This is a genomic window from Shewanella sp. NKUCC01_JLK (assembly GCF_019345615.1).
Classification (GTDB): Bacteria; Pseudomonadota; Gammaproteobacteria; order Enterobacterales; family Shewanellaceae; genus Shewanella; species Shewanella oncorhynchi.
Genome location: NZ_JAHKRD010000010.1, coordinates 1 through 57671, shown reverse-complemented (window position 1 = coordinate 57671; position 57671 = coordinate 1). Strand labels below are relative to the sequence as shown.

Sequence of the window (57671 nt, the reverse complement as noted above, 5' to 3'; positions counted from 1 at the left end):
AATGAGCTTACTGCGACCAATGCACGCGCATCGACAACGCCTCGTCGAAATAGCTGCCACAGAAAAATAATAGCCAAAGCAGTAATGACTCCTGCCGCCATCAGTGGGCCATCAAAAAGCCATGGCGTAAAGAAGATACCCAACGCACTGGGAATCGTTGCCTGAATCATCATGGCACCAGAAATATTGGCCAATGCCAAGCGTTCCTTTCCTTGCCGTATCCATATAAGTGTGTTCATCATCTCGGGCAGCTCCGTCGCCACCGGACTCAGCAGCAATGCTACCAAGTGTGGTGACCATTGTAGCGCTGTACCAATGGCCTCAAGTTGACCTACGAATATATGGGATGCAATGCCTATGACTATCAGGGACAACACGGCTTGCAGCGCCGCCCATTTTAACGATGGCTCCGTCACGGAAGGCTGAATTTTGAGAGGTTCAATCTCTTCTTCAGGCGCTGTGTCGCTCTCCTGAATTTCGCGCCAGACATAGATTGCGTAGGCTACGAGAAACAAGACACCCAGCCACGGCTTGATGGCAAAGGCGATTAGGCCAAGTGCCACTTTCACTACAAACACTGCGAGAAAGGCGAGCTGGTCGTGACTCATACGGGCGTGATCGGCACGTACATGATACGTTTCCCGTTGAAGGCGGCGATGGTGGTAAATCAGTGCCAAGCCGACCACTGCATAGGCTAAGGTAGCGAGAACGAGCGGACCGCCCATGGCTGCGCCGACGCCAATGTCCTTTTGCTCTGGTGTTTTGCCGAAGACAACGGCAATGAAGGTCACCGCCGTTTCATGTAGTGCTGTACCGAAGGCTGCAAGTACTGAACCCACTGCAGTCGCGCCAAGATTCAAACGGCGGCCGAACCATTCGATGCCGTTGACGAAGTATTCGCAGGCCAAATAAATGGTACCTGCCGAGAGGAAAAACAGAGTAAGAGTAAGGATCATGTGAGCAATCCGGCCGGGCGAGCAATAATCCAATGGCACGACAACACTGCTCGCCCGGCTGGGAAAGCGTATTGCGGCCAAAGGTCTCGCCTGGCTCTCCGCATTCGCAGAGGCTGACCACGCCATGAGGTGTTAGACCTCAATTTTGTTGACGTGGACTCCTTAGTGGGAGGCTAAGGATGACTACTCCCCAATGACAATGGGGCATTTTACCGTTCTTGCAGGTAAATGTCGCCATTAGGTTTTAGTGTGCTCATAATTTCAAGCTCTGTGTATTATATTGATTTTGCGTTGTTATTTTGTTTTTCTGCTCAGAAGTTGAAAATAGTAGGTATGCGGGAAACAACAACTTTGACAGATCTATTTTGTGATCCTTTGATCTTTGCTTTATGAGCCCTTTCTCTTAGCTTTGTTAGACTTATGGTAGTTGAGCTGCGAAATTATAGGCAGCATATGAAGAAATTTTCGATAATCGTATTCATACAAATTTTGGAATATTTCGTTTATCAGGAATGTTACAGGCATCAGTGGAAGAACCTAGGTGTGGCGGCTCGCAATCGAAATCCCTCGGGCTAGCTATCCATTGCTTCTGGCTCACAATAACTGCAAATGAAAAACGCCATACCTGTAACCCTGCCGCCCGTATTTAATCTCGTTGACTGGGTCTCCACTATCATTAGGTTGAAGCTGTGATTTGTTTAACAGTACTATCGCAACAACCTTTGTTAACTCAACAAACTGGACTGCAGAACATTATGAAAAATAACCAACCGGCTCAACCCTCACGCCGGACAATCCTGAAACAAACACTTGCTGTTTCGGCCCTTTCGGTAACTGGGCTGGCGGCTTTATCGGTGCCCTCTATTTCTTTTGCGGCATCCCTCAGTAAAGATGAACGTGATGGCATGACACCTGATGCTGTGATTGAACATTTTAAGCAGGGTAATCTGCGCTTCCGGGAGAATCGCACGGCGAAACATGATTATTTAGCGCAGAAACGCAACAGTATCACGGGTCAGTATCCTGCTGCAGTGATCCTTAGCTGCATTGACTCACGTGCGCCAGCGGAAATTGTGCTGGATGCGGGGATCGGCGAAACGTTCAATTCCCGTGTTGCGGGTAATATCAGTAATCGCGATATATTGGGCAGTATGGAATTCGCCTGTGCTCTTGCTGGTGCGAAATTGGTGCTGGTTATGGGGCATACCCGCTGTGGTGCGATACGTGGCGCTATTGATAATGCAGAACTAGGCAACCTGACGGGCCTGCTGAATGAAATTAAACCTGCTATTGAAAAAACAGAGTACACCGGAGAGCGTAAAGGGAGTAATTACGATTTTGTCGATGCTGTGGCAAGGAAAAATGTTGAACTGACTATCGAGAATATCCGCAAAAACAGCCCGGTACTGAAACAGCTGGAAGACCAGAATAAAATTAAAATCGTTGGTAGTATGTATCATCTTACTGGCGGTAAGATTGAGTTTTTCGAGGTATAACTGCAACAGAAGTCCGTAGCCCAAAAAGTCATCCTCGCACTCTACTAAGAGATTATTAAATTTTATCTCTGATGCTAATGTATGTTTTGAGTATACCTAAAGCATACATCCAAATGAGACGGTTTTTCTGTCTCATTTGGATGTTATGTTTTCCTCATCTAAAGCCTAACGAGACATTTTTAATAACAATGGCCTTTTACGGTTATGCTCGGGTTTGAAGCAAAGATCAGGAGCTCGCCTTGCTGACGCAAACTCTGCGCGACAGAACACTATTGTAAACTGAACACTGCATTGAAATTAAGCACTACCAATAAAGCTGACCGTCATCTGTCTATCACTTAATGTGAGCTCAGTAAGATTTTATTGTCACTTAATCTGAGCCGAAGATTGCGCTAATTGCGAGCACAAGGAATTTCGATTGTGAGCCGTTACACCTAGGATTTGTTATCTACTGGCAGAGTTTATGAGCACTGATGGTTGGTCTGAGCTTAATTTAGAATTAGAACACTCTGCTAAAGTAATCAGAAGTATTGAGCCGGAAGTTCTTAAGCACTTGTCATACACACCACTTTTTAATAGATAAACATAATTAGACAACATTTTTTTGCAATTAAAAAATAGTATCGAATTTAGAAGTGATTTTGTTGTTTAGCAGCTGTGATATTGGAAGGTTCTTAAACGAAGTTTGTACATATATTTATTATAAATCAATGGTTAATATTACATGTTTCCGTAGTCGTGCTAAAATATTGACCCTGCTTTATCGTCTTTCATCTTTATTTATTTTCGTTCTATAAAGCATGTAACTTCATGTTATCAATAGTTAAATTGCTTTAATTGGATTCGTTGTCATTCACATCAATTTAGTATGCAGCTCTTCGATGTGAGTACATAATCTGTATATATTGGGTTCTGCGTCAGATTAGCTAAAATCACATGTACACAGGGTAATTAAAATGTCTTTATCTGACAATTGGTTACGTGCAATAAACGGCAAACCATATTTAGAGAAACCAGAGCTTGCTGACCGCAACGGCTTAAGCGTTCGTATTACCCCTGCAGGGACTATAACATGGCAGTATCGATTTAGGATTGATAATCCATCAGGGTGTTTAACCTTTGGTCTCTACCCGGATTTAGGACTTGCTGACGCACGTAAGCTGGTCCCTGTGTGACTAAATTCATGGGTAAATATTATAGAACCCTATGCGTTTTGGAAACCGCTTAACACATTCGAAGGCCGATCAGTTCCGCTTTACTCGAGATATTATAAGAACAGTGGAACTTATATCACTCGCCATGGCGCTTTCCCACGGCAAGCGACCGGGTAATGTTGCTTTCATTAATGAGCTGGTCCGCGATATTAAACCAAGACTGGCATATCCACGATTTTAGACGGACATTATCGACCAGAATGTCGGAGGCTGGGGGATTTATAGCGTTACTGTGAGTATGGGATAAGTTCAGCAACCATGATAAATAGCGTTCCAAATTAGTTAATGTACATAACTTAACTTAACTTAACTATTATGTTGCTGCTGACATTCATGACACCATCCCGCTAATTCAAGCTGTGGGCTCGATAAGGTAAATTCTGCTTGGCTAACATTCAACTGTAACTGTTCAACAAGAGCAGTGGGCAATGCTATCTCCGTGACTTTTTGACAAGTATTACAAATTAAAAATTGATTGTGAATGTGATGATCGCATACATGATGGCAGGCAATATACTTATTCACCGTTAATAACTTATGCACTAATTGTTCCTGTACTAAGAAATCCAACATGCGATAGATAGACATTATGGGTAAACTCTCGCCCAAACTTTGTTTTAACACATCGGCAATTTCATAGGCAGACAAAGGAACATCATGTTCCTGTAATACGATAAGTACTTTTTTGCGCTTACTGGTAAGATTGATGCCTTTTTCTTCACACTTTTTCACTACTTCACGCAGTAAATCAAGATTTTTTCCCGTCATAGAACTGCCAATTTTTTTGAAATGATCATACTTGCACAGTTTACCTGATCCACCCCTTCTAATGACAATCTTTGTTAGCAATCATCAGTCACCATACCGAGTGCTGTTCTGATTGCCATTTACAATCAGTAACTTAATTTGCTTTCATTCATATTGAACTCGACTGATACATAATGATACGTTATAACGTATCATTTTTTTAGCGGTAATCATATGGAGACGACCCACAAAATGAATTCCCACAAATACCTTCTGTTATTAGGTGTTGGCACTTTAGCTGTTTCAGCAGAACCTATTGAACGTATCAATGTCACTGGGCATGCTTTAGAAAAACCATTAAGCCAAAGAATACAAGCCAGTAAAATCGAACTCAGCGGCGATGAACTAAATAATCGTAAAGCCGATACCTTAGGAGAAACTTTAAGCAAATTACCGGGAGTAGACAGTGGTTTTTTTGGTAGCTCATCGGGTAGGCCACAAATCCGTGGATTTGGTGGAAACAGGGTTAAAATGTTGCTCAATGGAACTCAAGTTGAGGATATGTCGTCGGTGAGTGAGGATCAATACATCCCCATCGAGCCCTTTCTTGCTGACAGTATCTTGGTCATTAAAGGTCCTACAGCTGTTATTGCCTATGGTGGGCAAGCGATGGCAGGTATTGTTGATCTCCAAGATGGTCGTATTCCATTGAGCCCAATCAATGGGTTTAACAGTCGCGCTGAAGTGAAAGCTGGCTTCAATAGTACAAGTACCGCACTGGCAAAACTTACCGCAGGGAATGAATCTTTTAACTTTGCGCTGAATATGATCAACAAAGACCGTGGTGACTATGATATCCCTGGATATTCTAAAGACAGCGATTGTAAAACGTGGTCAAAAGTCGTAGGTGCCGCACAGTTTGCCGATCTATGCCAAATCAAATATGCGCAACCTGTGTGGCAGATGAACAATCAATTAAAACGCTATGAAGATGCTACACCTTTAGAACAACAAATTATCACCGACTACTCAATAGACAGTAATGGCACTGTACTTAACAGCAGCCACCACACATCATCATTCTCGGCAGGCGGAAGCTACACTGGCCAACAACGTCTTTTGGGTTTGGCTTATGGTTATACGGACACTCATCGCGGTATTCCGGGATTTATGCGTCGTGGCAGCAGCGCACCAGTGGATTTTGATCAACGGGGTAATATTCGAATTTTCTCCCGTGGTGATCGCGTAGATATGAAGTATGTCGAAAACTGGGATGACAATTGGATAAACTCATTTAGCCTCGATGGCGCCTATTCGAATCAAGTCGATGATGAGCATATGGCAGAGGTATCCGTCAACCAATTCGAACTTACCTCTTGGGTCATTAGCCCTAAGCTCTATCATAGTTGGACATCAAACTTCGATGGTGTCTTAGGATTACAGTACGACACTAAAGCCTATAAAGGGGAGGGCTATGACAATTACATGCCTGATGTCGATAGTCAAAACTATGCAGCCTATACGCTACAAACCCTGCACTTTGGTCCGGTTACTTTTGAGTTTGGAGGTCGTTATGATGTGATTAAGCACCAAGTAAACGCAGAGGGTTACAAGGTAGGTCGAGGCTCAGGAGCGAATGTTAAAGATAGAAATTTTTATCTCCAAAGCTACTCAGGATCACTGCAATGGGACATATTGCAAAATTGGTCAACACGAGTCAATTACGTTCATGCCGAGCGTGCTCCTGAAATGAATGAGCTTTACGCCAGTAACCCACACTATGCTCTGTTAATTGAAGAACAGGGCAGCTCAAATCTTAAAAAGGAAATTAATCACTCCTTTGAAATAAATACCACCGCTAAAATCGCCGATTTACAGCTAATGGCAAGTTGGTATCAAAATCAATTCAATGATTTTATTTATCTTGGTAGTACAGGCCTTGAGCGTAATGGTACTTATGTTCGTGAATGGCGCCAAGCAGATACAAACAATCAAGGGTTAGAGGTACAAGCTATCTATACCTTCCCGTGGCAAAGGTGGGGAGTTTTTGAGCTCAGCGCATTTACTGACAGAGTGAGAAATACTCCTCGATATCAATACGATGGTAGTTACGATATCTTTAGTATTCGCCCACCTCTCGCTGGTGAGCGGGACGAATACTTTCGCCGCAGGTTAGAAGGCACTTCAATGCCTCGAACACCACAATCCAAAACAGGCACTGCACTAAATTGGCAGTATGATGCGCTTACAGTGTCCATCGATTATGTTCGCTATCATTCACAAGGTGACGTTAGCAGATTTGAGAGGCCCTCTGAATCTTATGCTTTGCTCGGAGCCAATATCACTTTAGATCAAGTCATTTCGAAAGTGCCGACTCAATTCTACCTAAGCTTAGATAATCTTACCGATGTAGATGCGCGCCCACATAACAGTTTCCTAAGGCATTTATCCCCTATGCCAGGTCGCTCAGCGGCTATTGGTGTCAGAGTGCAATTCTAAAAAGTTTCCTTCAAGGCTAATGGCCTTGAAGGTTTTCATTTGATTTCTTGATACCCAAGGCCAAAAATCTAACCTCCTTCAATTCAAGCCGCGACTTGCTGTTTTTTATCCCATTTTCCGAGAGATGTTTTTAAGTCATGACGGACCCAAAGCGTTTATCTGATGAAGCCTATTCAATGATATTTCTTACATAATATGGAAAAGTCATCCATTGGATTGAGTAAGAAATCTTTACCGACAATGGAAGTCATTTCTGATTCAGATATAAAAGGATTGTCAATTTTAAAAACTAATCGTTGATTCAATTTACTTTTTATCAAAAAATCGCAATGGCGTTGATAAAATAACTGGTCAAATTGACCATTATCGATAATTCTCTGGAGGCCAATTTGTATTCGCTGAGCTAAGCGAGGTTTGTTAGGCGAAACATAATAATATGTCGCTAGTGGAATATGTAGCATGATGCTTTCATCAACAACGAGATCTGGATATTGTTGATTAAACTGCTCAACCTCTTGAAATACTTCATTCACTCCGCGGCCAAATGTTATAAACCGTCCTTTTGATAGCATATTAAATAAACTGTCATATTGATTGCTTTCTATAATCTTAAATCCTGCTTGTTGCATGGCAACTTTAGTCGACCATTGGCTACCTGAACCAGTATCAAGAGCAGTTAACTGCGCTAGCGAGGTAATTTGGGCTAACCTAGGTATATTTTCCTTTTTAATAATAAAAATTCTAAATCCCTGAATGCCTTTTCTAATAGGAATTTTTATTGGAATAAGCTGTTTATTCCACTGTAGGTTAGAGGCTTCTGCAATAACATTGATGGTTTCACCCTCTTGTAATGCTCTGAAGATACGATTTCGACTCATTATTAGATCTGAGACTTGCAGTGATGCTTCACCAAAATCGGCTTTGGTTGCATCAATAACTAATTGTAAAAGGTCATAAGTATACTGATATCTGTGATCAAGCTTGGATTCAGACTGATTGATAATGAATTGATCATTAGCATAAGTGACGGGTATGTTTGCCAAGACCCACAGGGAAAGAATACAAAAAATAATGCCCAGTCGCTGTAAATTATCCATCAATAAACTCATTGCTAGAGGTTGAAATTGATTCGGTGTGCTTATTTTAGCAGTAGCCTAGGTGGCTTGCGGGATAAAGAAACAGATGATAAGTGTAAATGATACATTTTTTTAGTTTGGGTTTATGTGAGTTGTAAATCAATTTAGACACCCCAACGGTGTTGGCACTGGGTGCGAGTGGCTCGCAGAATATTTTAAAGTCCTTATGTTCTTTAGCCATAGTGTTTTTAATATGGCTTTACGTTATATATGCATAAACGTGTTTGTAGTCTGGCAACGATTTTGGGGGAAGTTTGAAGGTCGTGTTTATTGCGTTAATCATTTATGAGAACGTACTTTGAGCGTTTAACCAGCGCTGGCGTATGCTCCACGTTTTTACAGTGCTATCACTTTGGCTCTACTGCTGATGTTGAACATATAAATTGACCACTCAAGACCCAGAGGGGACATCAATGAACTCGGATAAAATTTTAGAATCTGCACAAGCAACCTTGTCTGGATTAATACCATTTCCTCAAATTGTCGGCAATCTTATTGCTGAAGGTGTCGAGTATTACTATGTAGACTATGCCTCGAAGTCATTTACTTTCTATAGCGCAGCAGGTACTACAGTGCAATCACCTTTCTCATTTGAGGGACTTCCATTAATTGCTGAAAATTTTAATGTGATTGAACTCAGAGCTGCCATCTTGGATAGTCAGCAGCATGGGCAAACATTTCGGCTTTTCTGCCAGCGCGCTATGAATGCCGGAGTTCAAGGTTATTTCGTGTTTTTGCGAGGTAAACGTGTAACCTATTTTGGCCGTCAAGGTGACCAGCATACCGAATGGTTTTCTGGCGCTAAGCCGAGCGATGCCTAATAACGCTGACTAGGTTCGTCACTTTCTAGGCTGGGTGCATCGTGAGTTTTACATTGGGTGAATGGTTACGTGAAGTTCATTGTATACGTCACTTACATCTTCCTGTGCTTAACGTTATAGATCACTGGAGGCATAAATATGCTACCACGCAATGTCACTACTATTTATCGAATGCCGATTTACGGCATCATGAAGATTAAGTCATACCTTGCGATGGTAATGGTTTACGGAGTGATTTTAATTGGTATTGGACGGTACAATTGCGGTTAAATAGGAGAATAATGTCTTATGTACCATCAATTTCTAAATGAACCTATGGTGCTTGATATTGAAAAGGCATCAATACTCACATTACGGCTACCCGACGATGTGAGTGATTTTATTGTGTCACAGGCGATCAATGCCCCTTTACTAGAGATTATCGTCATAGCTGAAGCCGGAATTCAGCAAAATATAGTCATCCGCTTCCAGCCGTTTATGGGTCTTAAGGTCGAATCGTTACCGCAAAGCCCTCAGGCTTTCAATACACCAATAACCCGCAGCCTTGGGCAAGGTTTTAGGCTTTATACACGGATGGGAACAGCTGCGAAATTTTGTGCGGCAGAATTGAGGCGAGGTGTATCTTTTACCTTAGATACGACTCGTCATTTAGGTGCAGATAATGACTTAACTTTTGCCTTACAAGCCAATTCAAAGTTTGAGTTAGTTCCCTTAGAAGCGGATTTACGGGTTTTGCATGAGCCCAAAGCGTTAATGGTTGCTAAAGCACTGTTAGCAAGGCACTACGACTATGCCGCATCATCTGAATCTCTTGCAATTTACATGACCGAAATCGAGCAGGTTAGATTAGAATTGCAGTCGTTTATGCGCGGGGAGCTTGGTCAATGTCACGCCAGCCTTGCTGATGAAGTATTAAGGATCGATCCCTTGCTACTGCAGAAACAACAATGGTTATTTAGAACCTATACCCATATGTTTGAGCGACCAAACTACAGCCGCGCTGCTAATGATGTCGATAACACTGATAAGCTATTAAGAAAATTAGAGTGTTATGAATTACTCGCTTCACCGGAATTGACCCTGATGGTAGATCGATTGATGGAAGACGAAACATAAACTTTTTACCCAAATTTAGCTAAATGATAAGAGTCCATTATGTATTATTTATGTCCCCTGTGTGCCGCCCCACTGACGTTAACGGAGCGAACTTGGGGTTGTTCACAGCAACATAAGTTTGATATGGCCAAAGAAGGCTATGTCAACTTATTGCCTGTACAGAAGAAAAACTCAAAAGATCCTGGTGATAATAAACAGATGATGTTTGCTCGGCGTGAATTTTTAAACGCGGGTTACTATCAAGGTTTGAGTGATAGAGTGAATGAGCTCGCACTTGAGTTTGGTGCCGAAGCAAAACAAATCCTCGATATAGGCTGTGGGGAAGGGTACTACAGTCAACGTTTATTCCATGAGTTGAGCCAGCACCATGATTGCAATTTACAAGGTATAGATATTTCTAAGTCTGCGATTAAATATGCAGCTAAACGTTACCCTAATTTGCAATTTTGTGTCGCAAGTGCCTATGAAATGCCAATCGCATCCCAAAGTGTCGATCTTGCCATTCGTATTTATGCCCCTTCAAAAGTAGAAGAGTTACAACGGATTATGGCTGATGGAGGCTTACTGATAACGGTTTCTCCGGGACCTTTACACCACTTTGCGTTGAAACAACAAATTTATGCTGAGCCAAGATTACACCCCGTTTCCACAGCGCATATTGCTGGATTTGAGTGTCTGCATCAGGAGCGCTTAATCTCCCAGTTAGAGCTGGCAAACAGTGAACATATCGCTCATTTTTTAGAAATGACGCCCTATGCTTGGAAGTTTACTCATGCCCAAAAGCAAGCATTTGCGTTGCAAGGACTGAACTGTGAATTGGATTTCCAAATTGAGGTGCATCGGATTTCAAAGTAAGTGATAAGATTAAGCTATTGAAATAAGTTATTTAAAATGCTTAACTGTACTTGCTAAACAGCATGAACCTAGTGTTCTGCTAGCCGGTTGCAAAACCGTAAAGTAGATTTAGGCAAAATAAATAATCCAAAGTGTCGCAGTGTGTTGACTTATCTTTAGAATGGTTTATAGTCTTATCAGCTTGAAGGTTGGGCTTATATTTATGTGTTCAATACGACCAGTTCGTCCTGTAAACATAAGTAATACCGGCATTTTCCAGCTCCACCCGCCGTTAAGGCTTTAATTTTTTATTTACAGGATTTATATTATGTCTCAAGTTACTGGTGTTGTTAAGTGGTTCAACTCTGACAAAGGTTTCGGATTCATTGAGCAAGAATCTGGTCCAGATGTATTCGTACACTTCCGTGCGATCAACTCTGACGGTTTCAAAACTCTTGATGAAGGCCAAAAAGTGTCTTTCACTGTGACTCAAGGTCAAAAAGGTCCACAAGCTGAAAACGTAACTATCATTGGTTAATTTTCAGTGCTGTTAGCCTGGAGCTGATAGCAATGGATTAAAGGGCTGTGGTTAATTCCGTGGCTCTTTTTATTTGTGCGAAAATAAAATTTCATTTAGTTTAGATTGTTGAATCCAGTATAAGCGACGAGATCCACTTAACATGTCGCATTAATTTAATGCTTAAATCTGAAGTTAATCCTCTAATATTTCTCTGTTAGAATCCAATTCTGATATCTCCAAGATTTTCAATAAAACCATTTGATACACTCTCCTTATTTTTACTCCTGTAACATTCAATTCCATTATATGTTAACTCTTAACTCTTAACTCTTAACTCTTAACTCTTAACTCTTAACGCTTACTCTTATCGAGTTTATTTTTTGCGTAATCTTATATTCAATGTCGAACGCGAATGTGTCTAATCATTCATTTGTTGTAAATCAGTGACTTCAGATATTGCCGAATATGATTGGTGCACTTGCATTTCTTGCACTTAGTTATCCTACATATACTAAGCTGCACCTAAGGCTGAAAGCCTTGTAGTAAAGAGTTAAGGCTGGCAAAGCATTTAGTGCTTGATATTAAAGAACACTAGCTTATTTATGATGTAGTTTGGAGCCGACCAAAAAACGAATATGGCTATTGAGATGCCTTGCATTTCGTACATTTAAGTATTTCCGACAGAAGCTTTAGGCTGCTAATCCAACTTAATTATCGGCTACTTTATAGCGGAATAATGCTTTCCCTCGACTAGTTTTCCTAACTTATAAAGGAGGGGTCTACAGTTAGCACTAAATGGATTAAGAGCCCTTTCTACTGGCGGGTATTGGCCTGATATTTTGTTAGCATGTTTATTGCTTCTAATGTGACGTTAGTGACAACGCAAGAATACTTAAAGTTGAGAACTATATACCGAGGATCTTTTGATGGGTTATGTTATTCAAGGGACTACGATTAAGCCGAAAAATGGATAGAGCTAAATTTAAATATTGTGGAGTATTACAGTATAAATAAAAAAGCCATGCAATTGCATGGCTTTTCTGGTTTAGCTTAAGTGATTATGGACGCGCCATATCCGACTCTGCACCATTAGCGAGTTTGATTTTGGCTGTAGACTCTTCGTTCGCAGTATTCTCATACTCTCGTCCTTTAGGGACTGCCACTTGTTCTCTCACTTCAACGACAGGCTTGGTCATATCCGAAGACACCATAGAGCCAAAGCGGCTGGCGGCTTTCGGCTTGCTGACAACAACTGCATTGATTTGCGGTGTTGTTGGAACTGTTTGTACTGTGGCTTGAGGCTTAGCGATAGTAGCCGGTCTGGCCATTGGCGCAGAGGCTGTTGCTTTCACGGCTTCTTTTACTTCAGCGCTCGGTGCAACACTTGGCTCGACAAGTGTTTCGGTTTTAGCTGCTTCAGCTTTGGGTACTGCTACTGATTTAGTCACTGAGCTTTCAACTGATGGGACTGCAACGACTACGGCTTCAGCAGTAACGCTGGTCACCTGAGTTTCAACGATTGACGCAAGGTCAACTTTTACGTCAGCAGCCTTTGGCTCTTCCGCTTTCGTTTCAGTGGTTTTAGTCACAACAGGTTTAGTTTCAACTTGCTGAGTTTCAACTGCTGCAACGTCATTTGTTTGAGGCTGAGGCTCAACTTTTGCTTCGACTTTAACAACAGCAGGAGCTTCAACAGCTGGAGTTGAACTTGTTTCAGCTATTTCGACGTCAGCAGTTTTAACGGCTGGTTCAGTTACCGCTGTTGTTTGAGTTGCAACAACAGGAGTTTCCACTCGAACACTGACGATTTCGCTTGGGTACTCTTGGTCAGCACCTAATTCGTCATTAGGAACGAATTGCGCTGGCGTTGATGTACCTTGGTCATCTTCGTCGCGACGACGACGTTGACCCGCTGCACGAAGGTGGCGAGGGCTACGACGGCTACGACGTTGACCATCTCTTTGCTCGCGTTTTGATTGATCATCAGCATTAGCATTTTCGTTGTCTGCATCAACTTCGCTATCTTGCGATACTGCATCCGCTGCTACAGTATGAGCTGCTGTGTCAACCAAGGTGTTTTCAGCTGTGTTAACAGCATCAACCGCAGGTGTTTCTACTACAGTAGAAATTACAGTTGTCTCTTCTAGCACAATATTTTCTTGCGCTTCTTGAGCGGGTGCGGCTTCTTTACGAGGCTGGCGACGTGTTCTTGGTGCTTTAGTTTCTACTGGCGTTTGTGCAATGACTTCAGCTTTGACATTAACACTGATTGTACTTGCCGCTGCGGCGTTAAGGGCTGCAATTTCCGCTAACACTTCTGCTGCATCTTCAGGTGCAATTGGGATCGCATTATCTGGCGTATTATGGCCATTATCGATACGCACCTTACGACGCATGTTACGGCGCTGACGACGCTCGCGGGCGACTTCTTGCTTAGGGGCATCATCTGCTTCAATGTCGGCAACAACATCTTTTGGCGCTTGTACGCGTGGCTTCGGTTCAGCTTTAGCTGGACGTTTAGCCGCTTCTTCTTTTTCGCGTACTGGACGTTCTTGTGTGCTGACTACTGCATCAGTTGGCTTTTTTGGATTGCGGCTACGCGGCTCACGAGTGCCTTCTTTTGCTTTGTCGGCATCTTGGGCATTGCGTGGGCGGCGAGTGTCATTACGACGGTTACGGCGATTTGTGTTAGCCGCACTGGTATCAGTTGCTTTAGTTTCAACAACTTTTACGGGTTCAGCTTTTTCACTTGGCGCAAACATGGCACTGATTGCACTCACAAGCTTGCTGAAGAAGCCTGGTTGTGGCGCTTCAACTTTCACCGTTGGTGATGGGGCTTGTTCTACTTTTTGTGGCGCTGCAAAACCTTTTAATGCCGGGATAGGCGCCGCAGTACGTTCCAGTTTGCGTGGCTCATACAATTTGGCTTCAGGATGCTCTATACGCTTATAGCTTGATTCACTGATTTCATCATCACTACGGTGACGGATCACGCGGTAATCAGGCGTCATCATGTGTGCGTCAGGTATCACATACACTTCGACATCGTGACGCTGTTCTGTGATGCGAATGGCTTTGCGTTTCTCGTTTAACAAGAAAGCTGCAACATCCACAGGCACAATCGCTTCGATTTGTGAGGTGTTTTCTTTGATGGCTTCTTCTTCCATCAAACGTAAAATTGACAGTGCTAAAGACTCGGTACTGCGAATCGTGCCTTGGCCATGACAGCGAGGGCAGATATGCGCTGCAGATTCTTCTAAAGAGGGGCGCAGACGTTGACGCGACATTTCCATCAAACCGAAACGAGAAATGCGACCTAACTGCACGCGAGCACGATCATGGTGCACAGCATCACGTAAACGGTTTTCAACTTCACGCTGATGACGCACTGGCGTCATATCGATAAAGTCGATAACCACTAAGCCACCTAAGTCGCGGAGACGCAATTGACGGGCAATTTCATCGGCGGCTTCGAGGTTAGTGTTAAGTGCTGTTTCTTCAATATCGCCGCCTTTAGTGGCACGGGCAGAGTTGATATCGATTGAGGTTAACGCTTCAGTTGGGTCGATAACAATCGAACCGCCAGATGGCAGACGTACTTCGCGTTGGAAGGCGGATTCAATTTGTGATTCGATTTGGAAGTGAGTGAATAATGGCACTTCAGCTTCGTACAGTTTTACGCGTTCAACGAAATCAGGGCGAACTAAGGCGATATGTTGCTTCGCTTCTTCAAAAATACGTGGATGATCGATGAGGATTTCGCCCACGTCACGGCGTAAATAGTCACGAATAGCGCGAACTATCACATTGCTTTCTTGGTGAATTAAGAAAGGTGCGCCTTTAACTTGTGAAGCTTCGGTGATCGCCGCCCAGTGGTGTTGTAGAACTTTTAAGTCCCACTTTAACTCGGCAGATTCTTTGCCTACACCCGCAGTACGCACGATAAGACCCATGCCCGCAGGCACTTCTAAGTCAGCCATCGCTTCTTTTAGCTCAGTGCGTTCATCACCTTCGATACGACGAGAAATCCCGCCAGCACGTGGATTGTTTGGCATTAATACTAAGTAAGAGCCTGCAAGGCTGATGAAGGTCGTTAAGGCTGCACCTTTATTGCCGCGTTCTTCTTTGTCAATTTGGACAATAACTTCCTGTCCTTCACTGACCACTTCTTTGATATTTGGGCGACCTTGGAACGAATATCCCTTCGGGAAATATTCTCTAGCGATTTCTTTCAGTGGCAAAAAGCCGTGACGATCGGCACCGTAGTCGACGAAAGCGGCTTCTAAAGACGGTTCTACGCGGGTAATTTTACCTTTGTAAATGTTTGATTTTTTTTGCTCATGACCTGGGCTTTCAATGTCTAGATCATACAGTTGTTGCCCATCAACAAGGGCAACACGCAACTCTTCTGATTGAGTTGCATTGATTAACATACGTTTCATGATGACGTCATTCTTCTTTAAATAGAGGTCATCAAACATCGCGCTTCGCTGCATTACGGGCCTAGCAGTAGGTCAACTGAGCCTCACGGCTGGTGGCTAGGCAAGAGGTGCGCATTACTGTTAGACGCAGTCGCTGCGTGTCGCATCCTATTTATGGCTTATTTTTTAATGATTACAAAAACAAGGAATTCGTTGTAAAACATCAACCAACCCCATAAATTCTTTAGTTTCGTTCCGGTAATGCCCAAGTCGAATCGGTTTGTCTGACGACAAGTTAAAATATCCTTCGAAATCGGGGAGGAAAACCTAGGGTAAACCTTATTAAAGTAAGGTGACTTTCTCGATTTAATCGTAAAAAACGCATTTGTGGTATTTTTACTCTATATACGATTTGCAAATCAATGATTTGCTATCAAGAAAATCTTTTTTTATCCGTTAAATTTTCCGCTTGGGATCAGGGCGTTGTGAACACTTTATTCACGGCTTATCCCTAATCGCTGGTGAAATATAGCAATAATCAAAAAATTCAGCAATGGAAAGGCACAATTCTTCTCAGTTGTTGTACAATGGCGACCGTTATAATTAGATGGCGCATCATGAATATAGAATCCACCCCACAACAGGTTCAGTTGATCACGATTGATGAAGATCACTTCGAACAGCGTATCGATAACTACTTAATGACCAAGCTGAAGGGCGTGCCGAAAAGCATGATCTATCGCATTGTCCGCAAGGGCGAGGTTCGAGTGAATAAGAAACGCATCAAACCCGAGTACAAGTTGCAGATTGGCGACATAGTACGTATTCCGCCAGTCCGCGTGGCAGAGCCGGATAACCGTACCGCACCATCGGCGAACTTAAGTAAAGTCTCGCAACTCGAAGATCGTATTTTGCATGAAGACAATCATTTGATCGTGCTGAATAAACCTGCTGGCATTGCCGTGCATGGTGGTAGTGGAGTCGATTACGGTGTGATTGAAGCATTGCGTTCACTGCGTCCTCAACAAAAGTTTTTAGAGCTAGTACATCGTCTCGATAAAGATACTTCGGGTGTGTTGTTGGTGGCGAAAAAGCGTAGCGCGCTTAAACATCTGCATGATCAGCTTCGGTATAAAAAAATGCAGAAAGACTATTTGGCCTTAGTTAAAGGTGAATGGTCTGCTCAAGATAAAGCCGTTAAACAGCCTTTATTGAAAATCACCCTCAAATCCGGTGAGCGCATAGTGCGCGTTAATGCGGAAGGTAAACCTTCAGAAACGCGCTTTAAAATTATGCAGCGTTACCAAGGTTGTACTTTAGTGAAGGCAAGCCCTGTCACTGGACGTACTCATCAAATTCGGGTGCATTGCCAATTTGCTGGCCATCCTATCGCCTGTGATGATAAATACAGCGAGCAAGGGTTTGACGACAGCATGCGGTCATTAGGCTTAACTCGACTCTTTTTACATGCCGCTGAATTGATGTTCATTCATCCAGAAAATGATGAAGTGATGCGGGTTTCAGCGCCTTTAGATGAAAATTTGTCGCAATTACTCGATAAGTTAAAGCGTGCGTAATCGACGGGGATAGGTTTCAAGGATGAAGATAAAGCAATACGATTTAGTGATTTTCGATTGGGATGGCACTCTGATGGATTCCATCGGTAAAATTATCACTTGTATTGAAAATATGGCTAAGGCATTGCAGTTACCTATCCCAACTGAAAGTGACATTCGCGATATTATTGGTCTTTCTATGACAGAAGCGCTGCGAGTCCTGTTCCCACAGGGACTTAATTGCAGCGCTTCTTCTGCCAATTCTCAGCATCAGCAGCATTCTAATAGTGCATTCAGCCAAGGCGAAAATGATCAATATCAGCAAATGCGCGCTGAGTTTAAAGCACAGTATTTGCATTTAGACACCACGCCAACGCCGCTCTTTGCACAAGCACCTATTTTAATCGATGAGTTACATACTCAAGGTTATCAATTAGCCGTCGCAACCGGTAAAGCCCGTGCGGGACTTGATCGCGTCTTTGAGCAAACAGGCTTAGGTCGATACTTTGTTGCATCACGCTGCGCCGATGAAGTGCACAGCAAACCCCATCCTGAAATGATCTCAAGTTTGCTGAAAGAATTGAATATTGCCCCGAATCGAGCCTTAATGGTGGGTGATTCTCTGCTGGATTTGACCATGGCGGCCAATGCAGGGATTGATAGCGTTGGCGTGACCTATGGCGCCCACAGTGCCGAAAAGTTGCTGCTGGCAAAACCTATCGCCTTGATTGATTCACCAAAGCAATTACTGCAATACCTCTAACACTGCTATTTAATGCTGGAGCGGCAATACATGCCGCTGCGCATGAGACTTCCTTATCACTTTTATTTACGTCTCGTCTTCTTGTCGATGAAACGACTCAGTAGCTCGGTATTTTTGATGCGCGTCATCGATTCAATAAACAGAGCAAAGCCTTGGCAAATGTTTAAGCGAGAACGTCTACACCTTGGGCTAACAGCATTTCCGTCAGTAATATCAGTGGTAAGCCAACTAAGGTATTGGGATCGCGACCTTCGAGCTCTGTAAATAACGCGATACCTAAACCTTCGCTCTTAAAACTGCCCGCGCAATAATAAGGCTCTTCTTTTTCAATGTAAGCCACAATCTGCGCATGGCTAAGGTGCCTAAAATGAACCGTGAAGGGTTCAACCTCGGCGGCCATAGCGCCAGTTTTGGCATTATAGAGTGCAAGACCAGTATAAAAGGTGATGGCCTTGCCTGAGGCTTGAGTGAGCTGCGCGACGGCATTATTAAAATGATGGGGTTTACCGATAATCTTGCCATCAATGACGGCAACTTGATCGGAGCCAATAATCAGACCATCGGGGAATTGTTCTGCTCCCGCGACGGCTTTTGCTTTGGCTAATCGCAGCACTAAAGCATGGGCCGATTCTTCGAGATACGCCGTTTCGTCAATATTAGGATTGCAGCATTCGAAGGGTAACCCGAGTTTTTGCAGTAAAGATTGTCGATATACAGACGTCGAAGCTAAGATTAATGGGGTTGGCATAATGAGATATCCGCAAAAGAGTGACTCATATTGTGACCAATCAATGCGGGAGAGTGCAAGAGTTTCGTCTTTACGGTTTCTTTTCAATGAATGCGACTATTTTAGGCGGCTTGCACTTGTATGCGGCCCCATGCTTGGGTACTATTTCGCTTCCGTCAATTTCAATGTTGGGGCAGGGGAAAGGCTTAAGTCGCAAACTGGGACTTAAGTTAGTATTTTTTCTTTGACTCTAGCGTTTTCAAACTATAATATGCGCGCCTTATGCAAACAGTAAAGATACCGGTTTCAATTGATCCATTTCGCGCCGCCTCGAGTCGCCTAGTTTATCAGGGCGTTGTTCCTGGTGTGCAACTGAAAAGATTAACTGAGTTATGTGCCGGCGACTGTTCCGATGTGGCAGTGTCGCTTGAATGTGGCGTAGATTTACAGGGGATAGTCTACCTGAAAGGGAAGGCTGTGACGGAGCTCACTCTGATATGTCAACGTTGCATGACACTATTTACCACTGAGGTTACGGTCGACTTTTGTTTTGGTCCATGTCGGACTAAGGCAGAAATCGATGAGCTCCCGGATGCGTATGACCCAATTGAGTGCAATGAAATTGGCGAAGTGCGTCTACATCAATTGATCGAAGATGAATTGATAGTCGCTATGCCGATAATCCCAATGCATCAAGAAATTGATTGCAGTGCAGGATCTAAAGACATGGTTGTAGGCGAGATAGAACCCGCTCAAGAGGAGCGTCCAAATCCGTTTGCAGTGTTAGAAAAACTGAAGAGCAAGTAATCGAGGAGACAGGCCAATGGCTGTACAACAGAACAAAAAATCACGTTCAAAGCGCGGAATGCGCCGTTCACATGACGCACTGAGCACTGCTCAGCTGTCTGTAGACGCTACCAGCGGTGAAATCCATATGCGTCACAATGTGACTGCAGATGGCTTCTATCGCGGTAAAAAGGTAATCAACAAGTAATTTGTTGGTTTCCTAATGACGAATCTGACGCTTGCGTTAGATGCAATGGGTGGTGATCATGGCCCCCACGTCACGGTGCCTGCAGCCTTGCGGGCACTACAATTACATTCTTTTCTTAAAATCATTTTAGTCGGTGACAAGACTGAAATTGATGTCTATCTACGTCAAGCCGAAGCGAGTTTACTTTCGCGCATAGAAATCATTCATACCGATGAAGTCGTTAGTATGTCCGATAGGCCTGTGCATGCCTTGCGTACACGTAAAAACAGTTCCATGCGATTGGCTATTGAGTTAGTGCGTGACGACCGCGCACAAGCGTGTGTGAGTGCCGGTAATACAGGGGCGCTGATGGCAATGGCGAAAGTATTGCTGAAGACCTTGCCTGGTGTTGATCGACCCGCATTAGTCAGTTGTTTACCTGCGGTGACTCAAAAACCGGTTTATTTGTTGGATTTGGGCGCGAATATTTCCTGTGACTCGGAAACCTTATTTCAATTTGCCGTGATGGGCTCAGTCCTGTGCGAAGCGGTAGATAAGAAATCTCGGCCAAAAGTCGCCTTGCTCAATGTGGGCGTTGAAGAAATTAAAGGTAATGACCAAGTTCAGCAAGCCGCGCAGTTGCTGCAACACACAGAACAAATCAATTACACAGGTTTTATCGAAGGGGATGAAATCTATTCCGGTAATGTGGATGTGATTGTTTGTGATGGGTTTGTGGGTAACATCACGCTCAAGACCTCAGAAGGTATTGCCAAGTTATTAGTACATCAGTTAAAACGGGGACTAACCCAAGGTTTATTCGTTCGTTTTCTGGCTAAACTTATCGCCCCTCGTATCCAGGCGGTCCTTAGTCAGATGAACCCCGACCACTATAACGGTGCAAGTCTGATAGGATTGCGCGGAATAGTTGTAAAAAGCCATGGAAACGCGGATGAAACTGCCTATTTACAAGCAATTAGTTTGGCAGTAACGGAAGCTCAACGTCGACTCCCTGAAATGATAAAAGATCGTTTGGAGTCGATTCTTTTAGATATAAATAACTGATCCCTCCTTATGCATACAAAAATTCTCGGAACTGGTAGTTATCTACCGGTGCAGGTGCGTAGCAATCAAGATTTGGAAAAAATGGTGGAAACCACTGACCAATGGATTGTTGAACGTACAGGTATATCAGAACGTCGCATTGCGGCTTTCGATGAAACCGTTTCAACTATGGGCTACCAAGCGGCATTAAAAGCGCTAGAAATGGCTGGCATAGAAGCATCAGATTTAGACATGATCGTTTGCGGTACCACCAGTGCTCCCAATGCTTTTCCGGCAGCGGCCTGTGAAATTCAAGCCATGCTTGGCGTGCATACCATTCCAGCTTTTGATATCGCAGCGGCGTGTTCAGGCTTTGTTTATGCTTTATCTGTTGCCGATCAATTTGTAAAAACGGGCGCGGCTAAAAAAGTATTAGTGATTGGTGCCGATGTACTGTCTCGCTTATGTGAGCCAGAAGATCGTTCAACGATTATTTTATTTGGTGATGGTGCGGGCGCGGTTGTGATAGGCGCATCCGAAACGCCAGGGATCATTTCGACCCACATTTATGCCGACGGTCGCCAAGGTGACTTATTGAAATGCGCTTTCCCACCACGCCAAGGCGAAACCTCTGAAGCGGTCGGTTTTATGACCATGAAAGGCAACGATGTCTTTAAAGTGGCTGTGACTCAATTGTCCCATGTGGTGACTGAGACGTTACGCATTAACAATATCGATAAGTCAGAAATTGACTGGTTAGTGCCACATCAAGCTAACTTCCGAATTATCAATGCTACCGCTAAAAAGCTCGATATGAGTCTTGATAAAGTCGTATTGACCTTAGCTAAACACGGTAATACTTCTGCCGCGTCAGTGCCCATTGCATTGGATGAAGCCGTACGTGATGGCCGTATTCAGCGCGGACAACTACTGCTGCTTGAGGCCTTTGGTGCTGGGTTTGCGTGGGGCAGTGCGCTCATTCGTTTCTAAGTTCTACATGTGTGTTCCACATGATTTTTCAATAAATTAAGTTAGCCATAGGTAATTTGAATATGGAAAATGTTGCTTTTGTATTTCCGGGTCAAGGTTCACAAGCCCTAGGCATGTTAGCCGAGCTTGCCGAATCTCATGCTGTTGTTGGACAAACCTTTGCTGAGGCGAGTGACGTCTTAGGTTATGATCTGTGGGCATTGGTTCAGCAAGGTCCTGTTGAAAGCTTAAATGAAACCGATAAAACTCAACCAGCCCTATTAGCGGCGAGCGTGGCGATTTGGCGTACCTATGTGGCTTCAGGCAAACCTATGCCTGCTATACTCGCGGGTCACAGCTTAGGCGAGTATTCTGCTTTAGTTTGCGCTGGTGTGATGGATTTTAAAGACGCGATTAAGTTGGTGGAATTACGTGGTCAACTGATGCAGCAAGCGGTTCCAGCTGGCACGGGTGCTATGTATGCGATTATCGGTTTGGACAACGAGAGTATCGCTAATGCCTGCGCCGAAGTGGCTCAAGGTGACGTGGTGAGTCCAGTTAACTTTAACAGTCCTGGTCAAGTGGTCATTGCAGGTCAAAAAGACGCAGTTGAGCGCGCTGCAGTAGCTTGTAAAGCTGCGGGCGCTAAAATGGCGGTGGCTCTACCTGTCAGCGTGCCATCACACTGTGCATTAATGAAACCTGCGGCGGATAAACTGGCCGTGGCATTAAACGATGTACAGTTTAATACCCCAACAATTACAGTGATTAATAACGTTGATGTGGCATCACCCACCTCTGCTGATGACATTAAAGATGCGTTAGTGCGTCAGTTATATTGTCCTGTCCGCTGGAGCGAAACTGTTGAGCTAATGGCCCAAAAAGGCATTACCCAACTGGTGGAATGTGGTCCTGGTAAAGTATTGACAGGATTAGCAAAACGAATTAATAAATCACTATCAGCCCAAGCGGTTAATGATGTTGCTTCATTAGCAGCATTAACTGAGTAAGGAGTTTATATGAGTTTCAACCTGAATTTAACAGGCAAAGTGGCTTTGGTGACAGGTGCGAGCCGCGGTATTGGCCGTGCGATCGCTGAGACACTGGTCGAAGCAGGTGCAGTGGTTATTGGAACCGCAACCAGTGAGAAGGGCGCTGCGGCAATCCAAGAATATCTGGGTGACAAAGGTTTTGGTTTAGTGCTTAATGTCACAGATAGTGAATCTGTTACACATTTATTCGCCTCGATCAAAGAAAAAGCGGGTGATGTTGATATTCTAGTCAACAACGCGGGTATAACCCGTGATAATCTGCTGATGCGGATGAAAGATGATGAATGGCAGGATATTATCGACACTAACCTGACATCGTTATTTAGACTGTCAAAACCTGTGATGCGTACCATGATGAAAAAGCGCTTTGGCCGAATCATCAATATCGGTTCAGTGGTAGGCACCATGGGCAATGCAGGTCAAGTTAACTACTCGGCAGCAAAGGCGGGTTTGATTGGATTTACAAAATCTCTTGCAAGAGAGGTTGCATCTCGTCAAATTACAGTTAATGCTATCGCTCCTGGATTTATCCAGACCGATATGACAGATGAGCTGACCGAAGAGCAGCAAAAAGCTATCATGTCACAGGTTCCGATGGAACGATTAGGGCAAGCGCAAGAAATTGCCAATGCAGTGCTCTTTTTGGCCTCGGACTCAGCCGCTTACATCACAGGCGAAACTTTGCATGTGAATGGCGGCATGTACATGGTTTAAGGGCGAATGGCAGGGATTTCTGTCGCAACTGAGTAGTGATCTGTATCAATTGATAGTGAAATTTCGTGGTTAGACCACGAAAACTAAGCTTGCATTGTCAGCCAAATCTAATAAACTACTCGCAATCTTACGCAAGTGCGTAATTTGAATAGGAAAGAAAACTAATGAGCAACATCGAAGAACGTGTAAAGAAAATCATTGTAGAGCAACTGGGCGTTAAAGAAGAAGACGTTAAGCCAGCGGCATCTTTCGTTGACGATCTGGGTGCAGATTCTCTGGACACTGTTGAGTTGGTTATGGCTCTGGAAGAAGAGTTTGATACCGAGATCCCTGATGAAGAAGCTGAAAAGATCACTACTGTTCAAGCAGCGATCGACTACGTTTCTAAGAATCAGTAATTCTGAATTCTTGAAGACAGGCGGCATTTTTGCCGCCTGTTTTTGTTTTACCCCCGTCAAATTCTGCCTCCGTGCCATTCAATCGTCTCTGGATCGTGTTTTAATTGTTATCCACGAGATGCTCGCCGCAGATTGGCGAATTTTTCTAAATAAAAATTATTTAAGAAATTGTCTAATGATAGAAAACCCTGTGTCCTCTATCTGAATTAACAAATTAGCATTTAAAGGTGACTGCCGTGTCTAAACGTCGTGTAGTGGTAACCGGTTTGGGGTTAGTAACTCCAGTGGGCAATACTGTCGATACTACTTGGAAGGCTTTGCTTTCGGGTAAGAGTGGTATTGCACCGATAACCAAATTTGATGCCAGTGAATTTACCACTCGTTTCAGTGGTTCAGTAAAAGATTTCGATGTTGAGCAATACGTAACGAAAAAAGACGCCCGTAAGATGGACCTCTTTATTCAATACGGTATGGCGGCTGGCATCCAAGCTATCCAAGACTCAGGTCTGGACATGAGTAAAGAAAACCCTGGTCGTGTCGGTACTGCTATTGGTGCGGGTATGGGCGGTATGTGGTTGATTGAACAAGGTCACAGCGCATTGATGAATGGTGGCCCGCGTAAGGTTTCTCCTTTTTTCGTACCTAGTACCATCATCAATATGATTTCGGGCCACTTGTCGATCATGTTTGGCATGAAAGGGCCAAATTTCGCCGTGACGACCGCTTGTACTACGGGCGTGCATAATATCGGTTTCGCGGCGCGTACCATTGCCTATGGTGATGCAGACGTGATGGTTGCGGGCGGTGCTGAGGATGTCACTTCTCCTTTAGGCGTGGCAGGTTTTGGTGCAGCGAAAGCATTATCGACACGCAATGACGATCCGACTGCGGCGAGCCGTCCATGGGATAAAGACCGTGATGGTTTTGTGATCGGTGATGGCGCTGGTGTGATGGTGATGGAAGAGTACGAACACGCAAAAGCGCGCGGTGCGACCATTTACGGCGAATTAGTCGGTTTTGGTATGAGCGGTGATGCGTTCCACATGACATCGCCTCCAAGCGACGGAGCAGGCGCTGCGGCGGCTATGGTCAATGCTATTAATGACGCTAAGTTATCACTGGAGCAAATTGGTTATATCAATGCCCACGGTACGTCGACGCCAGCAGGTGATAAAGCGGAAGCGGCAGCGGTTAAGTCAGTATTTGGCGACCACGCTTATAAAGTACTGGTTAGCTCGACTAAATCGATGACGGGTCACCTATTAGGTGCTGCGGGTGCGGTTGAAGCGATTTTCACTTTGCTAGCACTGCGTGACCAAGCCGTACCGCCAACCATCAACTTGGATAATCCAGACGAAGGTTGTGACTTAGATTTTGTTGCCCATACAGCCCGTGACGTGAAGATGGATTACGCTCTGTGTAACTCCTTCGGTTTTGGTGGGACTAACGGTTCATTACTGTTCAAGAAAGTGTAAAACACGCATTTATGGTGTAAAACACAGTGAAAAAATGCGCCTGAGGGCGCATTTTTTATGGGTCAAATTCATTGCTCATGTGAGTTGAACTCCGTTATCTTATGGCTTTATTGTGATAGATGTCACTTTCTAACTGTATGATATCCATAGTGTTAACATTTGTTCATCAAGCTTGTTTAATTCTAGTGACCACAGATAATGACAGACATATTCAATCTTAATGGAGTGTGTCATGTTAAATCCCGCGGTGATCCCGCTTGTTCCCCTCATTGGCGCATTAACTGCCAATCTGACCGAATTGATCCGCGGTGAGTTTAAAGTGTGGCATCCAAACATGGACATTGGGATCAAGACTTTTACCTTAGCAATCGCTGCTTACGTGGTGGTTTGGTTTGCCTTATTGGTGACGGCGATTAACGTCGGTGGCGATAGCAATATGTCTTCGGGCCTCGAAGTGCTTGGTTTCTTTATGTTTGGCTTAGGCGTTTACACTTTTGCTAAGGGTACACGTTTCGTCAGTAGTGAATTTCAGCTATGGATTTATCGTTTAGCGTTGCCGAGTTTATTGCTTTGCTGCGTGCTTATTAGCCACTTTGGTTAAATCGAATTTTTTGACGAGGCCAATCGTAATTATTTTTACGCTAATGGCGCTTTCTATCGTAAACTCAGCCTATTGCACGAAACATTGAGCCACAGTGGCTGAATAAGTTGAGGTTATATGGCTGGTATAGATAGACAAAGTACCCTGAGATTTTTGTCAGAGCCTGCGGATGTGAATTTTGGTGGTAAAGTTCACGGCGGCGCTGTGATGAAGTGGATCGATCTCGCGGCTTATGCCTGTGCAGCGGGCTGGAGCGGTAAATATTGTATTACTGCTTATGCGGGCGGTATTCGTTTTGTGCAACCCATTTTGGTGGGCAATATCGTTGAAGTCAGCGCAAAAGTGATTTATACGGGTAAAACTTCTATGCATATCGGTATCGATGTGCGAGCGGGCGATCCTAAAGTTTCTGAGCGTCATCTCACCACCCATTGTATTGTGATCATGGTCGCAGTTGATGAAGATGGCCTACCTACGCCAGTGCCTGAGTGGATACCACAGACGGAACATGATATTCATTTGCGGGATTCTGCACTGCGCTTGATGGAAATGCGTAAAAAGATTGGCGCCGAAATGGAAGCCCATGTGGTGAAATAGCCCCATAAATTAAATCAACAAAGGCGCTTAAGGCGCCTTTGTTGTTTTTAGCGAAAAGTGCATTTATCACTCGCTCCGATTTCATTCTGACGTTACCGTTGATGAATGTTAAACTGCGGCCACTATTTTGAATCGATTCATTTTGTTTGTCTATTTAAGGATCAGCTCATGGCAAAAGTCGCATTTATTGGTTTAGGCGTAATGGGATATCCCATGGCGAGGCATTTACTGAACAAAGGCCATGAGGTCACTGTTTATAATCGTACTTTTACCAAGGCGCAAACTTGGGTCGACACCTATGGTGGTCGCTGCTGTCCAACACCTAAGGAAGCGGCAGAGGGTCAAGATATTGTGTTTACTTGCGTGGGCAATGATAACGATCTGCGTGAAGTGGTATTAGGCAGTGATGGCGTTATTCATGGGATGGAAAAGGGCGCTGTGCTGGTTGACCATACTACGGCTTCGGCCGATGTCGCTCGTGAGCTTGCCAAAGTCTTAGCCGAAAAGGGCATTGATTTCCTCGATGCGCCCGTGTCTGGCGGCCAAGCGGGCGCTGAAAATGGCGCCTTGACTGTGATGGTCGGCGGCGATGAAGCGGTATTTGAGCGTGTTAAACCCGTGATTGAAGCCTTTGCCCGCTGCGCCGAGCGTTTAGGTGACGTCGGTGCAGGTCAGTTAACTAAGATGGTGAACCAAATTTGTATCGCGGGTGTGGTGCAAGGTTTGGCAGAAGCGCTGCAATTTGCCCGTAAAGCGGGACTCGATGGCGAGAAAGTCATTGAAGTGATCAGCAAAGGCGCGGCGCAAAGCTGGCAGATGGAAAATCGCTACAAGACGATGTGGGGCCAAAGCTATGAGTTTGGTTTTGCCGTCGATTGGATGCGTAAAGACTTAGGCATAGCCTTAGAAGAAGCCCGCCGCAATGGTTCACATTTGCCATTGACCGCTTTGGTGGATCAATTCTATTCAGAAGTTCAGGGCATGGGCGGTAACCGTTGGGATACGTCTAGCTTGCTGGCGCGCTTAGAGAAATCGGCGAAATAAGTTTTACCTTAAGTTTCATCGTTATAACAACTTAGGTTTTGTAGTGATAAAACTTTGGTTTCGGAGTGATAAACACTCTGGTTTCGCAGTGATAGGTTTTGCAATGATAAAAATGCCCAGTTTCGATTGCGTTGGCAAATAGGACTGGGCATTTTTGTTTGTATCGTTTTTGACTAGGACATTAAGAGCTAGGATATTTAATCGTTAGTCTTTCCAGCAAATATGGGTCACTAAACTGTGGGTTTCACCTGGTGCGAGCACGACTTTATCTTCTAATACATTGGCCGCTTCTAGGCAGACCATGGTCAGATAATCTTCTGGATTAAATCGGCCCAGGCGTTGTGACTTTTCAATCCATGGGTTCCATAATACCGCTGATTGGCTGTTTTCACGGCTGACTTCGATTGTCCCCTGCGGTGTATGCAATAACTGCACTGGGCCGAGATCGGTATAGACACGGTCTGTCTCACGATCAAACAGCACTTCATCCGTGGTTTGCGGGTAAGGCCCCTCGGCAAATTCGATGTATTTTGACCCACTAAAACCGCTGGCTTTGAGTTGGTGGATATCCTCAATCGGGAAATAGCTGTGCAACGCTTGGGTAAGCGTGACGGTTTCATCGCTTGAATTGGTATTCACAAGGCTAATGCTTAGGGTGTCGCCTAGGGTGAATAACACGCAGACCTCAGTGTTATGCGGCCAATAGATTTTATCTTGCTCACTGATTTTTAAGCTAAAACGTAAATCCACTAACTGATTACGCATTTCTACCGATTCCAGCGCCCAAATACGGGTACGGGCGAAACCGTGTTGGGGAAAGTTCGCTTCACTACTCATGCCAAACCAAGGCCAGCATACGGGTACACCGCCACGGATCCCATTACCGGGTTGATAATCGTCAGCCGATGAAACCCACAGCAAAGGTGGTTTGCCTACGGGTTGAAAATAGTCTATTTGCGCGCCCTGCAAAAAAATTCTTGCCTGACATAACGCCGTATTCACTTCGACATAATCGAGCCCGTTGGCGTGCTTTTTAGTAGTGACAGAACCCATAGTAACAATATCCTTAACTCTGCTGACATATCAGAAAAACAGGCAGTTAGCTTACAAAGTTTTCCGCGATAACATAAGGCTTTGTTGCGATCAATTTACGGTTTCGCTGTTCGTTTGTGTAAACAAAAGTCTTTGCTGGCCGTTGTGGTGCTTTCTTTTTCGGCAGATTTAGCTAAAGTGGTCAGATCACTTAGTTGAGTTGCAGTCTAACAAGAAAAGGGAAGCGATTATGCCAGTCTATCAAGCGCCGCTGCGCGACTATCAATTTATCCTCAATGAAATGTTACATATTTATCAGCAAGATGCTCTCAAGGGGTTCGATGAAATCGATCCAGATCTTGTTGATGCGATCCTGCAAGGTATGGCCGACTTTAGTACTGAAGTTATGTTACCGCTCAATAGTGTCGGCGATCTGCAAGGCTGTAAGTTGGTCGATGGTAAGGTGATTACACCGGAAGGATTTGATAATGCCTATCGGCAGTTTGTTGATAATGGTTGGCCGACGCTGACCTGCGATCCTGAATATGGCGGCCAAGGCTTACCCGAAGTGGTGGGGATTTTTGCCACTGAGATACAAACGGCAACCAATATGGCCTTTGCCATGTATCCCGGTTTGACCCATGGCGCCTATGCCGCCATCCATGCCCACGGCAGTGATGCGCTCAAGCAAAAATATTTAAGCAAATTAGTCAGCGGTGAATGGACGGGAACCATGAACCTGACCGAGTCCCACGCCGGTACTGACTTAGCCTTATTACGCACCAAAGCCGTGTCAGTATCCGAAGGCGTTTTTGCCATTACTGGCGAGAAGATTTTTATCTCCTCAGGCGATCATCAACTCACCGACAATATAGTGCACCTCGTATTAGCCCGTTTGCCGGATGCGCCTGAAGGCGTGAAGGGCATATCTTTGTTCGCCGTGCCTAAAGTATTAGTGAATAACGATGGTAGTTTAGGCGCACCGAACACTTTATATGCCAGTGGCCTTGAACATAAGATGGGCATTCACGGTAACTCAACTTGTGTGATGGTATTTGAAGCTGCGCTGGGCGAGCTTGTCGGCGAGCCACACCAAGGACTGCGAGCCATGTTTACTATGATGAACCAAGCGCGTTTAGGCGTGGGCGTGCAAGGGCTGGGCGTCTCTGAGATTGCCTATCAAAATGCGCTGGCCTATGCCAAAGACAGATTACAGAGCCGCGCCTTAAGTGGTGCCAAAGCCCCAGAAAAAGCCGCCGATCCAATTTTGGTTCACGGCGATGTGCGCCGCATGTTGCTCTCGCAAAAAGCCTTCAATGAAGGCGCAAGAGCCTTAGTTGGACAACAAGCTTTGTGGCTCGATGAAGCTGAGCGTCATAGCGATCCCGCAAAAGCCAAAGTTGCCTCCCAATTAGCGGCACTGTTCACGCCAGTGGTGAAAGGTTTTATCACTAACCGTGGTTTTAATGCCTGTGTCGATGCACAGCAAGTGTTTGGTGGACATGGTTATATTCATGAGTGGGGTATGGAGCAATTTGTGCGTGATAGCCGTATTGCACTGATTTATGAAGGCACTAACGGTATTCAGGCATTGGATTTAGTGGGGCGTAAGCTGCTTAGCGACCGCGGTGCGGCGATGCAGCAATGGTCGGCGTTAGTGACTGAGTTTATTAAGTCACATAGCACGAATGCGGCGATGCAACCTTACGTGAGTGGTTTAATGGATTGTGCGGGTGATTTGCAAAAGGCTAGCGGTTATTTAGCTTCGCAGGCAGCGACCAATCCTGACATTATCGGCGCAGCCTCTATGGCTTATCTGGAGTTATTTGGGGTGACTGCGCTGGCGTGGATGTGGGCCAGAAGTGCCGCAGTGGCATTAGCGGCGCTGGAGCAGGGCACCGAAGAAACTGCATTTTATCAGGCCAAATTGAAAACTGCCGATTTCTACATGGCTTACTGGGCGGTGCAAGGTCGCAGTCTGCGTAAGCAAATCGAGCAGGCGAGTGAAATGCTAACTCAATTGGATGAAGCTATCTTTTAAGCATTCACCTTATAGGCTGAGTTAAGCCTTTGCTTAAAAACAGCTCAACAACAGTCAAAACCAGCGTCTTGTCGCTGGTTTTTATTTTTATATCGTTTAAATCTTTAACTTATTGTTTTTATTAAGCTGCACGCAAATACTCAGCTTGATGCTGTGAGTCTCTATTTCATTCCACATTAAAACTTCCATCGAAGGTTTGTGTTACTGGCGCTCTCTTTTGTTTGAGTCATAACCAAACATAACGAGGATTATGTGGGTTGATGTCGATGATTTATTAAACGCGTTTCACAATTGTGTAAATTCAAATGATAATTATTGTCATTCGTAAATCATTCTTTATAATGACGGCCAATTCGTTTGAATACATTTGTAAACCCTTTGGTTTATGCCATTTTTATGCGCTCGCGCTGGGGACATTCTGTGAAGACTCGTTTCGCCTACTCATTAATCGCACTTGCACTCGCTCAACATCAGTCGGCATTCGCCGCTGAAACTGTACTCGATAAAGAGGCTCCACAGCAGACCTTGTCTACGAGCTCACCAGTCCCCAGTCCTGCATCGACTCAATCCGCAGCCGATGGGGAGATAAAACTCGCAGCACCTGAGCGTATTGCTGTCCATGGCCGTGCAATGCAAATGTACGTCGATAAAGAAACGACAGTTGGCACTAAGACGGCGATTAATGTGATGGAATTGCCGCAGTCGGTGCAAGTGCTGACCGAGCAATTAATCGTCGACCAAGCGGCGCGCAATATTACCGATTTATACCGCTCTATCGCGGGCGTGAGTGAGTTTAGTTATTCGGGCGTGACCTTTCGCGGTTTCCGTGACGATGCCAACGTCTTTTATGATGGCGTAAGGGGCGATCCCTATTCGGGATTTTCTGTGCCGCAACTCTTTAACGTGCAGCGGGTTGAAGTGTTAAAAGGCCCTGCATCCGCACTTTATGGCGGTGGTGAACCTGGCGGCATGATCAACTATGTCACTAAAAAACCGACCTTTGTTGAAAGTAAAGAGCTAACCTTAAGCACGGGCAGCGAGGATATGATGGGCGGCTCGCTGGATTTCACCGGTGGCTTAACCCAAAATCTTGCCTATCGCTTTGGCGCCTATTATCAGCAGGAAGATAGCTTTCGCAATAATGCCGATAGTCAAAATGCCGAAGTGGCGGGTGGGTTACTCTACGAAATCAGTGATGATACTAAGCTCACTACCACTTTCGATATTATTAAGCAGGATTTAGGTGGCAATCGACTGCGCGGCGTTCCTGTCGATAATGACGGTAACTTCCTGGTTGCGCCGTCCTATAATGCCAATGAGAAGAGTGACTTCCAGAAGATGGATGCACTGGTGCTGCAATCGATTCTCGATCATCAATTTACCGATAATTTCTCGGTCAAGACTCAGATCCGTTATCTGAATAATGATTCCACGCAGCAATATCATGAATCGAGAGGTTGGGCGACCTTAGATGCCAATAAAAAGCCCATTATGGGTGATGGCACCATTAAGCGTGAATACCGAGTTCAAGCACGGGCTAATGATGAAATCAGTTTAACCAATGATTTTGTCTATGCATTCGATGCTTTAGGTTTTGAACATGAATTCCTGTTCGGCGGCGACTATCACTATGTCGAAACCGAATATCAGTACAAATTGGCGACTGATAAGGATGGTGTTGGTAACTTGAATATTTTTGACCTTAACTATGGTGAAACCGACCCTAATAGTTACAACTTGAAGGATAAAAATACCGATGGTACCCGCGCTAACCGTTACGGCATTTATGTACAGGAACATCTGCACTTTAATGAACAGTGGTCATTGATTGCCGGTCTGCGTTTTAGCCAGTTTGATGATTATGATAAAAATACCGGTTTCTCCTTCAGCGATAACGCGATAACGCCAAGAGCAGGGCTTAATTATCGCCCAATCGATTCCATGTCCTTTTATTTGAATTACTCGGAGAGCTTCAATCCAGCATCTTTAACCAATCAAGCGGAAGATATTGGTGACGGTTTCCTCGATCCAGAAACGGGCAATCAAATTGAACTTGGGATGAAAAATGAATGGCTTGATGGCCAGTTTATGACCACGCTTGCTGTGTATCGCATTGAAAAACAAAATGTCGCCCAAGCTAACCCTTTAGATACTGGTGATGACGATGGTATTCCCGCTTTACTTAATTTGGGTGAAGTACACAGTCAAGGCCTTGAATGGACGCTGGTGGGGGATTTAACCGATAACCTGACCGTCACGGCAAACTATGCCTATAACGAGACCGAAGTGGTTAAAGGGGTAACGAACGACAGTTTAACTAATACGTTTGATAGTAAGCACTTTGCCAATGCGCCGCGCCATCAAGCAGGGATATGGACCCGTTACGATATCAATGTACTCGATTCGGCGATTGCTTTTGGCATGGATTACGTGGGTGAACAGTTTAGCCTCGATGGCCAAACGGTGAAGCCCCATACCATTTTTGATATGAGCTGGACGACCCAGTGGGATCAAACTCAAGTTCGCTTAAATCTTAAAAATATCTTCGATAAAGAATATGCCGTCAGTGGTTTTAGCGAGCGTAATGGCCATTTCCCCGGTGAGCCGCGTAATATTACGCTTGAACTGAGTCATAAGTTTTAATGCATTGATGTAAAAATAGCTTGTTCGTTAAGGATGATGAGCAAGCTGGAGCGAATGGGTTAATCTTGCGCGAATAACCGCCGTAGCTCTCTGTCTGTATTCGTGCCTTTAGCATGGATTAACCTTGTGTAACTATCATCTTAATAGTGTTTACCTATTAAGATGATAGTTTCTATCCGTTATATTTTCTCATTCAGCTTGTTTAGACTCGCCTTATATGAATTATTCGATAAGGTTTTCCTATGCACGCCGTCAGCCACTTAGCCTCCAAAGACGCTCAATCTAACGCTAGCCCACAGGTGGCCCTGATTGCAGAAGGTGGTGGTCAGCGCGGTATATTCACCGCAGGCGTGCTTGATGCTTGGCTTGATGGCGGATTTGATCCCTTTGATTTGTTTATCGGTACCTCAGCAGGTTCACAGAATCTCAGCAGTTTTTTGGCCCGCCAAAAGGGTTATGCCAAACGCTTAATCCGCGGTTTATCGCGTCATAAACGCTTCTATCGACTCGGTCGCGGGTTAGTCGGCGGCAATGTAGTCGATTTAGATTGGTATTTTGAGCAGACTCGACAAGGGATGTTTAAATTAGATCTTAACGCAGCGACAGCCTCACTCGGTCATAGGCAGTTACTGATCACCACCACCAATGCCAGCGATCGCAAGGGATATTTTTTTAGTCCAAGCAGTAAAAGCCAGTGGCGCGAATTGCTTAAAGCCTCCAGCGCATTGCCATTTTTGTATAAACAAGGGGTGAAACTCACGCCTTGGCTGAGTGACCGCGCCTGTAATAGTGACAATGCCTGTAATAGCGACAAGGCTTCTAATAACGGTGCGGCTAATCATAACGCTTCTGATAACAGCGCCTCTGATCACGGCGCAGCATTAAGCGAAGGTATTGATAGTGATTTTTATCTCGACGGCGGTTTAGCAGCGCCTTTACCTGTGCGTGAGGCCTATCGTCGTGGTGCCCGCAAAATTGTGGTGATCCGTACTGTGAGCGAGGATTTTCAGGCGCAATCGGCTTGGGTTCACAAATTAAAATCTTGGATTTGTGTTTCTGGCTTTTGTCCGAAAACCATAGATTACTTAGTGCAGCACGAACAAGCCTATCAGGATGAATTGGATTTCATCGCTAATCCGCCAGAGGATGTGGAGATAGTGCAGATTTTTGCTGCTGAAAATTTGCAAAGTAAATTGCTGGGCAGTACCGATGCGGATTTACGCCATGATTATCATGTGGGGCTGAGTGCTGGAAAGCAGTTTTTAAGCTTAGATCCGATGGCGTTGACGCAGAGTAATGCTTATTTTCAAACTCAAGTGCAAACCAACGACAAGACTCAAATTCATACTAACGCTCAAATCCAGCCATTCAGTGCGCTGTCGGCCTAGTTTGGTATTTTAGCTAAGTCACCATTTTGTACGTGAGTAAGCAATAAAAGTAAAAAGCATTAAAATACAAGCGCCACCCTAGGGTGGCGCTTGTGGTTGGCTGTATTAACCAGTTCATCAATCTAGCTCATCAACCTAATTTATGAACCTAGTCCTTCAACGTTAGTCTATTAATAACTTGAGGTATGCACAGAGCGTACAGCTCGGCCCGATGGGTCGATAATGCCGCGTAAGCTTTCGTCCCAAGCCAATGCTTCTGGCGTTGAACAGGCGACGGATTTACCACCTGGAACCGTTTCTGCAGCGCCGCTCAGTGGATAATGTTCCTCAAAGAAGCAGCGATAGAAATAGGCTTCTTTGGTTTCTGGAGTGTTGTATGGGAAACGGAATTTCGCGTTCGCCAATTGTAAATCATCCACACGCGCCGCAGCTTGTTCTTTCAAACCGTCAATCCAAGAGTAGCCAACGCCGTCACTGAATTGTTCCTTTTGACGCCACGCCACTTCTTTTGGCAATTTATGCTCAAAGGCTTTACGCAGAATGTGTTTCTCAATACGGCCATCCTTAGACATTTTCGCTTCAGGGTTGATGCGCATCGCCACATCCATAAACTCTTTATCGAGGAAGGGCACGCGAGCTTCTAATCCCCAAGCGGCCATGGCTTTGTTGGCTCGCAGACAATCGAACAGATGCAGTTTATCGAGTTTGCGGACTAACTCCTCGTGGAATGCCTGTGCGTTTGGCGCTTTATGGAAGTATAAATAACCGCCAAATAGTTCGTCAGCACCTTCACCCGATAACACCATTTTAATGCCCATCGCTTTGATTTTACGCGCCATTAAATACATTGGCGTGGCAGCACGTATGGTGGTGACATCGTAGGTTTCTAAGTGATAGATCACTTCTTTAATCGCATCTAAGCCTTCTTGGAAGGTGAAATGGATCTCATGGTGAATCGTACCAATCGCTTCGGCGACCTTTTTGGCGGCGATTAAATCTGGCGCACCTTCAAGGCCGACGGCAAAGGAATGTAACTGTGGCCACCAAGCGTTGGTTTCGCCATCGTCTTCAATGCGGCGTTTAGCAAAGGTTTGCGTCACGGCGGAAATGATCGAGGAATCTAAGCCGCCCGACAGCAACACACCATAGGGCACGTCTGACATTAATTGGCGCTTGACCGCCGCTTCTAATGCGTCACGCAATTCTTCTTGGCTGGCTGGGTTATCTTTAACCGCATCATAGCTTTGCCAATCGCGAGTGTAGTATTTCACCGCGGCGGCATCGCTTGAGTACAAATATTGGCCCGGTAAGAATTCTTCTACGGTTTTACACACTGGCATCAAGGCTTTCATTTCGGAGGCAACATAGAAGTTACCCGCAGCGTCACGGCCTGTGTATAGCGGGATAATACCCATGTGATCGCGGCCGATAAGGTATCTGTCTTGGGCTTTGTCATATAACACAAAGGCGAAGATACCGTTTAATTTATCAAGAAATTCAGTGCCATATTCTTGATACAGCGCCAAGATCACTTCGCAGTCAGAGTTGGTTTGATAGCTGTACTTATCGCCTAACTGGGCTTTCAATTCTTTGTGGTTATAGATTTCGCCGTTGACCGCGAGGATCAAACTGCCATCTTCAGTCAGCAGCGGCTGGGCACCGTGTTCAATGTCAACAATTGCTAAACGTTCGTGGGCAAGAATCGCCTTATCACTGGCATAAATACCTGACCAGTCAGGGCCACGGTGGCGCATGAGCTTAGACATTTCTAGCGCGACTTGGCGCAGTTCTTTGGCATCAGATTGGATATCTAAAATCGAAAAGATTGAACACATAGTACAACTCCCACACTGTCTGTCATTTGAGGATGTCTCAATTGAGGTTTAATGTGCCAGCAATTTAGGTATTTGCCAAACACTATTTTTGACGTTTTATCTGTTTATTGGTGTTTTTGTTGATTTAGATGTTTATGTTTAATGATTTTATTTGATAATAATTCATTTAATTTGCGTTATTTTTGATGATTTGCTTTTATTATCTGATTTGGCATGAGGGGTTTTGGGGAATTCACAATGTGTTTTAAAAAAGTATCGATGATAGAAAAACCGCTAAAAAAGACCTTAAATAATGAGTTGTCCCGTTTAAGTGTTTTATTTTTAATCAATTAATGCGCTGAGTTTGACATCAAAAAATGGCATAAGCCTATTCATAATGGCGTTGTGGGATGGATATTTCGCGATAACGGCATTTTTTGTGAGCTGAAAACAAAAAAGCACGTGAATGGTTCACGTGCTTGTAGGTCTTGTTTGGCGCTTTGGCTGGCGGAGGAGGCGCTTTATTTCAAGCAGACGTCAATAAGAGATGACTAACCCAACTGTCTCTCGCAAGAAGCCACTGACTTAGCCTGTTATTTTGCGTCCGTTACAAGCGTCGTTTTGGCTGGGCGCAGGCTATTAAACTCTGTGCCTTGATAGTATCCCGGCCAATCTTTACTGTTGCCCAATGTGCGTGTGACTTGGTAGTAGATTTGCAAATCTTGCAGCGCGCCGCTCAAATCCCAGTCTTCACGGTATTCATCGCAGACATTGTGATAACAGCCCTTCATTGTAGCTTGCATCTGAGTTTTATAAGCAGCCGTGGCTTCATCAACGGGGTCGCTACCGCCGCCGGCAAAGACGGCGGGCACGCCTAGTTTGGCAAAGCTGAAATGATCTGAACGGAAGAAACCGCCCGAGGCGGGATTTTTCTCACCCATGGCGATGCGGTTTTGTTGTTTAGCCGCATCGATAAGATAAGTTTCTAACTCAGATTTACCTTTGCCGACGATGGTAAAGTCTTTGGTTTTGCCATAGATATTAGTGCTGTCGAGGTTTAACACTGCCACGGTTTTGTCGATAGGATAAAGTGGATTAGCGGCGTAATAGCGTGAACCGAGTAAGCCCTGTTCTTCACCTGTGGTAGCGATAAAGGTGACCGAGCGCGCTAAACCATGGCCTTGTTTGGCATTGTCGGCTAATTGTCTGGCGATTTCGAGAATGCCAGCAGTGCCAGAGGCATTATCCATGGCACCGTTATAAATTTGATCGCCTGTTTTCGTCTCGTCTTTACCTATGTGATCCCAATGAGCGGTAAACAAGATTTGCTCGTCGGCTTGTGTGCTGCCTGGAAGTGTGGCGACCACATTGTAGCTATTCGCGTATTCGGCTTTATTTTTAAAGGCGATGTTGGCCGTTTGCTCAAGGGGTAAATTGATTGAGCTGTCGGCGGCGCGTGCCATTAAATTAGGCAGTGATAAACCGGCTTTATCGAACAGTTGTGTAGCCGCGTCCAATGTAAGCCAGCCTTCGACTTGGATACGGCTATCTTGTTCTGCTTTACTGAGGACCAGATCTTGCTGTGGTCCAGTCCAACTATTTTCTATCACGGACCAAGGGTAAGAGGCGGGCTCGGTATCATGGATAATCAGTGCGCCGAGTGCGCCTTGACGACTGGCTTCTTCAAATTTGTAGCTCCAACGGCCGTAATAGGTCATGGCTTTGCCGTTGAATTTACCCGAGTCAGGGCGAGCAAAGCCGGGATCGTTCACTAAGATCACCGCGATTTTGCCTTTCATGTCGAGATCTTGGTAATCATTCCAACCATATTCAGGGGCGTTCACCCCATAGCCGACGAAGACTAATGGCGCGTTCTCAATACTAATACCACCGTTATCGTGGCGACTGCTGAGCACTAGATCTTTTCGGTATTTAAAGGGTAAGCCTGCCAGCGTGACTTGCTGCGCTTCATCTGCTGTATAGCTCACCATAGGCACTGGTTGTAAAAAGCTGCCTTGGTACGCGCCCTTGAGTCCCATCTCTGTAAAGGCTTTGGTCAAATAGTCCAAGGTGAGTTTTTCACCGTGAGTTGTCGGCGCACGGCCTTCAAATTCATCGGATGACAGGGCTTTAATATCATTTCTAAAGCGCGCTTCATTAAACTTCACTGGTTTGAGTTCAGCCAAAGTGCTGTTGCCATCAGGCTCTGATACATTCGGACTACAGGCACTGAGCATGGCCAGCGCACAGAGGGGATACAGACGTCGCATAGGTTAATCCTACTGTTGTTTTAATTAAGGTATTTTAGATTTATGTTAATCAATCAGAAGCGAGACTTATCATGAAGCAAGCCGCTGTGAGCCACAAGGCTGAGAAGAAGGCGAATATGTTACTTAATGTTGCTTTACCCTATGCAATACGCCTTTGGGCGAGGCGTGTTGCATAGGTAATGTTTAAGCGACTGGCAAGGATGAATTGCTAGACGTAGGATTAGACAAAGGTTTAGATAATTGTTTAAACAACATCTATATCGCCCGCGCAGGCAAACACATGGTTCGGGCGGAAGGGTTCTTTGTCGATATCTTCAAGCTTACTCACGCCACTGGTGACCAGAATGGTTTCAAGCCCTGCTTGGAAGCCCGCCAAAATATCGGTACGCATATTGTCGCCTATGATGACAGTGTCTTCCGAGTGCCCATCAATATGATTAAGCGCCGAGCGAATAATCCAAGCACTCGGTTTGCCCACGTAGAAAGGTTTTTTACCGGTAATACGTTCGATGGGCGAGCAGAGTGCGCCACAAGCAGGGCTGTAGGCTGGACCATGAGTATCGGGATTGGTGGCAATAAAGCGCGCGCCGCGTGCGATGAAGCCTGCGGCTTTATGGATCATCTCCCAGTTGTATGAGCGGGTTTCACCGACAATCACAAAATCGGGATTAATATCGGTAATGGTAAAGCCTGCTTTGTAGAGTTCGTGGGTGAGGGCGCCTTCGCCAATGACATAGGCCTTGCTGCCTTCTTGGTGTTTTAAAAAGTCGGCGGTTGCCATGGCAGAGGTGTAAAAGCATTCTTCAGGAATATCAATACCGGCGGCACTTAAACGGTTTTGCAGATCCTTACCCGTTTGTACGGGATAGTTAGTCAATATTACTAACGGATTGCCTTGCTCTAAAATGCGCTGGATAAATTTGTCGCTGCCGGGGATCAGTTTATTGTCGTGCAGTAGTACACCATCGATATCGCAGATAATATTTTTCATCTAATAGTCTCTTGTCATGCCGATCAAAAATCACTTTTTCGTTAAGTTATCTAATGCCACATTGCCTCAGAAAACAATGCTTTTGTTGAAAATAGTTAAAAAAATAGAGACCCGAAGGTCTCTATTTTTTTGATTGGTACAACTTTCGGTCAAGTGGAACTAATCGGGCGCGTAACCGCTTGGGCCGATAAGGTTGCCATCGAGATAGGCTTGGCCATTTTGCATGTTAAGACGTTGCTGACTAAACCATTTCACCACGAGCGGATAAATAGCATGTTCTTGCTCATGCACGCGGGCGGCGAGCATATCAGCCGTATCGTCTTCATAAACAGGCACTTTGGCCTGTAATATCACTGGGCCAGCATCCAGCTCTGGCGTGACAAAATGCACGCTGGCACCATGTTCGCTATCGTTTGCGTCTATGGCACGTTGATGGGTGTTTAAGCCAGTGTATTTAGGTAGCAGCGAAGGATGAATATTGATCATGCGACCTAGGTAATGATTCACGAAATCATCAGTTAAGATCCGCATAAATCCCGCCAACACGATTAAATCGGGCTGATACTTTTCAATCACTGTCATTAAACGTGCATCGTATTCAGAGCGAGATTCACCTTGATGAGCTATCACGCAGCTGGTATCAATTTCGCCATGATGGGCGCGCACTAGGCCATAGGCATCGGGTTTATTACTGATGACTCCGACAACTTCGGCCTGCAGATTATCATCGCAACCGTCGATAACCGCTTGCAGGTTACTGCCATTCCCGGAAATTAATACAACTACACGACAGCTCTGGGGCATTACAGGATCTCCACTTGCTCTTCATTGCCTTCACGATGTGCGATAGCACCGATAAGCCATGCTTGTTCGCCTTCTGCAGCCAGTAATGCAAGTGCTGCATCCACTTTATCGGCTGGCAGCGCGACTAACATGCCGACGCCACAGTTGAAGGTGCGATACATTTCGTATTCTGCAATGTTGCCATTTTCCATTAACCAACTGAAAACAGCGGGCCATTGCCATGAATCGCCTTGGATAACCGCTTTTAAATTATCTGGCAGTACGCGTGGGATGTTTTCCCAGAAGCCGCCGCCAGTAATGTGCGCCATCGCATGGACATCAGATGCTTCAATCAGTTTGAGCAATGATTTTACGTAAATTTTGGTTGGCTCAAGTAGATGTTCAATCAGCGGTTTGCCGTTGAGATCTAGCTGAGGGTCTGCTTGGCTCACTTCTAATACTTTACGTACTAAAGAGTAACCATTTGAATGAGGGCCGCTTGAGGCTAATGCAATAAGTGCATCACCCGCTGCCACTTTGCTACCGTCAATAATGTCGGCTTTTTCAACTACACCCACGCAGAAACCCGCTAGGTCGTAATCTTCACCTTCATACATGCCTGGCATTTCAGCGGTTTCACCGCCAATTAACGCACAACCAGATTGGAAACAACCTTCGCCGATGCCGTTGACGACGGACGTTGCCGTTTCAACATCGAGTTTGCCTGTTGCGTAGTAATCGAGGAAAAACAGTGGCTCAGCGCCTTGGACGATCAGATCGTTCACACACATGGCAACTAAGTCTATGCCGACAGTGTCATGTTTTTTATAGTCGATAGCTAAACGTAATTTAGTCCCAACACCATCGGTGCCAGACACTAAAACCGGTTGTTTGTATTTAGTGGGGATTTCACACAGGGCGCCAAAACCACCTAAGTTGCCCATAACTTCTGGACGACGGGTACGTTTAACGGCTGCTTTAATGTTACTTACCAGTGCATTACCTGCATCAATATCAACGCCGGCATCTTTATAGCTCAGTGGGGTAGGTGTGCTCACGGAGGGATCCTCTCGGGTACATCGTTATTGGATTTTATGCGGCGGTATTCTACCAGCTTGTGCTAGGGGTCGAAAGTCATGATTTGGATTTATGCCCCTCGGCGGAGTTTTTTTGGTCTGAATGCGAGATATTCTATTTTTAGAGGTATTGAGTTTGGTCACAAAATAGTAAATCACAGTAGGTATCTTAGACGATTGGGGATTATTCTTGCGAGATAGCTCACGATTAGACCGAATGGCAAAACTTTCTGTTTTACCTAGTAAACAAATCAACTAGAATCTGAAAAATTTGCCTAAAATAATACGCCGAAAAATAAGCAGGAGAGAAAAATGAAAGTTGTCGAGGTTAAACATCCTTTAGTGCGTCACAAAATCGGTTTAATGCGCGAAGGTGACATTAGCACTAAACGTTTCCGTGAACTAGCCGCCGAAGTGGGTAGTTTATTAACCTATGAAGCTACCGCAGATTTCGAAACTGAAACGGTGACGATTGAAGGCTGGAACGGTCCGGTTGAAGTCGATCAAATCAAAGGTAAAAAAGTCACTGTCGTACCAATTTTACGTGCGGGTTTGGGTATGATGGACGGCGTACTCGAGCACATTCCAAGTGCGCGTATCTCAGTTGTCGGTATTTACCGTGACGAAGAGACTCTTGAGCCTGTGCCTTATTTTGAGAAGCTGGCCAGCGACATGAACGAGCGTATCGCCTTAGTTGTCGACCCTATGTTGGCGACAGGTGGTTCTATGATTGCGACCGTCGATTTATTGAAAAAGCGCGGTTGTACTTCAATTAAGGCCTTAGTGCTAGTGGCTGCACCTGAAGGCATTAAAGCCTTAGAGGCAGCGCATCCGGATATCGAACTATATACTGCCGCTATCGATAGATGCTTAAACGAGAAAGGTTATATCCTGCCTGGTTTGGGTGATGCGGGCGATAAAATCTTTGGTACTAAATAGCCAAAGTTACTAAATAATCAGAGTTGCTGATGCTCAATTGAGCGGATGTGGTCAGTAAGGGAGCCTAGGCTCCCTTTTTGTTTTTGTTCAATATAGTAATAACAACTTTATCTTAAGCTGCTAAAGTTTAGAATAAGGTAAATAATAATTATCTATTGAAGTTGTTTTTATTGGCTTATTTTGCAATTTTATTGATCGCAGTTTACGTTTTGTGCAAGGTACATTGTCGCTAGAACAGGGATTAAGAGGAATTATGGGAAATTCGGCTCTCAACTGGTTATTATTGCGTCGATCATTTGAATTTGCGACCCTCTTGTTTGTCGTACTCCTACTTATTCTATTACCGTTTAAAATCGATAGAGAGCATAAATCCTTTGTGTCTTTTGTGAAAAACGAGCAACTTACACCGAGTTATATTGAACTGCTTGGTAAAAGCTTATCTTTGCACGATATTATTGATTTCAATAAATCCTCTTTAGCGCTTTTTCAGCTTGACCCTTCCAGATTAATGCTGCCGCAAGGGGGAGTGCTTTCCGCAGAAGAAGAGCAAGTATTACGCTACTTTGATTATCTCTATTCCAGTAAAACCAGTAAAAAGACCAATGTCGAAGATATATTCCTGTATGTGGGACTTTATCGCAGTGATGCCATGTATTTTGCCTCCCCAATTCCTGAGGACGTAAAAGCGCGGCTGATTAAAGACCGTACTTCAACGAATGAGTTTTGTCAGAGTCTGCAATATTGCGCGAAAGACGCGACCCCAGAGTCCTTAGCCGATGGAATCGTATTATCCATTCCTTATCAAGATGAAGTTAGTGGGAAAGTCATTTTATCGATGGCATCACCGATTTCATCATCTAATGATCCTAATCATTTCATCGGTGATGTTATTGCCGACACGGCCCTAATGACGTCGGTTTTTATGCGTAATAAACATGTTGAATTGCAGAAAACGGATTATGGTACTGAGTTGGTGATCACGACAGATAGCCTTTGGGCTGAATTGACGCCGGAGTTCTTGTTTTATTCGATGACAAATCATTTAGATAACATGACTTCACTGACATATAAAATCAGTATATTTCGTTTCATTGTGTGGAATTTGCCCCTATGGTTTTTGTTATCTATCGTGATCTTCTTCGTTCAAATTAATATCAATCGTTTTAGGAAACTTCGTACTGAGCGTCAACGGTTTAGTGAAGCGATGTTATTGGATGCTTTTACTCGAACCTATAATAAGAAAGTCTATGAGACCACACTGTTTGATGTCGCAACGAAGGGGCATTACGCGGTGATTTGCGTGGACGGCGACAAAATCAAAACCATTAATGATACCTATGGGCATAAACTCGGGGATATGGCGATCATGCAAATTGTTGATGCGATGCGCAGTGTATTTCGAGAAAATGATTTGTTAATCAGAACCGGCGGTGATGAGTTTGTCGTTATCTTAGCCAATTGTACTTTTGAACGGGCCTTATTGTTGGCTGAACATTTACGTCAGGCGGTCGCAGAGCGGCAGTTTTTAAATGTGCTGACAGTCTCCTGCGGTGTGGCTGATTCGCAAGATTATGCTTCCTTTGAGGCAGTGCTACAAGCGGCGGATAAAGCGTTATATGAAGATAAAAAGAATAGGCAAGGGAGTCGCAAGCTTGACCCGACATCTTAATTATCACGTTCATTATTACGTTCATTATTACGTTCATTATTACGTGAGTTATCGAGTGAATCACTGAGTTAACCTGCTGCCCGCAATAAAAGTGAATACCCGCGATAAAAAACAGCGCGGAGAATGCCGCGCTGTTGTTACTTTCTAATCCGGTAATGTAAACATCTGCGATAACACTTACAACACCATGGCCGCAATCCACCCAAACACTAATAGTGGAATATTGTAGTGGATAAATGTTGGGATCACGCTGTCACGAATGTGGTCGTGTTGACCATCGGCATTCAAACCTGCAGTGGGACCTAAGGTGGAATCTGATGCTGGCGAGCCCGCATCACCCAGAGCGGCTGCAGTGCCAACTAACGCGATTGTGGCCGCTACTGAAAAACCAAAACTCAATGCCAATGGTACATATATCGTCGCGATAATTGGAATGGTGGAGAAAGACGACCCAATTCCCATAGTGATCAGTAGACCAACCAGTAGCATCAAAAAGGCTGCGAGGGCTTTATTGTTACCAATAATCTCACTAAGCGAGGCCACAAGCGTACCCACTTCACCGGTTTCTTTCACTACTGCGGCAAAGCCTGCGGCTGAAATCATGATAAAGCCGATATTGGCCATCATTCGCACACCTTGGTTGAAAATATCTTGGTCGGCGACATGCTTCAAGGCTCCCGAAAAACTGAAAATCATGAAGCCGACTAAGGCGCCAAAAATCATAGAATCAGTTTCGAGTTGTACGATTAGAGTGGCTAATATCGCCAGTGCAGCAATGATGATATTGCGTTTGTTGAGATTTTCTTCAGGTTCAGCGACCAACACTTTTGCCTCGTCGTAAGTCCGAGGTTTACGGTAACTGATGAATACTGCAGTGAGTAACCCTACGACCATACCTGCGGCAGGGATTAACATTGCTGGCGGAATTTGCTCGCGAGCAGCGGCTAAGCCATTGCTGGTTAAGTTGGAAAGCAGAATATCATTTAAGAAAATGCCACCAAAACCAATTGGTAAAATCATATAGGTGGTGACTAGGCCGAAGGTTAGAACACAAGCCACAAGGCGACGGTCGATGTTCAGTTTGGTCATCACATGTAAGAGTGGTGGCACTAAAATCGGAATGAAGGCGATATGGATCGGTAAAATATTCTGTGAAGCCATCGACATGACGAGTAGCGATAACAGCAGTAACCAGCGTACCCAGTTAGTGTTAGTGGGATTAGGATCTTGTCCAAGGCTACTAATGATGCTTCTGGAAATCAGCGTCGTTAAACCTGAATGCGATAGTGCGACAGCGAAGGCGCCTAATAATGCGTAACTGAGCGCAATTTGTGCGCCGCCACCTAAGCCTGTATTAAAGGCATCTATAGTTCGGTGCAGATCCATTCCGCCTACTAATCCCGCCACGAGGGCGCTCACGGTCAGGGCAATAACCACATTCACCCTAGCTAAACTGAGTGCTAACATTAAGCACACTGCAATTACGACTGCATTCATTATCAATTTTCTTAATTCTTTAAGCCAAAGGAGCTATTTTCGACTGCAAAGGCAGTGGATGTCCAGTTTGCCGAGGCGTTATCGGAAAAATATCTGAAAATGTGATCATGCTGGTTTTTGTCTGTTAGCTGAATGTGGATTGCTCCGCACACTGGATACACAGATTGCTCTATCCTTAGTCAGGCAAAACGGAAATACCCTTGAAAAATGTGATATTGGTCTTAAATAGGTTGTAAGGCACAGCACACGACTTATAATGCCTAAGGATTTGATTGGTAAGAACACCTTTTAATCAGTAAGGATTTAACTTGACCTAGGTTGAGAACATACTGGCTAGAAGGCATCTTGCCTTACACTTAGTTCAACTCATAGATGGAGATATAAAATGAGCGTATTAGTAGGCCGTCAGGCTCCTGATTTTACTGCTGCAGCTGTATTAGGTTCTGGCGAAATCGTTGATAGCTTTAACTTGACTGCAGCCATCAAAGGCAAACCAGCCGTCGTATTCTTCTATCCACTTGACTTCACTTTCGTTTGTCCATCAGAGTTGATCGCATTTGATCACCGCATGGAAGAGTTCACTAAGCGTGGCGTAGAAGTGATCGGTGTGTCTATCGATTCTCAGTTCACTCACAACGCATGGCGCAACACCCCAGTTGAAAAAGGCGGTATTGGCCAAGTTAAGTACACGTTAGTGGCTGATGTTAAACATGAAATCTGTAAAGCATACGATGTTGAGCATCCAGAAGCGGGTGTGGCTTTCCGTGGTTCATTCCTGATCGACAAAGAAGGCATGGTTCGTCACCAAGTCGTTAACGATCTGCCATTAGGCCGTAACGTTGATGAAATGCTACGTATGATCGATGCATTGCAATTCCATGAAGAGCACGGTGATGTTTGTCCTGCTGGCTGGGAAAAAGGCGATAAAGGTATGAATGCAAGCACTGAAGGTGTTGCTGCTTACCTGTCTGAAAACGCAAGCTCACTGTAATTAGTACTTTTCTAATCACAGTCGCCTGTTAAATGAAAAAAGCTGCCAATGGCAGCTTTTTTGTTTTTTCATTACTTAAGATCTATTGTTAACTGTTAAATTTATTCCACAGTACCGCTTTCGGCATCCTGCGCATCCACAGCCAGTAATGGCCAGCCACCTAATGATTTCCAACGATTCACGATATGACAAAAAAGCTCCGCGGTACGTTCGGTATCATATAGCGCCGAATGGGCTTCTTTATTATCGAAGGGAATACCCGCCATAATGCATGCCTTGGCAAGTACGGTATGACCAATGGCGAGTCCGGCGAGCGTTGCTGTGTCAAAGGTGGCAAAAGGATGAAACGGCGAGCGTTTTAAGTCGCAACGTTCTATCGCCTTACTCACAAAACCATGATCGAATGCCGCATTGTGCGCCACTATGATACTACGATGGCAGTCGGAGGCTTTTTGGGCTTTCTTCACGGCTTTAAATATTTCTAAAAAGGCTTCTTTTTCGCTCACCGCTCCCCGTAACGGATTAGTGGGATCAATACCGTTGAACGCTAACGCTTCGGGTTCTAAATTTGCGCCTTCAAAGGGCTCAATGTGGAAGTGTAGGGTTTTATCGATTCCTATCACGCCTTCATTGTCCATTTTTAGTAGGGTGACGGCAATTTCTAGCAACGCATCGGTTTGAGAGTTGAAGCCCGCAGTTTCGACATCAATGACTACGGGAAAGTAGCCTCGAAATCGGTATTTCAATTTGTTCGCGTCGCAAATGTCACTCATAAAGTACTCAAGAAAATTCACAGGGCGCTATTATGCTAAATGTGTTGGGGTGTGTCATGCTTGATTGGTGGTTTTATGAGCTAAAGGAACTAAATAGTTTGCCGATAAAGCCATGTAACCGATTAAACATGAGTAAAGGCTATGTGGCGAAAACTGATATTAGTATCAATTTTATGCGTTCCAGCAACTGCAATGGCAGAGTTGCGCCATTATGTCGCCTCTTTAAGTGATTCCCAGTGGCGAGTGAGTGAAAATACTCCCATCGTCTGTCGCCTTGAGCATGATATTCCTTCTTACGGTAAAGCGATTTTTACCAGTGAAGCGGGTAAACAGCAGAATATGACTTTTACCTTAGATATGTGGGTAAAACCTGATCAAGTGACGCAGGCTAAATTAATTAGCCGCGCGCCGCAGTGGCGTCCTGGTGTGGTATCGAAAGAGATCACGTCATTACATTATCAAAAGTACTTTAACGGTGAAGTGCCTAAGCGTGCAGCTTGGTCTATGTTGGCAGAGTTGAGTCGCGGTATGGAACCAACGTTTTACTATGCTGATTGGTATAACGAGTCGAATAAAATAGCTGTGGGTTTGTCTTCAGCTAATTTTGGCCGTAAATATACTGAGTTTAAAGCTTGTCTAGCGCATTTATTGCCCTATAGCTTTGAAGATATTGCTTTTACTGTATTAAATTACGATGAAGGCGGTACCGATTTAACTCGTTTCTCCCAGCAACAACTGTCTCGGGTGCAAGAATATTTAGCCTATGATCCCTTGGTAGAGTTAGTGCTGGTGGATGCGTATACCGACAGTTATGGTGGCCGTTCAGTAAACCAGAAAGTGTCGGATACACGAGCTGCGTCGGTAAAAGAGTTCTTTGTTGCCAGTGGTATTCCTCAAGATCGTATTGTCACATTCGGGCATGGTGAGCGTCGTCACGTGGCTTCCAATGATGATATGGATGAAAGGGCGCGTAACCGTCGTGTTGTTATACGGATCAGTAAACCTTTGTAGTGTTTGTTTTACCTAGGTTTTAAGTATTTTTCAATGCCAAGTTTATGACTTGGCATTGTCGTTTTTAAAAGAAGGAGAGTTCAGGCAGTATGCCACTTTAATCGAATGATTCGCTCAATTTGCGAGTATGGGTAAAAATAATGAGATTTTTTAATTTGTAGTGATGACATATCCACCTCAACAAGTACTGCAGAAAGCGAGAGTGGGATAAGTACGAGTAATATCGATGATGTATAAAACTTGGCCGTTGCAATAATCAGGATTGTGTTTGAAATGCTAAAAAAAAGCCCGCTTAAACTAAGCGGGCCGCAAAAATAATGCATTTGCAATCAACAAATTGAAGGAAGGAAGTCAAGCATAAGAACCAGAAAAGAAACTGAAGTGTTGGGAACACACCAGTTTAAAAGTTCTTTGTTTTCGATATCTGCAAGCAGTTATCTCCTGAAAACAAGCACATTCTATTGGGAAACCTGTTGTAAAACAAACGAGAAAAATTGCCCATAAACATTAGTAATTCTAATGGCTACAAAGGTGATTTATATCACTTAAGTCACTATTTACCTTGATTAATAACTTATAACTCACTATTAATGCATAATAATACACTTCAATAAGCTTATCCTTGCTGCTATTTTGTTAAATTCACGATACAGCTTAAAAAACTTCATATTAAGTTACGCCATTGCCATGATTTTTTTTGCTTGTATAGTACTTGCTGAAAAGGCCTTAAGCCCGAAACCATAAGAAGGACGACAACACGATGGCATTAAGATTTCGCCTTGCAAAGCAAGGTTTGTTAGTGGCCACATTGGGGATGGCACTCGGTGCCTGCCAAAGTGGCAATGCACCTGAGCAAAATTCGACTGAGCAGGCAAGCGCAACTAAACTCGTTTACCCTGTTACTGAAAAAGATGACCTCGTCGAAACCATTCATGGTGTCGCAGTGGCCGACCCTTATCGTCATCTGGAGGCCAATACGCCTGAAACTGAAGAGTGGGTAAAAGAACAACAAGACTTTGGTCAAGCCTACCTCGCTAAGATCCCCAATAAACAAGCTGTGGTCGAACGTATTACAGAACTTTGGAATTACGAAAAAGTCTCTGCTCCGTTTGAAAACGGCGACAATCAATTTTACTACCGCAATGATGGCCTACAGGCACAATCGGTTTTGTATGTTAAAGGTTTAGATGGTGTTGAAAAGCCTGTTCTTGACCCAAATAAACTGTCTGCGGATGGCACTGTTGCCTTATCCGGCGTGGCAGTGAGTAATGACGGTAAAATTTTAGCCTATGGTGTGTCAAATTCTGGCTCAGATTGGCAGCAATGGCAGTTCGTTGATATCGCAACTGGTAAGAAACTGGCCGATGAACTGAAATGGATTAAATTTTCTAGCGCAGTGTGGGATAAAGAAAATCAAGGTGTGTTCTACGCCCGTTATGATGCCCCTGCAGGGGGGGATGTCTTAGCTGACGTTAATTTTAACCAAAAAGTGTATTACCACAAATTAGGCACAGACCAACATCAAGATCTATTGATTTATGAGCGTCCACAGAATAAAGATTGGGGCTTTGGCATTGATGTCTCTGAGAAAGGTGAATACTTATTACTGTCGATTTCTCAAGGTACGGATAAGCGTAATCGTTTCTTCTATAAATCGTTATTTGAGCCTAAATCCCAAGTGGTGGAATTGATCCTCAAATTAGAAGCTGAATATGAGTTTCTCGGTAATGATGGTTCAGTGTTTTATTTCAAAACTGACTTAGAGGCGCCTAATGGTAAAGTGATTGCGATTGACACCCGCAATAGTGATAAATCGCAATGGCAAACGATTATTCCTGAGTCTAAAGATCCGATTAATAATGTCGCCATTATTAATGACCATTTAGTGGTGAGTTATTTACATGATGTGTTAGGTCAATTATCGATTTACAGTATGGGTGGTCAGAAGCGTCAAGATGTGGCATTGCCTGGTCTTGGCAATGTGGCAGGGCCTTTTGGTAAAGCCAGCAAAGATTATTTCTATTATGTGTTTAATAGTTATATTCAGCCTGAAACCACCTATAAGTTTGATTTTAAAACTGGCGGTTCAACCGTCATTGCTAAACCCAAAGTCTCGTTTAATCCCGATGACTATGTTTCTGAGCAGGTTTTCTATAGCAGCAAAGACGGTACGCGTGTGCCTATGATGCTCTCCTATAAAAAGGGCTTAGTGAAAAACGGTCAAAATCCGACATTACTTTATGCTTATGGTGGTTTTGCCATTTCGATGACACCACGTTTTAGCCCTGCCAATATCGCTTGGTTAGACATGGGTGGCATTTATGCTGTGCCGAGTTTACGTGGCGGCGCTGAGTATGGCGAAAGCTGGCATCAAGCGGGGATGTTCGATAAAAAGCAAAATGTGTTTGATGACTATTTTGCTGCTGCGGAATATCTGGTAAGCGAAAAATACACCAACAGCTCTAAACTCGGTGCCTATGGCCGCAGTAATGGTGGTCTGTTGATGGGCGCTGCTGTGACTCAACGTCCTGAACTTTTTGCTGCCGTATTACCTGCGGTGGGCGTGTTGGATATGCTGCGTTTTCACAAGTTCACTATTGGTTGGGCTTGGACGAGTGAATACGGCAGTGCCGATAAAGCAGAGCAATTCCCTGCGCTATTGGCTTATTCGCCCTATCACAATGTAAAAGCGCAAGCTTATCCTGCTACTATGGTAATGACAGCGGATCATGATGATCGTGTTGTGCCATTACACAGTTTCAAGTTTGCGGCCATGCTGCAGGAGAAACAGCAGGGCAATAAACCAGTCATTATGCGTATTGAGTCAAATGCTGGTCATGGAGCGGGTAAGCCCACGGCGATGAAGATCGACGAATTTGCCGACATCTATAGTTTCTTGTGGCAGAGTTTTGGCTTAACCTTGCCACAAGCTATCGCAAAATAACTAACTATGTTAATAAAATGGGGTCGTTTGACCCCATTCTCTTTTACAATTGCCCCTATTCATCTGAAACCCGCGCTATTCCTATCTATATCTTCATCGGGTCATTCACAAGTCTTGTTTCCCTAGGTATAGTAAGCGTCAATTTTTCAACCAAAATTTGCTTATTTTCAAATGATGTTTCATTGGCCAATTTCAGTCTATTACGAAGACACCGACGCTGGTGGCGTTGTCTATCATTCGAACTACCTCAACTTTTTTGAGCGCGCGCGAACCGAGTGGCTAAAAGCCCTTGGCGTTAGTCAGACTGCGTTATTAGCCGACGACACTGCTTTTGTCGTAAAGCGTGCGGAACTCGATTTTCGCAAAGCAGCACGTTTTGAACAGAACCTTATTGTTGAAACTAAGGTCATAGAGTTGAAAAAGGCCTCGTTGATCTTTCATCAACGCTTGGTCGATAAACAGGGAGACTGTTATTGTGAAGGCACAGTGCTGGTTGTTTGTGTTGCGCTATCACGTATGCGTCCCCGAGCTATTCCCTTAAATATTGTGCAGGAGTTTGACAGTGCAAGCTGATATGTCGATTGTTGGGTTATTTTTACAAGCCAGTTTATTAGTGAAATTTGTTATGTTCACTTTACTTTGCTTGTCGGTGATGTCCTGGACGGTGATTTTACAACGCCGTAGCTTACTGACATCCGCAAAAAGTAAATCGGCGAAGTTTGAAGATAAATTTTGGTCAGGTGTTGATTTAAACCGTTTATATAAAGAATTATCATCTCGTCCAGATAATAGCGGTTTAGAGTCATTATTTGTGACTGGCTTTAAGGAATATTCACGCCTGAATAAATTAAATAGCAAAGTGCCCGATGCCGTCATGGATGGTACATCGCGTGCTATGCGTGTGACCTTGTCTCGCGAAATGGAAAAGTTAGAAGCTAACTTACCGTTATTAGCTACGATTGGTTCGACTAGCCCTTATATCGGTTTATTTGGTACTGTATGGGGGATCATGAATTCTTTTATCGCTATTGGTTCGATGGAAAACGCCACCTTAGCTATGGTTGCCCCCGGTATTGCTGAAGCTTTGATTGCAACAGCTATGGGTTTATTTGCTGCAATTCCAGCGGTAATTGCGTACAACCGTTTCTCGACTCAAGTCGATAAATTAGAAATGGCTTACGCAAACTTTATGGAAGAGTTCTCCAGCATTTTGCATCGCCAAGCATACAGTGAGAAGGAAGGGGCATAATGCAACCAGCTTATCAGCGCAAACGTCGTCGCCCCGTTGCTGAAATCAACGTGGTGCCTTATATCGACGTCATGCTCGTGCTGTTAATTATTTTTATGGTAACAGCACCCATAGTGACCCAAGGGGTCAAAGTGGAGCTGCCTCAAGGGGCGGCAGAAGTTTTACCCAATGACAGTAAGCCGCCCATTGTTGCTTCAATCGATGGTGATGGTGATTACTTCCTCAATAAAGGCGGTTCAACGAATGTGCCTATGGATTTGGAAGAATTGGCAACGGAAGTGGCTGCACTTATCGTGACTGAACCTGAGCGTCCTGTTGTGGTTAAAGCCGATAGAAATATTCCTTACGATAAAGTGATTCAGTTGATGGTGACACTGCAGCAATCTGGCGTGCCATCAGTCGGTTTGATGACGGATTCACCCAAGGAGAAATAGGTGGCAGATAAGTCAGATGTAACATTACCTCTGTCAATTTCAGCGGGTATTCATATTGGCGTGATAATTATTCTGGCATTAGGAATAGATTTTTCTCACAAACCTGAGCCTATGCAACAAGTTAGCGCACCAGCAATCAAAGCGGTTATGGTTGATCAGCAAAAAGTGGCTAATCAAGTTGAGAAACTTAAGCAAGAAAAGCGTGATGCCGAACGCCGTGAGCAAGAACGTCAAGCCGAGCTTGAACGCAAAGCTCAAGAAGCGAAACAGGCACGCGAGCGCGAACAAGCTCAGATTAAACAGCTAGAGCAAGAACGTAAGCAGCAGGAAATTGAGATTCAAAAAGCCAATGAAGCGACCAAACTAGCCCAGGTGAAACAGCAGCAGGAAAAGGAAAAGGCGGTCAAAGCCGAAGCCGACCGTAAGCTGAAAGAGCAGGAGCGTAAGGTTGCTGAAGACGCCGCACAAAAAGCCGCTGAAAAACGTAAGGTTGAAGAAGCTGCTGCAGTGAAAGCTGAAACTGACCGTAAGCAAAAAGCAGATGCGGAAGCTAAAGCGGAGGCAGATGCCAAAGCTAAAGCAGATGCCAAAGCTAAAGCAGATGCCAAAGCTAAAGCAGATGCCAAAGCTAAAGCGGATGCTAAAGCTAAAGCGGATGCTAAAGCCCTTGCCGATCAAGAGCAGGAAATGGCTGATGCATTAGCGGCTGAGCAAGCGGCGCTGTCGCAAACCATGAATAAGCAGATGCAGAGTGAAGTCGGTAAGTATCAGGCAATGATAAAATCAACTATTCAACGTAATTTGGTAGTGGATGAATCTATGCGTGGAAAGACTTGTACTGTCTCTGTGCGTTTAGCGAATGATGGGTTTGTGATCAGCAGCCAAACAAAAGGTGGTGATCCCAACGTTTGTCGTGCAGCAAAAGCGGCGATTTTGAAAGCGGGCAAACTGCCTGTGTCTCCGGATCCTGCGGTTTATAACTTGATGAAAGAAATTAACTTAATCGTTGAACCAACGTTTAATTAAAGGAGCACCATGAAAATATTGGCAAAATGGTTAGCACTGGCAGTTATGCTGTGCACCACCCCCGCGAAAGCGGCATTGGATATTGTGATCACAGAAGGTGTTGACGCAGCGCGTCCCATCGCTGTGATGCCTTTTGTATGGCAAGGTCCTGGCGCACCGCCACAAGCGATTGCTGATGTGGTGATGTCTGACTTAGCTCGTAGCGGTACCTTTAAACCTTTAGACGAGCTCGGACTACCTCAGCGCAATATTGGTGCTTTGGCTCAGTTTCAACCTAGTTCATGGTCTAGCGTTGGCGCAGAAGCTGTGGTGTTAGGTACTGTGAAACCTTACGGAACCGATCAGTATTTGGTGAGCTTTGATTTAATCGATTTAGTTAAAGCACAAAACCAAGCATTGAAAGGCTCAGTCAGCGCTACAGAATTTTTGATGGACAGTCGCCAAACTGTGATTTCAGCAGCGCAATTTCGTCAATATGGTCATAGAATTAGCGATATCGTCTATGAAAAGTTAACCGGTATTCGCGGTGCATTCTTAACGCGGATCTCCTACGTCGTGGTTAATCATACTCAAAAAGCACCTTATCAGTTGATGGTTGCTGACTATGATGGTTTTAACGAGCAAATGTTACTGCGCTCACCTGAGCCATTAATGTCACCCACTTGGTCGCCTGATGGACGTCGTTTGGCGTATGTTAGCTTTGAAAATAAAAAAGCAGAGATTTTCGTACAAGACCTTTATACCCAAGTGCGCACTAAAGTGAGCTCTTTCCCTGGTATTAACGGTGCGCCGGCTTTCTCTCCTGATGGCAAATCTTTGGCTGTGACGCTGTCTAAGGATGGTCAGCCTGAGATCTATGTTATCGATATTGCGACAAAAGCGATTAAGCGTATTACCAATCACTATGCTATCGATACTGAACCATCATGGTATCCTGATGGGAAGTCGTTGATTTTCACCTCTGAACGTGGTGGTAGACCGCAAATTTATCGCGTAGAGTTAAGTTCAGGTAAAGTGAGTCGTGAAACATTTGAAGGTGAATGGAACCTTGGTGGTTCAATTACGCCAGATGGACGTAGTATGATTTTTGTTAACCGTACTAACGGTAAGTTTAATATTGCGCGTATGGATTTAAATACGCGTTTTATGCAGGTGCTAACCTCTACACGCTTGGATGAATCCCCAAGTGTGGCGCCTAATGGTACTATGGTCATATATGGCACTACACACCAAGGTAAGCAAGTATTAGCAGCTGTTTCTACGGATGGACGCTTTAAAGCGAGATTACCCGTGGGTCAAGGCGAGGTGAAATCACCTTCTTGGTCTCCGTTTCTCTAATGTTATACCTTGATTTAATCACATTTAATTTTATAAGGAACACGTAATGGATCTGAATAAGTTGTTAAAAGCTATGTTGGTAGCACTTCCAATTATGGCTATTAGTGCATGTAGCTCAACTTCAGAATCAGAAACTGATGCAATGGGCTCAACAAACGGTTCAGGTAGCGAACTGAATGGTGGCATTCAAACTGGTGGTGTGGGTGCTATGTTGTCATCTGAAGAGCAGCAACGTCAGCAGTTAGAAGAGTTGAGAAAAGAACACATCATTTACTTCGATTTCGACCGCAGTGAAGTTCAAACTGAATTCGCCGCTGTATTAGAAGCTCATGGTACTTACTTAGTTGAGCACCCAAGTGTGCGCGTACTGATTGAAGGTCATGCGGACGAGCGTGGCACTCCTGAGTACAACATTGCTCTGGGCGAACGTCGTGCTAAAGCCGTTGCTAAATACCTACAAGGTATGGGCGTACAGCCAAGCCAAATGAGCGTAGTCAGCTATGGCGAAGAAAAACCACTTGATTTTTCTCGCACTGATGAAGGTTTTGGCAAAAACCGTCGTGCAGTTTTAGTTTACTAAGATTGAATCTCGGAGAGTAACACAATGAAACGTGCCGTCTTAATTACGGCAATGTTCCTTGGTGCGGGCGCTGCAGTTGCAGCGCCTGCTCCTGTGGAAGATATTGCTGGTGGTTCGGGTGATGACAGACTTGCTCGTATCGAACGTATTGTAAAATCGAGACAACAAAGTGAGCTCGAGATGCAACGTCGTCTTGATACACTGCAGCAGGAAGTTCTCGATTTACGCGGTTTAACCGAACAACAGAATTATCAGATTGAGCAGATGCAAGAGCGTCAGCGTCAGTTATATGATGAGCTTGCTAATTTATCCTCAAAGGCATCTGCCGCACCTGCAGCTGCAGCGACATCAATCCCCTCTGTGGTATCGACCAATGCTGCCGCAAGTAGTTTAAGTGAAACTGCAAGTTATGAAAATGCCGTTAACTTAGTCTTAAAAGAGCGTAAGTATGACGATGCCATTCCTGCCTTCCGTGCTTTTATCAAACAATACCCAGACTCTGTGTATGCCGCGAATGCGAACTATTGGTTAGGACAGCTATTATTTAATAAGAGCGAATTTGCAGAAGCCAAACAAGCCTTCAAAACAGTGGTTGATCGTTTTAGTGATTCTAATAAACGTGGCGATAGTTTAGTGAAGCTTGGCATGATCGCCGAGAAAACCGGTGATAAAGCTAGTGCGATGCAATACTACCAACAAGTTGTCAAAGATTACGCAAACAGCGCCGCAGCACGCATTGCACAGCAGCAACTGGCTGCAATTAAAGCGTAATTAACTAAAAAACATACTCTTAGTCTGTTTTTCATGCAAACGACAAAAAATTGGGAATTTGCGCTTGCATGAGAAGATGAAAAAGGTATTATAGGCGCCCTCAGAGCGGCGAGGTCGTTCGGGGCGTGAAATGCCAGTAAATGGGTCGTTAGCTCAGTCGGTAGAGCAGTTGGCTTTTAACCAATTGGTCGAAGGTTCGAATCCTTCACGACCCACCACTTACTCTAATGAATAGAATAAGTTAGTGGTATTTAATGAGATAGTCAGTAGTACAATGGGTCGTTAGCTCAGTCGCTTTTTATAAAGCTAGGGCAGTTGGCTTTTAACCAATCAGTCGAATGGTTCTAATCCTTAATGACACACCACTTTACTGAAAGTGCATAAATCAGCGCAACACCAGATGGGTCGTTAGCTCAGTCGGTAGAGCAGTTGGCTTTTAACCAATTGGTCGAAGGTTCGAATCCTTCACGACCCACCACTTATTATTCGCATTGTTGATGCCAAAATAAGTGAACATTTTATCGTAATACCTAAATGGGTCGTTAGCTCAGTCGGTAGAGCAGTTGGCTTTTAACCAATTGGTCGAAGGTTCGAATCCTTCACGACCCACCACTTTACTGAAAGTGCATAAATCAGCGCAACACCAGATGGGTCGTTAGCTCAGTCGCTTTTTTATAAAGCCAGGGCAGTTGGCTTTTAACCAATCAGTCGAATGGTTCTAATCCTTAATGACACACC

Annotated in this window: 47 protein-coding genes, 5 tRNA genes and 1 riboswitch (1 of these 53 running past the window's edge); of the genes, 39 read left to right on the top strand and 13 right to left on the bottom strand. The window is 44.5% G+C overall.

The genetic code is table 11. The features are described 5' to 3' along the window. On the bottom strand, positions 1–956 hold the 5' portion of the coding sequence (locus KO537_RS12065; RefSeq protein WP_219234558.1) for a hypothetical protein. Its footprint begins 46 nt before the window's first position; 956 of the gene's 1002 nt are visible here — the first part of the coding sequence; the start codon lies at positions 954–956; the stop codon falls past the left edge of the window. 92 nt (positions 957–1048) lie between these two features. Then, positions 1049–1160: riboswitch (yybP-ykoY riboswitch) on the bottom strand. 551 nt (positions 1161–1711) lie between these two features. Here KO537_RS12065 and KO537_RS12060 point away from each other — a divergent pair. Next, complete coding sequence (locus tag KO537_RS12060) at positions 1712–2452, top strand: carbonic anhydrase (protein WP_131524350.1); 741 nt, start codon at positions 1712–1714, stop codon at positions 2450–2452. Positions 2453–3972: 1520 nt separating this feature from the next. Here the strand turns inward: KO537_RS12060 and KO537_RS12050 are convergent. Further along, entirely contained in the window at positions 3973–4434 is a 462-nt protein-coding gene (locus KO537_RS12050) for a Fur family transcriptional regulator (protein ID WP_049821724.1), read from the bottom strand. 231 nt (positions 4435–4665) lie between these two features. Between KO537_RS12050 and KO537_RS12045 the strand changes: the two genes are divergently transcribed. Then, entirely contained in the window at positions 4666–6912 is a 2247-nt protein-coding gene (locus tag KO537_RS12045) for a TonB-dependent receptor (RefSeq protein WP_173245485.1), read from the top strand. Between the two features lie 173 nt (positions 6913–7085). Here the strand turns inward: KO537_RS12045 and KO537_RS12040 are convergent, their stop codons facing one another. After that, positions 7086–8009, bottom strand: a complete 924-nt coding sequence (locus KO537_RS12040; protein ID WP_173245482.1) for a hypothetical protein — start codon at positions 8007–8009, stop codon at positions 7086–7088. Positions 8010–8461: 452 nt separating this feature from the next. Between KO537_RS12040 and KO537_RS12035 the strand changes: the two genes are divergently transcribed. From KO537_RS12035 to KO537_RS12020, 4 genes are all read left to right on the top strand, one after another. Further along, the gene (locus tag KO537_RS12035) at positions 8462–8869 is read left to right on the top strand and encodes a DUF1398 family protein (protein WP_028760378.1); all 408 of its coding nucleotides are present in this window, start codon (positions 8462–8464) and stop codon (positions 8867–8869) included. A 288-nt stretch (positions 8870–9157) separates the two neighbouring features. After that, positions 9158–9985 (top strand): hypothetical protein, encoded by an 828-nt coding sequence (locus KO537_RS12030; protein WP_028760377.1) that lies wholly within the window; start codon positions 9158–9160, stop codon positions 9983–9985. 39 nt (positions 9986–10024) lie between these two features. After that, the gene (gene rlmA, locus KO537_RS12025) at positions 10025–10840 is read left to right on the top strand and encodes a 23S rRNA (guanine(745)-N(1))-methyltransferase (RefSeq protein ID WP_219234557.1); all 816 of its coding nucleotides are present in this window, start codon (positions 10025–10027) and stop codon (positions 10838–10840) included. Positions 10841–11147: 307 nt separating this feature from the next. After that, positions 11148–11357: a cold-shock protein gene (locus tag KO537_RS12020; protein ID WP_011789734.1), complete on the top strand. Its 210-nt coding sequence runs from the start codon at positions 11148–11150 to the stop codon at positions 11355–11357. 1040 nt (positions 11358–12397) lie between these two features. Here the strand turns inward: KO537_RS12020 and rne are convergent. After that, positions 12398–15835: a ribonuclease E gene (gene rne / locus KO537_RS12015; RefSeq protein WP_219234556.1), complete on the bottom strand. Its 3438-nt coding sequence runs from the start codon at positions 15833–15835 to the stop codon at positions 12398–12400. A gap of 542 nt (positions 15836–16377) precedes the next feature. On the opposite strand from rne, the gene rluC reads away from it, so the two are divergent. Further along, entirely contained in the window at positions 16378–17337 is a 960-nt protein-coding gene (gene rluC / locus KO537_RS12010) for a 23S rRNA pseudouridine(955/2504/2580) synthase RluC (protein ID WP_049821723.1), read from the top strand. A 22-nt stretch (positions 17338–17359) separates the two neighbouring features. Continuing rightward, positions 17360–18079 (top strand): HAD-IA family hydrolase, encoded by a 720-nt coding sequence (locus KO537_RS12005; protein ID WP_219234555.1) that lies wholly within the window; start codon positions 17360–17362, stop codon positions 18077–18079. A 163-nt stretch (positions 18080–18242) separates the two neighbouring features. Here the strand turns inward: KO537_RS12005 and KO537_RS12000 are convergent, their stop codons facing one another. Further along, positions 18243–18827, bottom strand: a complete 585-nt coding sequence (locus KO537_RS12000; protein ID WP_219234554.1) for a nucleoside triphosphate pyrophosphatase — start codon at positions 18825–18827, stop codon at positions 18243–18245. Between the two features lie 261 nt (positions 18828–19088). Between KO537_RS12000 and yceD the strand changes: the two genes are divergently transcribed. The 11 genes from yceD (at position 19089) to KO537_RS11945 (ending at position 27673) form a co-directional block, all read left to right on the top strand. Continuing rightward, entirely contained in the window at positions 19089–19613 is a 525-nt protein-coding gene (gene yceD, locus KO537_RS11995) for a 23S rRNA accumulation protein YceD (protein WP_219234553.1), read from the top strand. 16 nt (positions 19614–19629) lie between these two features. Then, positions 19630–19800 (top strand): 50S ribosomal protein L32, encoded by a 171-nt coding sequence (rpmF, locus tag KO537_RS11990; protein ID WP_006081226.1) that lies wholly within the window; start codon positions 19630–19632, stop codon positions 19798–19800. A 15-nt stretch (positions 19801–19815) separates the two neighbouring features. Next, positions 19816–20844, top strand: coding sequence for a phosphate acyltransferase PlsX (gene plsX, locus KO537_RS11985; RefSeq protein ID WP_028760370.1), 1029 nt, complete (start codon positions 19816–19818; stop codon positions 20842–20844). 9 nt (positions 20845–20853) lie between these two features. Beyond that, on the top strand, positions 20854–21813 hold the full coding sequence (locus tag KO537_RS11980) for a beta-ketoacyl-ACP synthase III (protein WP_006081228.1): 960 nt from the start codon (positions 20854–20856) through the stop codon (positions 21811–21813). A gap of 62 nt (positions 21814–21875) precedes the next feature. Continuing rightward, on the top strand, positions 21876–22802 hold the full coding sequence (gene fabD, locus KO537_RS11975; RefSeq protein ID WP_173245461.1) for an ACP S-malonyltransferase: 927 nt from the start codon (positions 21876–21878) through the stop codon (positions 22800–22802). A gap of 9 nt (positions 22803–22811) precedes the next feature. After that, positions 22812–23558: a 3-oxoacyl-ACP reductase FabG gene (gene fabG, locus KO537_RS11970; RefSeq protein ID WP_006081230.1), complete on the top strand. Its 747-nt coding sequence runs from the start codon at positions 22812–22814 to the stop codon at positions 23556–23558. A 164-nt stretch (positions 23559–23722) separates the two neighbouring features. Next, entirely contained in the window at positions 23723–23956 is a 234-nt protein-coding gene (acpP, locus tag KO537_RS11965; RefSeq protein WP_006081231.1) for an acyl carrier protein, read from the top strand. A 236-nt stretch (positions 23957–24192) separates the two neighbouring features. After that, positions 24193–25431, top strand: coding sequence for a beta-ketoacyl-ACP synthase II (fabF, locus tag KO537_RS11960; protein ID WP_006087466.1), 1239 nt, complete (start codon positions 24193–24195; stop codon positions 25429–25431). Between the two features lie 232 nt (positions 25432–25663). Further along, complete coding sequence (locus KO537_RS11955) at positions 25664–26032, top strand: hypothetical protein (RefSeq protein ID WP_028760367.1); 369 nt, start codon at positions 25664–25666, stop codon at positions 26030–26032. A 117-nt stretch (positions 26033–26149) separates the two neighbouring features. Then, complete coding sequence (locus KO537_RS11950; protein WP_105252855.1) at positions 26150–26629, top strand: acyl-CoA thioesterase; 480 nt, start codon at positions 26150–26152, stop codon at positions 26627–26629. A 168-nt stretch (positions 26630–26797) separates the two neighbouring features. Beyond that, entirely contained in the window at positions 26798–27673 is an 876-nt protein-coding gene (locus KO537_RS11945) for an NAD(P)-dependent oxidoreductase (protein WP_173245458.1), read from the top strand. Positions 27674–27877: 204 nt separating this feature from the next. Here KO537_RS11945 and KO537_RS11940 read toward each other — a convergent pair whose 3' ends face one another. Beyond that, positions 27878–28726 carry a D-hexose-6-phosphate mutarotase gene (locus tag KO537_RS11940; protein WP_219234552.1) on the bottom strand — a complete coding sequence of 283 codons (849 nt, stop codon included), beginning with the start codon at positions 28724–28726 and terminating at the stop codon, positions 27878–27880. A 229-nt stretch (positions 28727–28955) separates the two neighbouring features. Between KO537_RS11940 and KO537_RS11935 the strand changes: the two genes are divergently transcribed. From KO537_RS11935 to KO537_RS11925, 3 genes are all read left to right on the top strand, one after another. Then, the gene (locus KO537_RS11935; protein WP_028760363.1) at positions 28956–30746 is read left to right on the top strand and encodes an acyl-CoA dehydrogenase C-terminal domain-containing protein; all 1791 of its coding nucleotides are present in this window, start codon (positions 28956–28958) and stop codon (positions 30744–30746) included. A gap of 396 nt (positions 30747–31142) precedes the next feature. After that, positions 31143–33389 carry a TonB-dependent receptor gene (locus KO537_RS11930; protein WP_219234604.1) on the top strand — a complete coding sequence of 749 codons (2247 nt, stop codon included), beginning with the start codon at positions 31143–31145 and terminating at the stop codon, positions 33387–33389. A 242-nt stretch (positions 33390–33631) separates the two neighbouring features. After that, positions 33632–34777, top strand: a complete 1146-nt coding sequence (locus tag KO537_RS11925) for a patatin family protein (protein WP_173496532.1) — start codon at positions 33632–33634, stop codon at positions 34775–34777. Positions 34778–34947: 170 nt separating this feature from the next. Here the strand turns inward: KO537_RS11925 and asnB are convergent, their stop codons facing one another. From asnB to purM, 5 genes are all read right to left on the bottom strand, one after another. Beyond that, complete coding sequence (asnB, locus tag KO537_RS11920) at positions 34948–36612, bottom strand: asparagine synthase B (protein WP_105252850.1); 1665 nt, start codon at positions 36610–36612, stop codon at positions 34948–34950. Positions 36613–37184: 572 nt separating this feature from the next. Next, on the bottom strand, positions 37185–38861 hold the full coding sequence (locus tag KO537_RS11915) for a M28 family metallopeptidase (RefSeq protein ID WP_219234551.1): 1677 nt from the start codon (positions 38859–38861) through the stop codon (positions 37185–37187). A gap of 244 nt (positions 38862–39105) precedes the next feature. Next, the gene (locus KO537_RS11910) at positions 39106–39852 is read right to left on the bottom strand and encodes an HAD-IIA family hydrolase (protein WP_028760358.1); all 747 of its coding nucleotides are present in this window, start codon (positions 39850–39852) and stop codon (positions 39106–39108) included. Positions 39853–40011: 159 nt separating this feature from the next. After that, positions 40012–40656: a phosphoribosylglycinamide formyltransferase gene (purN, locus tag KO537_RS11905; protein ID WP_028760357.1), complete on the bottom strand. Its 645-nt coding sequence runs from the start codon at positions 40654–40656 to the stop codon at positions 40012–40014. Further along, a complete protein-coding gene (gene purM, locus KO537_RS11900; protein WP_028760356.1) occupies positions 40656–41693 on the bottom strand; it encodes a phosphoribosylformylglycinamidine cyclo-ligase in 1038 nt (345 codons plus the stop codon). Before purM ends, purN begins: the two co-directional genes overlap by 1 nt. A 330-nt stretch (positions 41694–42023) precedes the next feature. Between purM and upp the strand changes: the two genes are divergently transcribed. Both upp and KO537_RS11890 read left to right on the top strand, forming a co-directional pair. Beyond that, positions 42024–42650, top strand: coding sequence for a uracil phosphoribosyltransferase (gene upp / locus KO537_RS11895; RefSeq protein ID WP_011789711.1), 627 nt, complete (start codon positions 42024–42026; stop codon positions 42648–42650). Positions 42651–42903: 253 nt separating this feature from the next. After that, a complete protein-coding gene (locus KO537_RS11890) occupies positions 42904–44319 on the top strand; it encodes a GGDEF domain-containing protein (protein WP_219234550.1) in 1416 nt (471 codons plus the stop codon). A 177-nt stretch (positions 44320–44496) separates the two neighbouring features. On the opposite strand, the gene KO537_RS11885 is transcribed toward KO537_RS11890, so the two are convergent. Beyond that, the gene (locus KO537_RS11885; protein ID WP_219234549.1) at positions 44497–45816 is read right to left on the bottom strand and encodes a Na+/H+ antiporter family protein; all 1320 of its coding nucleotides are present in this window, start codon (positions 45814–45816) and stop codon (positions 44497–44499) included. 385 nt (positions 45817–46201) lie between these two features. Between KO537_RS11885 and KO537_RS11880 the strand changes: the two genes are divergently transcribed. Next, positions 46202–46807 (top strand): peroxiredoxin C, encoded by a 606-nt coding sequence (locus tag KO537_RS11880; protein ID WP_006081247.1) that lies wholly within the window; start codon positions 46202–46204, stop codon positions 46805–46807. Between the two features lie 101 nt (positions 46808–46908). Here KO537_RS11880 and rnt read toward each other — a convergent pair whose 3' ends face one another. Continuing rightward, positions 46909–47580 (bottom strand): ribonuclease T, encoded by a 672-nt coding sequence (rnt, locus tag KO537_RS11875; protein ID WP_105252848.1) that lies wholly within the window; start codon positions 47578–47580, stop codon positions 46909–46911. Positions 47581–47721: 141 nt separating this feature from the next. Between rnt and motY the strand changes: the two genes are divergently transcribed. From motY to KO537_RS11805, 14 genes are all read left to right on the top strand, one after another. Then, the gene (gene motY / locus KO537_RS11870; protein WP_113938782.1) at positions 47722–48591 is read left to right on the top strand and encodes a flagellar protein MotY; all 870 of its coding nucleotides are present in this window, start codon (positions 47722–47724) and stop codon (positions 48589–48591) included. A 760-nt stretch (positions 48592–49351) separates the two neighbouring features. Continuing rightward, positions 49352–51535 carry a prolyl oligopeptidase family serine peptidase gene (locus KO537_RS11865; protein WP_168823900.1) on the top strand — a complete coding sequence of 728 codons (2184 nt, stop codon included), beginning with the start codon at positions 49352–49354 and terminating at the stop codon, positions 51533–51535. A gap of 171 nt (positions 51536–51706) precedes the next feature. Then, positions 51707–52108: a tol-pal system-associated acyl-CoA thioesterase gene (gene ybgC / locus KO537_RS11860; RefSeq protein WP_006081251.1), complete on the top strand. Its 402-nt coding sequence runs from the start codon at positions 51707–51709 to the stop codon at positions 52106–52108. Next, positions 52098–52784, top strand: a complete 687-nt coding sequence (gene tolQ / locus KO537_RS11855) for a protein TolQ (protein WP_028760350.1) — start codon at positions 52098–52100, stop codon at positions 52782–52784. The genes ybgC and tolQ overlap by 11 nt, the downstream gene beginning before the upstream one ends. After that, the gene (gene tolR, locus KO537_RS11850; protein WP_028760349.1) at positions 52784–53218 is read left to right on the top strand and encodes a protein TolR; all 435 of its coding nucleotides are present in this window, start codon (positions 52784–52786) and stop codon (positions 53216–53218) included. Before tolQ ends, tolR begins: the two co-directional genes overlap by 1 nt. Continuing rightward, a complete protein-coding gene (tolA, locus tag KO537_RS11845; protein ID WP_028760348.1) occupies positions 53219–54244 on the top strand; it encodes a cell envelope integrity protein TolA in 1026 nt (341 codons plus the stop codon). Positions 54245–54253: 9 nt separating this feature from the next. Beyond that, complete coding sequence (gene tolB, locus KO537_RS11840) at positions 54254–55582, top strand: Tol-Pal system beta propeller repeat protein TolB (protein ID WP_219234548.1); 1329 nt, start codon at positions 54254–54256, stop codon at positions 55580–55582. A gap of 46 nt (positions 55583–55628) precedes the next feature. Beyond that, the gene (gene pal, locus KO537_RS11835; RefSeq protein ID WP_028760346.1) at positions 55629–56162 is read left to right on the top strand and encodes a peptidoglycan-associated lipoprotein Pal; all 534 of its coding nucleotides are present in this window, start codon (positions 55629–55631) and stop codon (positions 56160–56162) included. 24 nt (positions 56163–56186) lie between these two features. After that, on the top strand, positions 56187–56933 hold the full coding sequence (ybgF, locus tag KO537_RS11830) for a tol-pal system protein YbgF (RefSeq protein ID WP_219234547.1): 747 nt from the start codon (positions 56187–56189) through the stop codon (positions 56931–56933). 142 nt (positions 56934–57075) lie between these two features. Beyond that, positions 57076–57151, top strand: a tRNA-Lys gene (locus KO537_RS11825). A 58-nt stretch (positions 57152–57209) separates the two neighbouring features. Beyond that, a tRNA-Lys gene (locus KO537_RS11820) sits at positions 57210–57298 on the top strand. Positions 57299–57335: 37 nt separating this feature from the next. Beyond that, a tRNA-Lys gene (locus KO537_RS11815) sits at positions 57336–57411 on the top strand. Positions 57412–57469: 58 nt separating this feature from the next. Continuing rightward, positions 57470–57545: transfer RNA gene (locus tag KO537_RS11810), tRNA-Lys, on the top strand. 37 nt (positions 57546–57582) lie between these two features. Beyond that, positions 57583–57669, top strand: a tRNA-Lys gene (locus tag KO537_RS11805). Positions 57670–57671: the final 2 nt, after the last annotated feature.

Excerpts from the sequence above, each read along its gene's own strand:
- KO537_RS11925 (WP_173496532.1), top strand. The coding sequence starts at position 33,632 with ATGCACGCCGTCAGCCACTTAGCCTCCAAAGACGCTCAATCTAACGCT.
- asnB (WP_105252850.1), bottom strand. The coding sequence starts at position 36,612 with ATGTGTTCAATCTTTTCGATTTTAGATATCCAATCTGATGCCAAAGAA.
- motY (WP_113938782.1), top strand. The coding sequence starts at position 47,722 with ATGTGGCGAAAACTGATATTAGTATCAATTTTATGCGTTCCAGCAACT.
- rpmF (WP_006081226.1), top strand. The coding sequence starts at position 19,630 with ATGGCTGTACAACAGAACAAAAAATCACGTTCAAAGCGCGGAATGCGC.
- KO537_RS12000 (WP_219234554.1), bottom strand. The coding sequence starts at position 18,827 with ATGCCAACCCCATTAATCTTAGCTTCGACGTCTGTATATCGACAATCT.
- tolB (WP_219234548.1), top strand. The coding sequence starts at position 54,254 with ATGAAAATATTGGCAAAATGGTTAGCACTGGCAGTTATGCTGTGCACC.
- KO537_RS12005 (WP_219234555.1), top strand. The coding sequence starts at position 17,360 with ATGAAGATAAAGCAATACGATTTAGTGATTTTCGATTGGGATGGCACT.
- rne (WP_219234556.1), bottom strand. The coding sequence starts at position 15,835 with ATGCAGCGAAGCGCGATGTTTGATGACCTCTATTTAAAGAAGAATGAC.
- KO537_RS11910 (WP_028760358.1), bottom strand. The coding sequence starts at position 39,852 with ATGAAAAATATTATCTGCGATATCGATGGTGTACTACTGCACGACAAT.
- KO537_RS11940 (WP_219234552.1), bottom strand. The coding sequence starts at position 28,726 with ATGGGTTCTGTCACTACTAAAAAGCACGCCAACGGGCTCGATTATGTC.
- purN (WP_028760357.1), bottom strand. The coding sequence starts at position 40,656 with ATGCCCCAGAGCTGTCGTGTAGTTGTATTAATTTCCGGGAATGGCAGT.
- KO537_RS11980 (WP_006081228.1), top strand. The coding sequence starts at position 20,854 with ATGCATACAAAAATTCTCGGAACTGGTAGTTATCTACCGGTGCAGGTG.
- yceD (WP_219234553.1), top strand. The coding sequence starts at position 19,089 with ATGCAAACAGTAAAGATACCGGTTTCAATTGATCCATTTCGCGCCGCC.
- rnt (WP_105252848.1), bottom strand. The coding sequence starts at position 47,580 with ATGAGTGACATTTGCGACGCGAACAAATTGAAATACCGATTTCGAGGC.
- upp (WP_011789711.1), top strand. The coding sequence starts at position 42,024 with ATGAAAGTTGTCGAGGTTAAACATCCTTTAGTGCGTCACAAAATCGGT.
- KO537_RS12040 (WP_173245482.1), bottom strand. The coding sequence starts at position 8,009 with ATGGATAATTTACAGCGACTGGGCATTATTTTTTGTATTCTTTCCCTG.
- KO537_RS11950 (WP_105252855.1), top strand. The coding sequence starts at position 26,150 with ATGGCTGGTATAGATAGACAAAGTACCCTGAGATTTTTGTCAGAGCCT.
- fabG (WP_006081230.1), top strand. The coding sequence starts at position 22,812 with ATGAGTTTCAACCTGAATTTAACAGGCAAAGTGGCTTTGGTGACAGGT.
- tolR (WP_028760349.1), top strand. The coding sequence starts at position 52,784 with ATGCAACCAGCTTATCAGCGCAAACGTCGTCGCCCCGTTGCTGAAATC.
- rlmA (WP_219234557.1), top strand. The coding sequence starts at position 10,025 with ATGTATTATTTATGTCCCCTGTGTGCCGCCCCACTGACGTTAACGGAG.
- KO537_RS11945 (WP_173245458.1), top strand. The coding sequence starts at position 26,798 with ATGGCAAAAGTCGCATTTATTGGTTTAGGCGTAATGGGATATCCCATG.
- plsX (WP_028760370.1), top strand. The coding sequence starts at position 19,816 with ATGACGAATCTGACGCTTGCGTTAGATGCAATGGGTGGTGATCATGGC.
- KO537_RS12035 (WP_028760378.1), top strand. The coding sequence starts at position 8,462 with ATGAACTCGGATAAAATTTTAGAATCTGCACAAGCAACCTTGTCTGGA.
- KO537_RS12020 (WP_011789734.1), top strand. The coding sequence starts at position 11,148 with ATGTCTCAAGTTACTGGTGTTGTTAAGTGGTTCAACTCTGACAAAGGT.
- ybgC (WP_006081251.1), top strand. The coding sequence starts at position 51,707 with ATGATGTTTCATTGGCCAATTTCAGTCTATTACGAAGACACCGACGCT.
- KO537_RS12030 (WP_028760377.1), top strand. The coding sequence starts at position 9,158 with ATGTACCATCAATTTCTAAATGAACCTATGGTGCTTGATATTGAAAAG.
- KO537_RS11955 (WP_028760367.1), top strand. The coding sequence starts at position 25,664 with ATGTTAAATCCCGCGGTGATCCCGCTTGTTCCCCTCATTGGCGCATTA.
- pal (WP_028760346.1), top strand. The coding sequence starts at position 55,629 with ATGGATCTGAATAAGTTGTTAAAAGCTATGTTGGTAGCACTTCCAATT.
- acpP (WP_006081231.1), top strand. The coding sequence starts at position 23,723 with ATGAGCAACATCGAAGAACGTGTAAAGAAAATCATTGTAGAGCAACTG.
- KO537_RS11880 (WP_006081247.1), top strand. The coding sequence starts at position 46,202 with ATGAGCGTATTAGTAGGCCGTCAGGCTCCTGATTTTACTGCTGCAGCT.
- KO537_RS11885 (WP_219234549.1), bottom strand. The coding sequence starts at position 45,816 with ATGAATGCAGTCGTAATTGCAGTGTGCTTAATGTTAGCACTCAGTTTA.
- rluC (WP_049821723.1), top strand. The coding sequence starts at position 16,378 with ATGAATATAGAATCCACCCCACAACAGGTTCAGTTGATCACGATTGAT.
- KO537_RS12050 (WP_049821724.1), bottom strand. The coding sequence starts at position 4,434 with ATGACGGGAAAAAATCTTGATTTACTGCGTGAAGTAGTGAAAAAGTGT.
- ybgF (WP_219234547.1), top strand. The coding sequence starts at position 56,187 with ATGAAACGTGCCGTCTTAATTACGGCAATGTTCCTTGGTGCGGGCGCT.
- KO537_RS12045 (WP_173245485.1), top strand. The coding sequence starts at position 4,666 with ATGAATTCCCACAAATACCTTCTGTTATTAGGTGTTGGCACTTTAGCT.
- fabD (WP_173245461.1), top strand. The coding sequence starts at position 21,876 with ATGGAAAATGTTGCTTTTGTATTTCCGGGTCAAGGTTCACAAGCCCTA.
- KO537_RS11865 (WP_168823900.1), top strand. The coding sequence starts at position 49,352 with ATGGCATTAAGATTTCGCCTTGCAAAGCAAGGTTTGTTAGTGGCCACA.
- KO537_RS11930 (WP_219234604.1), top strand. The coding sequence starts at position 31,143 with ATGCGCTCGCGCTGGGGACATTCTGTGAAGACTCGTTTCGCCTACTCA.
- KO537_RS12060 (WP_131524350.1), top strand. The coding sequence starts at position 1,712 with ATGAAAAATAACCAACCGGCTCAACCCTCACGCCGGACAATCCTGAAA.
- KO537_RS11915 (WP_219234551.1), bottom strand. The coding sequence starts at position 38,861 with ATGCGACGTCTGTATCCCCTCTGTGCGCTGGCCATGCTCAGTGCCTGT.
- KO537_RS11890 (WP_219234550.1), top strand. The coding sequence starts at position 42,904 with ATGGGAAATTCGGCTCTCAACTGGTTATTATTGCGTCGATCATTTGAA.
- KO537_RS11935 (WP_028760363.1), top strand. The coding sequence starts at position 28,956 with ATGCCAGTCTATCAAGCGCCGCTGCGCGACTATCAATTTATCCTCAAT.